Origin of the sequence: Algoriphagus vanfongensis DSM 17529 (assembly GCF_000429465.1) — a bacterium.
In the GTDB taxonomy this organism is placed as follows: Bacteria; Bacteroidota; Bacteroidia; order Cytophagales; family Cyclobacteriaceae; genus Algoriphagus; species Algoriphagus vanfongensis.
In genome coordinates, this window is sequence record NZ_AUBX01000002.1 from 1 (window position 1) to 57,671 (window position 57,671).

Annotated in this window: 46 protein-coding genes and 1 pseudogene (1 of these 47 running past the window's edge); 32 read left to right on the forward strand and 15 right to left on the reverse strand. The window is 40.7% G+C overall.

Going from position 1 to position 57,671, the window contains the following annotated elements:
- Positions 1-35 precede the first annotated feature (35 nt).
- The 10 genes from G460_RS0100490 (at position 36) to G460_RS0100530 (ending at position 6,459) form a co-directional block, all read left to right on the forward strand.
- The gene (locus G460_RS0100490) at positions 36-440 is read left to right on the forward strand and encodes a hypothetical protein (RefSeq protein ID WP_026953540.1); all 405 of its coding nucleotides are present in this window, start codon (positions 36-38) and stop codon (positions 438-440) included.
- A 123-nt stretch (positions 441-563) separates the two neighbouring features.
- Complete coding sequence (locus G460_RS0100495) at positions 564-1,436, forward strand: LamG domain-containing protein (RefSeq protein ID WP_026953541.1); 873 nt, start codon at positions 564-566, stop codon at positions 1,434-1,436.
- A gap of 163 nt (positions 1,437-1,599) precedes the next feature.
- The gene (locus tag G460_RS0100500) at positions 1,600-2,064 is read left to right on the forward strand and encodes a hypothetical protein (RefSeq protein WP_026953542.1); all 465 of its coding nucleotides are present in this window, start codon (positions 1,600-1,602) and stop codon (positions 2,062-2,064) included.
- Positions 2,061-2,342, forward strand: a complete 282-nt coding sequence (locus G460_RS0100505; protein ID WP_026953543.1) for a CPCC family cysteine-rich protein — start codon at positions 2,061-2,063, stop codon at positions 2,340-2,342. The genes G460_RS0100500 and G460_RS0100505 overlap by 4 nt, the downstream gene beginning before the upstream one ends.
- A 44-nt stretch (positions 2,343-2,386) precedes the next feature.
- Positions 2,387-2,827: a DUF4844 domain-containing protein gene (locus G460_RS0100510; RefSeq protein WP_026953544.1), complete on the forward strand. Its 441-nt coding sequence runs from the start codon at positions 2,387-2,389 to the stop codon at positions 2,825-2,827.
- The gene (locus G460_RS0100515; RefSeq protein ID WP_026953545.1) at positions 2,824-3,282 is read left to right on the forward strand and encodes a hypothetical protein; all 459 of its coding nucleotides are present in this window, start codon (positions 2,824-2,826) and stop codon (positions 3,280-3,282) included. Before G460_RS0100510 ends, G460_RS0100515 begins: the two co-directional genes overlap by 4 nt.
- Complete coding sequence (locus tag G460_RS22830) at positions 3,254-3,442, forward strand: hypothetical protein (RefSeq protein WP_084421118.1); 189 nt, start codon at positions 3,254-3,256, stop codon at positions 3,440-3,442. Before G460_RS0100515 ends, G460_RS22830 begins: the two co-directional genes overlap by 29 nt.
- A complete protein-coding gene (locus G460_RS0100520) occupies positions 3,432-4,802 on the forward strand; it encodes a Shedu anti-phage system protein SduA domain-containing protein (protein ID WP_026953546.1) in 1,371 nt (456 codons plus the stop codon). The genes G460_RS22830 and G460_RS0100520 overlap by 11 nt, the downstream gene beginning before the upstream one ends.
- Before the next feature lie 153 nt (positions 4,803-4,955).
- Positions 4,956-5,750 (forward strand): cation efflux transmembrane domain-containing protein, encoded by a 795-nt coding sequence (locus tag G460_RS0100525; RefSeq protein WP_026953547.1) that lies wholly within the window; start codon positions 4,956-4,958, stop codon positions 5,748-5,750.
- Between the two features lie 241 nt (positions 5,751-5,991).
- Positions 5,992-6,459 (forward strand): DinB family protein, encoded by a 468-nt coding sequence (locus G460_RS0100530; RefSeq protein WP_026953548.1) that lies wholly within the window; start codon positions 5,992-5,994, stop codon positions 6,457-6,459.
- Positions 6,460-6,730: 271 nt separating this feature from the next.
- Here the strand turns inward: G460_RS0100530 and G460_RS23500 are convergent.
- Both G460_RS23500 and G460_RS21095 read right to left on the reverse strand, forming a co-directional pair.
- Positions 6,731-6,994 (reverse strand): annotated as a pseudogene (locus G460_RS23500) (IS91 family transposase); the annotation flags it as partial.
- A gap of 78 nt (positions 6,995-7,072) precedes the next feature.
- A protein-coding gene (locus tag G460_RS21095) for an IS3 family transposase (protein WP_157366825.1) occupies positions 7,073-8,187 on the reverse strand; the annotation gives its coding sequence in 2 pieces (ribosomal slippage) (positions 7,073-7,935 and positions 7,935-8,187; 1,116 coding nt in all).
- Between the two features lie 325 nt (positions 8,188-8,512).
- Here G460_RS21095 and G460_RS0100545 point away from each other — a divergent pair.
- The gene (locus G460_RS0100545; protein WP_026953550.1) at positions 8,513-9,346 is read left to right on the forward strand and encodes an SDR family NAD(P)-dependent oxidoreductase; all 834 of its coding nucleotides are present in this window, start codon (positions 8,513-8,515) and stop codon (positions 9,344-9,346) included.
- Between the two features lie 18 nt (positions 9,347-9,364).
- Positions 9,365-10,285: a helix-turn-helix domain-containing protein gene (locus tag G460_RS0100550; RefSeq protein ID WP_026953551.1), complete on the forward strand. Its 921-nt coding sequence runs from the start codon at positions 9,365-9,367 to the stop codon at positions 10,283-10,285.
- A gap of 532 nt (positions 10,286-10,817) precedes the next feature.
- Here the strand turns inward: G460_RS0100550 and G460_RS0100555 are convergent.
- Positions 10,818-11,873 (reverse strand): IS110 family RNA-guided transposase, encoded by a 1,056-nt coding sequence (locus tag G460_RS0100555; RefSeq protein ID WP_035463682.1) that lies wholly within the window; start codon positions 11,871-11,873, stop codon positions 10,818-10,820.
- Positions 11,874-12,151: 278 nt separating this feature from the next.
- Here G460_RS0100555 and G460_RS0100560 point away from each other — a divergent pair, with 278 nt between their 5' ends.
- On the forward strand, positions 12,152-13,234 hold the full coding sequence (locus G460_RS0100560) for a Fic family protein (RefSeq protein WP_026953553.1): 1,083 nt from the start codon (positions 12,152-12,154) through the stop codon (positions 13,232-13,234).
- A 284-nt stretch (positions 13,235-13,518) separates the two neighbouring features.
- Complete coding sequence (locus tag G460_RS0100565; RefSeq protein ID WP_026953554.1) at positions 13,519-14,256, forward strand: alpha/beta hydrolase; 738 nt, start codon at positions 13,519-13,521, stop codon at positions 14,254-14,256.
- Between the two features lie 625 nt (positions 14,257-14,881).
- Here the strand turns inward: G460_RS0100565 and G460_RS0100570 are convergent.
- On the reverse strand, positions 14,882-15,901 hold the full coding sequence (locus G460_RS0100570; RefSeq protein WP_026953555.1) for a LacI family DNA-binding transcriptional regulator: 1,020 nt from the start codon (positions 15,899-15,901) through the stop codon (positions 14,882-14,884).
- A 270-nt stretch (positions 15,902-16,171) separates the two neighbouring features.
- On the opposite strand from G460_RS0100570, the gene G460_RS21100 reads away from it, so the two are divergent.
- The 18 genes from G460_RS21100 (at position 16,172) to G460_RS0100660 (ending at position 49,251) form a co-directional block, all read left to right on the forward strand.
- Positions 16,172-17,968 carry an FAD-dependent oxidoreductase gene (locus tag G460_RS21100; protein ID WP_035463684.1) on the forward strand — a complete coding sequence of 599 codons (1,797 nt, stop codon included), beginning with the start codon at positions 16,172-16,174 and terminating at the stop codon, positions 17,966-17,968.
- Positions 17,965-19,044: a hypothetical protein gene (locus tag G460_RS22500; RefSeq protein WP_157366826.1), complete on the forward strand. Its 1,080-nt coding sequence runs from the start codon at positions 17,965-17,967 to the stop codon at positions 19,042-19,044. Before G460_RS21100 ends, G460_RS22500 begins: the two co-directional genes overlap by 4 nt.
- Before the next feature lie 19 nt (positions 19,045-19,063).
- Complete coding sequence (locus G460_RS0100585; protein ID WP_026953556.1) at positions 19,064-19,600, forward strand: TlpA family protein disulfide reductase; 537 nt, start codon at positions 19,064-19,066, stop codon at positions 19,598-19,600.
- Positions 19,601-19,898: 298 nt separating this feature from the next.
- Positions 19,899-23,000: a SusC/RagA family TonB-linked outer membrane protein gene (locus tag G460_RS0100590; RefSeq protein WP_026953557.1), complete on the forward strand. Its 3,102-nt coding sequence runs from the start codon at positions 19,899-19,901 to the stop codon at positions 22,998-23,000.
- A gap of 11 nt (positions 23,001-23,011) precedes the next feature.
- Positions 23,012-24,700 carry a RagB/SusD family nutrient uptake outer membrane protein gene (locus G460_RS0100595; RefSeq protein ID WP_026953558.1) on the forward strand — a complete coding sequence of 563 codons (1,689 nt, stop codon included), beginning with the start codon at positions 23,012-23,014 and terminating at the stop codon, positions 24,698-24,700.
- Positions 24,701-24,798: 98 nt separating this feature from the next.
- Positions 24,799-27,276 (forward strand): hypothetical protein, encoded by a 2,478-nt coding sequence (locus tag G460_RS0100600; protein WP_026953559.1) that lies wholly within the window; start codon positions 24,799-24,801, stop codon positions 27,274-27,276.
- A 54-nt stretch (positions 27,277-27,330) separates the two neighbouring features.
- The gene (locus G460_RS0100605) at positions 27,331-28,992 is read left to right on the forward strand and encodes a sodium:solute symporter family protein (protein WP_026953560.1); all 1,662 of its coding nucleotides are present in this window, start codon (positions 27,331-27,333) and stop codon (positions 28,990-28,992) included.
- Positions 28,993-29,004: 12 nt separating this feature from the next.
- A complete protein-coding gene (locus G460_RS0100610) occupies positions 29,005-31,284 on the forward strand; it encodes an FAD-dependent oxidoreductase (RefSeq protein ID WP_026953561.1) in 2,280 nt (759 codons plus the stop codon).
- A gap of 27 nt (positions 31,285-31,311) precedes the next feature.
- Entirely contained in the window at positions 31,312-33,900 is a 2,589-nt protein-coding gene (locus G460_RS21110) for a glycoside hydrolase family protein (protein ID WP_035463686.1), read from the forward strand.
- Between the two features lie 71 nt (positions 33,901-33,971).
- Positions 33,972-36,197, forward strand: coding sequence for a TIM-barrel domain-containing protein (locus G460_RS21115; protein ID WP_051315845.1), 2,226 nt, complete (start codon positions 33,972-33,974; stop codon positions 36,195-36,197).
- A 6-nt stretch (positions 36,198-36,203) separates the two neighbouring features.
- Positions 36,204-38,498, forward strand: a complete 2,295-nt coding sequence (locus G460_RS0100625; protein ID WP_026953562.1) for a discoidin domain-containing protein — start codon at positions 36,204-36,206, stop codon at positions 38,496-38,498.
- A gap of 107 nt (positions 38,499-38,605) precedes the next feature.
- Positions 38,606-40,042 (forward strand): alpha/beta hydrolase fold domain-containing protein, encoded by a 1,437-nt coding sequence (locus tag G460_RS22505; RefSeq protein WP_211226724.1) that lies wholly within the window; start codon positions 38,606-38,608, stop codon positions 40,040-40,042.
- A gap of 85 nt (positions 40,043-40,127) precedes the next feature.
- Positions 40,128-40,715 (forward strand): RNA polymerase sigma factor, encoded by a 588-nt coding sequence (locus G460_RS0100635; protein WP_026953563.1) that lies wholly within the window; start codon positions 40,128-40,130, stop codon positions 40,713-40,715.
- A gap of 108 nt (positions 40,716-40,823) precedes the next feature.
- Positions 40,824-41,801, forward strand: a complete 978-nt coding sequence (locus tag G460_RS0100640; RefSeq protein WP_026953564.1) for a FecR family protein — start codon at positions 40,824-40,826, stop codon at positions 41,799-41,801.
- A gap of 120 nt (positions 41,802-41,921) precedes the next feature.
- Positions 41,922-45,440, forward strand: a complete 3,519-nt coding sequence (locus tag G460_RS0100645; protein WP_035463707.1) for a SusC/RagA family TonB-linked outer membrane protein — start codon at positions 41,922-41,924, stop codon at positions 45,438-45,440.
- Between the two features lie 19 nt (positions 45,441-45,459).
- Positions 45,460-47,208, forward strand: coding sequence for a RagB/SusD family nutrient uptake outer membrane protein (locus G460_RS0100650; RefSeq protein WP_026953566.1), 1,749 nt, complete (start codon positions 45,460-45,462; stop codon positions 47,206-47,208).
- 20 nt (positions 47,209-47,228) lie between these two features.
- Positions 47,229-48,398 (forward strand): Sb-PDE family phosphodiesterase, encoded by a 1,170-nt coding sequence (locus tag G460_RS0100655; RefSeq protein ID WP_035463688.1) that lies wholly within the window; start codon positions 47,229-47,231, stop codon positions 48,396-48,398.
- Positions 48,391-49,251, forward strand: coding sequence for an endonuclease/exonuclease/phosphatase family protein (locus tag G460_RS0100660; protein WP_026953568.1), 861 nt, complete (start codon positions 48,391-48,393; stop codon positions 49,249-49,251). Before G460_RS0100655 ends, G460_RS0100660 begins: the two co-directional genes overlap by 8 nt.
- A gap of 522 nt (positions 49,252-49,773) precedes the next feature.
- Here the strand turns inward: G460_RS0100660 and G460_RS0100670 are convergent.
- The 11 genes in view from G460_RS0100670 to G460_RS0100720 are tightly spaced (at most 57 nt apart) and all read right to left on the reverse strand, a layout consistent with a single transcriptional unit that may run on beyond the window.
- Positions 49,774-50,031 carry a helix-turn-helix domain-containing protein gene (locus G460_RS0100670; protein WP_035463690.1) on the reverse strand — a complete coding sequence of 86 codons (258 nt, stop codon included), beginning with the start codon at positions 50,029-50,031 and terminating at the stop codon, positions 49,774-49,776.
- Positions 50,032-50,064: 33 nt separating this feature from the next.
- The gene (locus G460_RS0100675) at positions 50,065-50,358 is read right to left on the reverse strand and encodes a hypothetical protein (RefSeq protein ID WP_026953571.1); all 294 of its coding nucleotides are present in this window, start codon (positions 50,356-50,358) and stop codon (positions 50,065-50,067) included.
- 12 nt (positions 50,359-50,370) lie between these two features.
- A complete protein-coding gene (locus G460_RS0100680; protein ID WP_026953572.1) occupies positions 50,371-51,147 on the reverse strand; it encodes a hypothetical protein in 777 nt (258 codons plus the stop codon).
- A gap of 57 nt (positions 51,148-51,204) precedes the next feature.
- Positions 51,205-52,044 (reverse strand): conjugative transposon protein TraN, encoded by an 840-nt coding sequence (gene traN / locus G460_RS0100685; protein WP_051315848.1) that lies wholly within the window; start codon positions 52,042-52,044, stop codon positions 51,205-51,207.
- A gap of 25 nt (positions 52,045-52,069) precedes the next feature.
- Positions 52,070-53,362: a conjugative transposon protein TraM gene (gene traM, locus G460_RS0100690; RefSeq protein ID WP_026953574.1), complete on the reverse strand. Its 1,293-nt coding sequence runs from the start codon at positions 53,360-53,362 to the stop codon at positions 52,070-52,072.
- A 2-nt stretch (positions 53,363-53,364) separates the two neighbouring features.
- A complete protein-coding gene (gene traK / locus G460_RS0100695; protein WP_026953575.1) occupies positions 53,365-53,982 on the reverse strand; it encodes a conjugative transposon protein TraK in 618 nt (205 codons plus the stop codon).
- An 11-nt stretch (positions 53,983-53,993) separates the two neighbouring features.
- On the reverse strand, positions 53,994-55,184 hold the full coding sequence (gene traJ / locus G460_RS0100700; RefSeq protein WP_211226726.1) for a conjugative transposon protein TraJ: 1,191 nt from the start codon (positions 55,182-55,184) through the stop codon (positions 53,994-53,996).
- A gap of 40 nt (positions 55,185-55,224) precedes the next feature.
- The gene (locus G460_RS0100705) at positions 55,225-55,863 is read right to left on the reverse strand and encodes a hypothetical protein (protein ID WP_026953577.1); all 639 of its coding nucleotides are present in this window, start codon (positions 55,861-55,863) and stop codon (positions 55,225-55,227) included.
- Between the two features lie 7 nt (positions 55,864-55,870).
- Entirely contained in the window at positions 55,871-56,518 is a 648-nt protein-coding gene (locus tag G460_RS0100710; RefSeq protein WP_026953578.1) for a hypothetical protein, read from the reverse strand.
- Positions 56,519-56,520: 2 nt separating this feature from the next.
- The gene (locus tag G460_RS0100715) at positions 56,521-57,234 is read right to left on the reverse strand and encodes a hypothetical protein (protein ID WP_026953579.1); all 714 of its coding nucleotides are present in this window, start codon (positions 57,232-57,234) and stop codon (positions 56,521-56,523) included.
- Between the two features lie 11 nt (positions 57,235-57,245).
- Positions 57,246-57,671, reverse strand: the end of a protein-coding gene (locus G460_RS0100720; RefSeq protein ID WP_026953580.1) for a TraG family conjugative transposon ATPase. Its footprint extends 2,034 nt past the window's final position; 426 of the gene's 2,460 nt are visible here — the last part of the coding sequence; the start codon falls outside the window, past its right edge; it ends in the stop codon at positions 57,246-57,248.

Genomic DNA, 57,671 nt, shown 5'->3' on the forward strand with positions numbered 1-57,671 from the left:
GTTGGGTGCAAGCCAATGAAAAATAGATTATCAGAATGAATAAATATTTAGGCTCGTTTTTTCTACTTTTTGGAGTTTTGTTAGTTATTCAAAACATCAAGTTGTTAATAGATAGGAATCAAATTCGTGATATTAAGTTAAATGGAGTTAAGGTAGAATCTGTTGTTAAATCAAATGATTGTGAAAATACTGGATTTGTTACATTCGAAACATCTTCTAAGAAGCTAATTGAGATGGAATTTGATAGTGATTGTTGGATTTTTGAAGTTGGAAACACACAAGTTTTTTATTACAGTGAGAAATACCCTGGAAGGTATATCTTTCCAAATGAGTCAATAAGTACTATTAATGACCTTTTCATCTTAGGCTTAGCAATTTTATCTATTGTGGTTGGAACATCATTTATTAAGAAAAGAAGGCCAGCACCCAACAATAGCTAAAATCCATGGCGAGAAAGTTGTTCAGTTGGCACACAAGAACAAGTTATACGATTAGAAAAATTAGAACGAATAGAAACCCGATGCGCCACGGCTTTTAGCCCGAACGTTGTGAGGCATATCAGAATGAAGAAATACTTAGCCATACTTTTAATTTCAATACTTCTTTTTTCTTGCAATAAGGAAAAAGGGACAAAAATCTTTCAGGTATTTGAACAAAAGGAAAATGTAGTTGATACTACTTTTTTAAGAAGTGTTAATCTCGAAAATATTAATCTATGTTATACCACCTTAACAGATCTCAAAAACAGCGGCTATGCTTTTGTTCCAACAACTCGGAATCAATCAGATTCATTGATCATGGAGTATAAAAGACAAGGTGAGAACTTCTATTTAGATAACGATGAACAAATTTTAGTAGGAACTTATAGTGATTCAGAATTAATAAGTTCTGTTTGGTTGTTAGAAGGATTTAACGGCAGCTTTTTAGGAAAATCCATTAACCTGAGTACTTATACAGTCAAACAAATGCTTTCTGATTTTCCTAGTTTTAAATGGTCGGTTACTGGTGCATCAAATCACTGGTACTATACCAACAATGACACAACAGTATTTTATATTGAAATTGATCGGTCAATAGAGCAATTTCCATTGGACGAAGAGCACTATTTAAACAACTCAATAGCGGGAGTTAAAATGGAATTATCATGCTGGAACATTTATGGTCCCAATTTTGGCAAAAAGGATACTGTTTCTATTAAACCAATTTACGCGCCTTTAAATGATCCACACACAAACTATTACTTAGAGCAAAGAAAACCAGGCATTAAAACAACAATCAAGGAAATAACAACAACTGGTAAAAAGACAATTACTCAACAAAAAAGAATTGGAAAATGGAAGAATTTTAACCCTGACCATTCTCTAGAGTCGATAGAGTATTATAACAACGGAGAACTAATTAGGACTGAAAAAACGACCCCACAACAAATGCTATGAATGAATGGGGTTTTTTCGGTCAGGAAAGTTTGGTGGGAATTGGAAAGTACGCCACAAGTTTTAAATTTAAATCAAGGCGTGGCTATGTTGCATAGGAAAGGTTAGTGCTATCTAATCCCCACTCATCATAGCTAAACCGTTGTAGGGCATTTGAAGAAAGACAATGAAGTACAAGAATTATAAATCGGCAATTCACAATTTCACTCACTCTTTCATTAGCATAGACTATATGAAAAGTGGACGTCTAGCCGTAAATGTTTTGATTGACTTGTATAACCTCGGACTTGAAACTAAGACAACATTTGACTTTGTCAACAAAACCATACAACCGGGCAAAACTGAATCAAAGGAGAGTAAACAGTTGCTAAATGATTATTTGGATTGGCTGCCAGAACACTTTTCAAATCACAACTGTGACTTGACCAAATTGGAGAAATTAGAAACAACAATTTGGACAGACTTCGACTCAGCATTTTCGCCAACAAGAATGAATGATACTATTGAATTTACAGTCAACTCTGTGACAATTTGGAAAGCTGAAGAACGAGAAGAACAAACAATTGAGATTTCACAAACAGAGTTGATAAAGAAGAACTTTCTAAAGGTGAGAATTCCTGAAATGAAATGACAGCAACGAAAACAAAATATTACTGTCCGTGCTGTGGATACAACTCATTGGATGAAGAGCCGACAGGAACTTATCAAATCTGTGAAATCTGTTTTTGGGAAGACGACCCAATCCAATTTGACGATTGGAACTATGAAGGTGGAGCTAATAAGGTTTCGTTAATTCAGGGACAGAAAAACTTTGAAAAATTTGGTGCTGTTGAAAAGAGATTGATTCCTCACACCAAACAACCAACGAAGAAGAAATATGAACGAAATCCAAATTGGAAAAATAAATAAAAACGCCCTACAACAAAAGGTATAGGGTATTTTAAAAGACGACCGTGAAACAGACAATAAACATAATAATCGGACTGACTTTAATTCTTTTCACTGCTTGTGGACAAGGACAAATAAAAACACCTGAAAACGCAATGACAAAATTTGACGAGTTCAAAATCAAAGAAAAATTTCTACAAGACGACAAACTATTTTATCCAGGAATAGGCGACCCCAACCTAAAACCTGTTTTGACAGAAAAAATCAATCTTGCAGCTGACGACTTTAAAAAACTTGCTGACAAAGGAAATGCAACAGACAAAGAATATCAAAACGCAATAAAAGTGGGACTTGAGAGATTTGCTGACCTTTACTTACAACTTGACACAGAAGACAGAGAAAGAGTTTGTAGTTACTTTGAAGAGCTTATTGACATTGTAGGACTTGAAAGTTCAGGCGGACACTTGAACAACTTTATGTATGGATTTCAAATTGAAAAGAAATGAAATCAAAGCTGACAGATAAAGCGTTTCTATTTCCATTTTTAGCAATTTCTTTAATTATTGTTTCAGCTAAAATTATTTTGGACAACTACCCTATTGACTTTTTAAAACTCCGGTGGATAGACTATTTTATGATAATCTTATTTTCTGTGACTCTTGTTTGGCTTATTAAATTTGAGGCCTTAAGAAAAATGATTTTTATAGAAATTACAAACAAACAAGTTTTTATTCAAAATATCTATTTAGCAAAAAGAAATATAGCTCTGAATGACTTAATTGGTTTTAAAACACAAATTGAAGTAACTAGACTTGGAAACTATGAAGAAACGGTAATTTCAGCCAAAAATGACACAAAAATAATTTTATCGGAATTCTTCTTAGACAACTACAAAGATATAAAAGGCAGCTTGACAAAAAACATAATGGACTATGGTGGAGCAAGAAAAAACGCCCTATAACAGCAGCTACCCAAAAGGCGGGGTTTTGTGTTCCAAAGACAGTTTTGTGCTTAAAGGAAGTTTAGTTTTTCAAATCGAGCTTTGTGGTAAAAGTCCCGCCCTTCGGGTAGCTGTAAAACGTTATGCATTATTAAAAAACAACCAACTCAATGGCATTTAAGAAAACAGTCCAAGAAAAATTAGAGACCAAATTTAATTCTCTTTCTCAACATTCTGATGTTATAAGAAATGGACATGTTTTTAGTGTAGGAGAAGATGTGCTTTTGGAAGTTTCAGACACTGAAATGACCTACGGCATAAAGAGATATTCACCAACCTCAACTGACCCTCTATGGGATGATAATTTTGCTGTTACCTTACATTTAAGTCATGAGAACTTAAGCTTAGTAAATTCAAACCCTATAAACCCACCAAAAGGCTCAAAAAAAGTTTTTGATGTTTTTAAAAATATAGAGGGAGTTAATATTCAACGTATTCATATTGGAACTGCTGAAAATTCACTGAATGGTAATGACTTGTATGTAGCAAAAGATCTTTACACTACAATAAATGAAATAGACAGAGAAGAAGGTAAGGACAAAAGAGTTAGGGTGTTTAACAGGATTATCCCATTCTTTAACTCAGAGTTTGGTATCGACATTTCTGAAATGGAAGTCGATAGAAATTATTCTTTGCTACTAAAAGAGATACTTTCAAGTGGAGAATTTTCACAACAAGACATAGAGTCTTTCACTGAAAAATTAGAAGAAGGAGAATCAGCTAAAGTTGTGATTGAAAAACAGATTAACAAGCAAACCGAGTGGCTTATATCAACCATTGAAAGCTTATTGGAAATTGATAGGCTAACTAAACCAAAAGCTAAAGATTTTGGAAGTCTACATTTTAAATATTCCAAAGTCAGCATAACAGGTCCAGAGCACTTAATGGAAAAAATTTTGACAGACTATGGACAATATTCACTTTTTGGAGTACCAGCACTACTGAATACGGATAAATATGTGATTCATGAGGGTAGCTCAAGGTCTCAGTTTGATCTTATCCTAATAAATCACTTAGGAGATATTGAGTTGGTTGAATTGAAAAGACCAGATCAATATCTTTTTGATTATGGGAATGGTAGAGGAAAGTTTTATCCTTCAAAAGACTTAGCAATAGCAATATCCCAAACTGAAAGATACATAACGGCAGTAACCAAAGACCATGATGATGAATATTTAATTGATGGCAAGAAAATCAGGGATTTTATAAATGATGAGATTGGTAATACTATGTTCGTAGAATCCATTAGACCAAAAGCTCTAATAATTATTGGTTCTTGGGAAAAACTCGCAAAAGATTATGACAGTTTAAGTACAACTACTAAAAGCAAGGTGACAAAAGAAGAATATGACCAGGATTGTTTACAAGCATATAAGGAGTTACAGCACTCATTAAAAAATATTAAGATTATGACGTACTCTGAGTTGCTTGAGAATGCAAGGACAAGATTAGAACTTACAAAAGAAAATAACAATGCATAACAGCACCTAAGAAAACATGGGGTGGTCAGTGGTAAACGCCAGGCTCGTTCTTCGTGGCTATATTAGTCACGGGCGGACAGGAAAGAGCTTCGAAAGCCCCACGTTTCTTAGCTGCAAACCGTTGTAAGTAATGCCGAAAAACCCAGAAACCGAATGAAAAAAACAATATTCGAAATTACCAAAATGGACTGTCCTTCAGAGGAAAATCTAATCCGAATGAAATTGGACGGAATTTCAAGTATTGCGAATTTGGACTTTGATATTCCGAACCGAAAACTGACTGTTTTTCACAGCGGAGAATCCGACCAAATCGAAAAGTCCGTTATTGAACTAAATTTAGGCGGAAAGAAAATCTCGACCGAACAGACCGACCAAACAGAATTTAATGAAAATGCAAACCAAAAAAAGCTACTTTGGTCTGTACTTGCAATCAATTTTGCCTTTTTTATTATCGAAATGACAACAGGAATAATCTCAAAATCAATAGGTCTTGTTGCCGATAGTTTGGATATGCTTGCCGACAGTTTCGTATACGGAATTAGCTTGTTTGCGGTTGGCGGAACGTTGATTAAGAAAAAGCGGATTGCAAAACTTGCTGGATATTTTCAAATAACACTTGCGATTATTGGATTTGTGGAAGTTTTAAGAAGATTTTTTGGAAACGAGAAACTTCCCGATTTTTCGACAATGATTATCGTTTCGATTTTTGCACTTATTGCAAACGGTATTTGTCTTTACATTTTGCAAAAGTCAAAAAGCAAAGAAGAGGCTCATATGAAAGCGAGTATGATTTTCACATCAAATGACGTGATTATCAATTTAGGAGTAATAATTGCTGGAATTTTGGTAAATTGGTTGAGTTCGAGCAAACCTGATTTGATTATCGGAACAATCGTTTTTGTTTTGGTAATTCAAGGAGCGTTTCGAATTTTGAAATTAAGTAAGTGAATAAAAAAGCACTACTTACAACAATGGCTATACGTAATGCGGGTTTTCTGCTAAACGAAAGGTTAGTGCATTTTAAGAAGTCCGCCAATACTTTAATTTGGTATTTAAAGTGAATAAAATAAAAACAAAATATAAACTATTGGCTCAGTGCAAATTTGAAACTTTCCGCTTTCAAATCCCGCACTACGCATAGCCGGGTCGTTGGCTGTAATGTAAAACGACATTCCCAAAAACAAAGAAAATGACCCAATCTGAACTTATAACTTTAAATTTTACAGAAATAAGGAGAAGAAGTATAAAACTTTGGAATGGGCTACCTGAGAAATATTATAATTGGAAACCTGACGAAAAAGCTATGAGTGCCTCAGAAATGATAAGACACATTTTGGAGGCTGATTATGGATGGAATATTATTATTAATCAAGGTGATATGAAAAATTATAGAACACCTTGGGAAAACCGACCATTCATTAACGTTACAGACGAACTTGAATTTGCCGAACCTCATAGAAAAGCATTTATAGAAAGTGTTAGGAAATTTTCGGATACGCAATTAAACGAAACCAAAATCATTCATCCAGGGAACGGAGAAAAGAAAATACTTGGAAAATATTTATTGCGCATTGGATATCACGAATCAGTTCACGCAGGACAATTTTTGTCGTATTTAAGAGCAATGAAAATTGATAGACCAAAAATATGGGATTGAAAAAACACTACAGCCAACAACTAGGTTTTCGTTGCGTGCGTAGCACGAATCAATGAAACCGGTGTTGCACGGAACCGACGAGGTCTCTATGGAGATTGAATCAGTATTTTTTGAACGAAACTAGGTGACTGATTAGATTAAAAAAATAAATCGTAAGAGTAGATCCTGTATCAATTCAAAAAACCATTGTTGTTTTAGGTCTTTCCAATGCCTTTTGGAAGGGTTTTTTATTGCATGGGCATAGCTTCGCCAGCCCGATCAAAATCAGGAATTAAAATTGGGTTGTGACAGCAGAAAAGACGGCCTTTGGAGGGCCACGCTTGGGTAGGCGCTGAATGCTTACCATGCTTTCCTTCTGGCAGCAGTGGCAGTATCGTGGGTTATAGGTTTCAAGAATGCGGGGCTCCTTTTCTGGAATCGGAATTTCAAGTTCCCGATGAATAAGCGGAATGATGAGTTGCTTAGCCGAGCTGCCGAGTATTCCAAAGTGGCGGATCCGAACCAGCCCTTTGGGTAAAATATGCATGGAAAACTGAAGGCTCCCCCTTTTTTGGACAACTCTAAAATAGACAAAATCGGTTTTTGATGATGGCTATTGTTACTATTAAAGGTGTTAATTGTGGGTAACTTCGGAGAAGTTATCCACTGTTAACGCCCGTTGCTGTGCAAACTCTACTGGAGAGCAGTTATTCAGGCTTCCATGTGGTCGGTGATGGTTGTAGTCCTCCAACCATTCCCTGGTAATCTCTCTGACCTCTTCGAGTGAAATAAAGGAATAATAATTCAATACTTCTGTTCTGTAGGTTTTGTTGAACCGTTCCACAAAAGCATTTTGCATGGGTTTCCCTGGTTGGATAAATAAGATTTTTACTTGGTTTGTTTCTGCCCAAGTCCTGAGTGGTTCGGCGATGAATTCCGGTCCATTGTCCACTCTGATCTGACTGGGCAGGCCTCTCCATTCTTTCAATTCTTCCAATACCCTGACCACACGGAGTGAGGGCAGGCTGGCACCGATCTCGATATGGAGGGCTTCCCGGTTGAAGTCATCCAAAATGTTGAGCGTTCTGAAGCGCTGACCTGACATCAGGCTATCAGACATAAAATCCATCGACCAGCTGGAATTGACCAATTCCGGCTGAATCAGGGGTTCCTTGACTCTTGCGGGGACTCTTCGCTTTCCTTTTCTGCGCATGCTCAGTTGGAGCAGTTTATAGACCCTATATACGCGTTTGTGATTCCAGGTGATTCCTTCTTTACGCATCCGCTTGTACAACAGCCAGAAGCCATATTGCCCAAAGCGATCTGCATATTCTCGTACTGTATCCACTACTTCTAAATCATTTTTGACCGGCTTGTAATAAAATGCCGATCGGGAGTAGTCAACCAAGTCACAGGCCCTGATGATGGCGACGGGATAGCTGCCTAGTATGTACTCTACCCGCTGTCTTCTATCAGCAGGGCTCAGAACATTTTTCCCAGGACATCCTTGAGAATCTTGTTGTCCAGGGCCAGCTCCGCGTACATCTGCTTGAGTTTCCGGTTTTCTTCCTCCAGCTCTTTGAGCCGTTTGAGTTCCTGGACTTCCATGCCTCCGTATTTCTTTTTCCAAGTGTAAAAAGTACCACGGTGGATTCCCAACTCCCGGCAAAGCTCATTAACATCCCGACCGGATTCATGTTCTTTCACAGCCTTGACGATCTGGCTTTCAGTAAATCTTGACTTCTTCATACAGTTTAAAGTTAAAGACTTTGTCGTCTTTTAAACTGTCCTACTTTTGGGGAAGCTTACAATAGCAAATGCGGGCTGACTGCTTATAAATGAAGATTTTACAACTAAATAAAATTCGGTCTGGCAGACAAAATTTCGGGTTTAAAACCCCGCACTTGCCATAACCAGGGCGGTTATGCACAAGCGTGAAAAACGCTACGACCAAAAAAGAACCAAGCCCACCCACCACCTGATTTTATCCATTTTGAACACAACATCATAGGATTTGAACACTTTTTTATGTGTCAACCTGCTCACTTTTGTACCATAATTTAAACGAATGATTATGAGCAATAAGAAAGTGTGGTTTATCACAGGAACATCAAAAGGATTTGGATTGGCATTGACAAAACTGGCATTGTCTCAAGGTCATCAAGTTATCGCTACATCAAGAAATATCGAAGAGTTAAAAAATTCGATTACAGAAAAGCAAGACAATTTCTTGCCTTTGAAAGTGGATATTACTTCCGACAAAGAAGTTAAAAATGCTGTTCAACAAGGCATTGAAAAATTTGGAAGAATAGATGTAGTGGTCAATAATGCAGGCTATTCATTGGTAGGTAGCATAGAGGAAATAACAGACAAGGAATTTCGTCAAACCGTGAACGTTAACTTGTTCGGAACAGTCAATATTTTGCGAAATGTAATGCCTCATTTACGAAAACAACAGTTGGGACATATCATCAATATTGCTTCCAATGCAGGTTATGTTGGTTTTGCCAATGCCACAAGTTACAACGCTTCAAAATTTGCGGTGGTGGGTATTTCTGAAGCATTGGCACAGGAAGTAAATGACTTTGGTATAAAAGTTACCGTAGTTGCACCAGGACAGTTCAGAACCAGTTTTATGGAAAAAGGTTCTATGCAGTTTGCTAAAAACAGAATTTCAGTTTACGGTTTGGACAAAGCAGAGGAACTTTGGACAAATTACAGCGGACAACAGATAGGTGACCCTGAAAAATTTGTAAAAATACTTGCCGAAATTGTCGAGTTGGAGAATCCACCGTTACGATTGCTATTGGGTATGGACACTTATGACTTGATAAAAGAGCATCGGGAAAAAGAAATGCAAGAGTTTGAAACTTGGAAACATTTGACGCTATCGACCAATTTTGATTGATTTCGTATTTTTATATCAATGAAACGGACAGGAAAAAAACCGCATATTTTTAATTCGATATCCGAATTGCACAGAGCATTGGCTTTGCCAAAACCCAAACACCCATTGGTAAGCGTCATCAATTTTGAAGAAACAAAATGCTTTGATGATGAGAGTCTGCGTAGCGTGTCCTATAATTTCTACTGTATTGCCATCAAAAAGAATTTTGAGGGAAAAATGAAATACGGACAACAGTACTACGATTTTGATGAAGGTGTGATGACATTCTTTTCACCTATGCAGGTAGTAACCACCGACATTGTTGAAGGGTTAAAATTGTCAGGATATTGGTTGGTGGTTCATCCCGATTTCATCAGAAATTATACATTGGGAAAAACAATAAAAAACTACGGCTATTTTTCTTATTCAGTCAATGAAGCCTTACACCTTTCGGAAGATGAAGATAAAGCAATAACCACCATAATGCAGAACATAGAAAATGAATACCGTTCTGTAATAGACCATTTTAGTCAAGATGTTATCGTTTCCCACATAGAATTATTGCTCAATTATTGCAACCGTTTTTACAACAGACAATTCATTACCCGAAGAACGGCAAGCAATGATTTGTTGGTAAAATTGGAATGTCTGTTAACCGATTATTTCAATAGCGAACAAATACAGGAATCGGGACTTCCTACGGTTCAGTATGTTTCAAGTCAATTGAACATTTCGGCAGATTATTTAAGCGATATGCTTCGCAATCTTACAGGACAAAATACGCAACAGCATATCCACAACCATTTAATCGAAAAAGCCAAAGAGAAATTATCTACCACCGAGCTTTCTGTTAGTGAAATTGCTTACGAATTGGGGTTTGAGTATCCGCAATCGTTCAGCAAACTGTTCAAGACCAAAACTAATTTAACGCCTTTAAAATTTAGGCAGTCGATTAATTAGGGCGTGTTAACACAAGTCATTATTAATAATTCAACAATCAGAGCAGAAAATATAAAGCCTTATATGAATTGAAATATCGCAAATAAATATCCTAACGACCGAAGTATAATTAGGAATGCCAGTGCATAACAATGTATTCCATGAATAATCAAAAGTTCATTTTCTAACATTTTTTCTTTGTTTTGGCTGTTTTTGACTTGATTGCCTGTTTTTTTGGACTGATTGGAAGAAGTCAAGAATGGACAAAGCGCTGCCCTGCGAGTGGAATGTCCACTCGCCTTGTTCTTTACTTCTGAAGTATCAGTCCATACCTTGCGATCATCAAATACAAGCCATGCTTCTCCCGATAGTTTCGGGACAGGCTATCAGAGATCCATGCTATTTATGGTCTCAGTTTCCGGTTAGTTTAGTAAGTGCTCCAGCCCCATACTATAATAGAGTTCCTGATTATTGGACTCTCATCCCGATAAATATCGGGATTGAGAGGTCTGGAGCTTATTGATGGGCTTGATCCAATGGTCTTTACCACGGACTAAGTTGAATATCCTACCTGGTAAGGTTCACCCGTTTTTAAGACATGATATATTCTTGACAAGAGTTTTCTTGCTATGATTACTATGGCGCGTTTGCCGGTATGTCTTTGCAATAGTTCCTCGTATCGACTCAGCATCACCGGATCTCGTTGGACGGTGGTCCAGGCACATTCGATCAGTGAGCTTCTCAGTCCCTGATGATGGCGATAAGTCATGTATCCTTTTCGGTCTGATTCACCGCTGGAATGGACCATCGGTTTGAGCCCGATATAACTATTGAAGTGTTTGAAACTCCTGAAGCGATGGATATCCTCAATCTCAGTGAGTAACTGGACTGTTGTTAAGGGGCCTATCCCAGGAATCTGTCTCAGCAGCTTGGAGTTTGCCTTGTATTTTGCCTTTCGCTGCAGCGCACGGACAGAAATGGAGACCTTCAAAAAGTGACGGTAGGTAAATTCAAATTGGTCGAGCAATAAATCCATTACCAGTCTGCTGCTATCCGAAGGGAGCTCTACGATGGCCAGCCAATCCAGAAAGTCCTTTGTCCAATAAGGATTATCGTATTTAGGAGGTATTTCTATCCCGTTTTGAAGTAGTTTGTCCTTGATCCTGTTTTTCACCCGGACCAAGTCTGCCCAGAGTCTCTTTCGGTATCTGAAGAGTTGTCGATCACCTTCTGTTTCCTGAGTTGGAACGTGGATTCCTCGCAGCAGTCCAGCCCGGAGTGTTTTGGCCATTTTCCGACTGTCCACAGGATCAGTCTTCTCACTGGATTCTTTATTGGTCGTGGGAAGATCAGCCGGATTGATTTCCACGCATTCGTAACCAAAAGATTTTAGATCCCGATAGATCCAAAACCCAAACTTACAGGCTTCATAACAGCATATGATATGATATTTTGGAAAAAACTTATCCAAGTAAGACTTCAAGGCTTTGGGATCAGGTGCCTGACTGAAGGTTTTATGATGGCAATTGGCTGTAAATATGCAAACGCTCCACTGGCGCTTGTGCACATCAATACCAATGAATAACTTAGGAGAAACTTCGGTGTCCATGATATATTCTTTTTGGTTCTATCCTTAAAACGAACCAGATTATATCATGGGAACTATAGTGCATAAGGGTTTCAGCGGTTTTCGAGCAGTATCACCCGCTTCAATTTTGGGTGGTAACTTGATAGGTTTGAAGCCCGCAATTCCTTACGACACCATACACTAAACGTTGTGACTCATGCCAAAAACGAGAGTAACATTTACCTCTCAGTATTAAACAAGGGTAAATAATTGTTATTTTTACACCCGATCAACAATCAAATGTAAAATTTACTCTAGTTATGAACTTCTTCGATAAAGCCAAACCATATAATGACTTACCTCTACTTCCACCTAAAGCAGATTTAGAAACGAAAGAAATTCTAACTAAGACTATTACGGCTAGTAGAGCCCTAGCTCAACTAAATGGAGCAATCAGAAACCTTCCTAACCCAAGCCTATTTCTTGACACAATTCATCTACAGGAAGCAAAGGCAAGCTCTGAAATAGAGAACATTATAACAACCAATGACGACTTATATCAAGCTGTTGTTGCTGATAAAAAATTTGACAATTCTGCTACAAAAGAAGTCATTAGCTACAAAGAAGCTATATGGCTTGGTTTTAAGCATCTTGAGAAAAAACCATTCATAACAACTAACCTATGTATTGAACTTGTACAGTGCATAAAACAGAATACTGCTGGAATTAGAACAACTCCTGGTACTACCCTATCCAACACAAAAGGTGAAGTAATCTACACTCCACCTTCAGGTGAACAAGTCATTCGAGAAAAAATGGCTAATCTTGAAACATTCATCAATGAAAATGAATCGTTAGATCCTTTAATAAAAATGGCTATATCTCATTACCAATTTGAGGCAATACACCCTTTTTCAGATGGTAATGGTAGAACTGGCCGTATTCTTCTATTACTTCAATTAAAACTTGAAAAACTTCTTGACATACCGGCTCTATTCTTAAGCGAATACATTATTCACCATAAAGACAACTATTACAAAGGATTAAGGGCCATTACGGAAAAAAACGATTGGTCTAAATTCATACTCTATATGCTTGATATGGTTGAAACCACCTCTATCAAAGGATTAGACAGATTAGAATCAATCATTCAGCTCATGGAAACTACTGGCCAAGAAATAAAAGAAAGGCTTCCAAAGGTATATTCTAAAGACTTAGTCGAAGTCATCTTTAAGCTTCCATACACTAAAAGACAAAACCTAATTGATATTGAACTAGGTACACCAAAAACAGTAGGAAACTATCTTATAGCATTAGAAGAAGAAGGATTTCTTAAATCGGTAAGAGTCGGAAAAGAAAAGTTATATCTGAACCAAAAATTAATGCGCATACTTGAAAAATAGAAAAGCACCGAAGGCACAACAATGGCTAAGCTTCAGGCGGCTTGACGGCAATCCGCTAGGTGTTTGCTTATTTGCTATCTTCGGTCTCGGCCGAATAGAACACGCCAGTAAACTCCGCCCGAAGGCTTAGCCGCAGCGTTGTGTCACATATAAGAAAACAGAATATGAATTAAAGAATAGAAATTATGTGAGGAATTTGGCTTTCAAAAAAAGAAAAACAGAAACGTTGCTAATCGCATCTTTATTGCTGATCGGATCAGGAATGGCTTTGCTAATGTGAATTTATGAAAATTAAGAAACGTAAATTATTTAGACTAATTTGGTTTAGCCTTGTTGCGATATTTTTCATTTGGCAATGGACAACCTATCAATCTCGGGATTTACCAGAAAACACGTTTAAAAGCGATAGTACAGTTTCGGTCAAAACAACTGGTGATGTAATTACATTTTTGTCAAAAAGTTCAAACTATCAAAACGAAATTATTTTCTTCCAAGGTGGATTGACAGACCCAAAAGCTTACGCACCTCTTTGTCGAATGATTGCTGAAAATGGATTTACCTGTCATCTCATCAAAATGGATTGGAGAGTGCCTCAATGGGATTATAAAAAAATTGAGACTATGTTCGACCTGAAAAACGGAAAGTACATAATTGGCGGACATTCACAAGGAGCGAAAATGGCATCCCAATTCGTGTATGAAAATCCGGGTTTAATGAAAGGACTTTTCTTATTAGGAACTTCTCACCCGAGAGATTTTGATTTATCGACCAGAATTTTGCCGACTATCAAACTTTATGGAGAATTAGACGGATTGGCAAGCGTTTCAGAAGTAATGGAAAATAGAGACAAGCTTCCAAAAAATACTGACTTGGTTGAAATAAAGGGTGGAAATCATTCTCAGTTTGGGTATTTAGGAAAACTATTAACAGACAATACTTCCGAAATTGATTTAGCTGAACAACAGCGTTTAACATTTGAGAAATTGATTAATTTTTTCCATAAAACAGAGAATGAAAAATAAATACGTTGCACAACAACTAGGTTTTCGTCGCGTGCGTAGCACGAACGATAAACCGATGCTGCCCAGCCTGTCGCGATAGCGAAGCGTATCGGGAGAATCGATGAGGTTCTTATGGGGATTGAGTCAGGATTTTATGAACGAAACGAGGTGTCCTAATGGTTTAAAAAGTAATACCTGTCAGAAGATTCGGTATTTTTTCAAAAAGAGTTTTAATGTTCTAGCCTTTCTAATACCTTTTGGAGGGACTATGGGAAATCATGATCGGGCTCACCACAAAACGATTGGATAATTCTTGAAGCGTTTCCCGCTCATTAATGGCTTCAATGGCAACCGCTGACTTAAACTGTGATGTGAATTTTCTTCCTTTTTGTCTTATACCAATGCTCAATTTAATCTGTTGTTTTTAATTGAGCCAGTGGTCTGGTTTTAGGGGAGTGTTACAATAAGGACTCTAAAGTGTTCGTTTTGGATGCTTTTGAGCTTTTACAATTACTTCAATAAAAAGTATTTCCGTAATTTTCTCAGGCCTTGGAACTGGCCAGAAAATTCCAGTTTTAGCATTATGAACGCTCTTTGAGAATGTGAGCAAACATATTTTATTCTTATAAGAAAGTCTTTTTTTAACTTACTCAGTGCTTTCTCTGATGATCAATTGAGGCTTAATAGTTTTGTTGTAGAATTTGAGAGTTCTTTCTTCTGCGTTAATTTCTTCAAGAATTAAGTCTGCGGCCATATGTCCCATCTCAAATGAAGGTTGAGCCATGGTTGTCAGGGAAGGAGAGACGAATTTACTGAGGTCATCATTCCCGAAACCGGCGATAGCAAGTTCTTTGGGTACGTTGACTCCTAACTTTTTACAAGCTTGTAATACTCCAATTGCAAGTATATCGGCAAAACAAAAAATTGCATCTGGACGAACCCCGTTTTCCCAAAGTGTAAGTATTGCCTTTTCTGCTGCGGAATAGGAGAATTCGTCAATTTCTAAGACCAAGTTAGGGTCAATGTTTAAACCTCCTTCTCTAAGAGCCTCTTTATATCCAGCTAGTCTATCTTCGCATACTCCTAGAGAAATAGGGCCGCTAAGGTAGGCTATTTTCTTCTTGCCTTTGTTTATCAAATGTGCTACTATTTCCTTCGCACCATTTCGGTCATCAGTGATGACTTTTGAAGTGTTGATTTCTGTGCAGACTCTTTCGAATAAAAGTACTGGAATGCCCCTGTCTATAATACTTTGAATGTGGTCATAAGTCTTAGTCTCTTGTGAAAGTGCCAAAAGAATCCCATCTACTCTACTGTTTGCAAGTGTTTCGACTATTTCTATTTCTTTTTGGAAAGACTCAGCAGATTGAAAAATCATGACTTTATAACCGTGTTCGTAGGCTGAATTTTCGATTCCTGATATCGAATTGGACCAAAACTGACGGTTGATAGTTGGGACTACAACTCCCAGTATTTTGGTCTTTTTACTGCTTAAACTGCTCGCTAGTAGATTGGGGTGATAATCCATCTCCTTAGCCATCTTCATAACGGCTAGCTTAGTCTCCCTTTTGATGTCAGTGGAACCCCGTAGTGCTCTTGAAACTGTTGCTATAGAAATATCAAGTCTTTCAGCAATGTCCTTAATGGTTGTTACTTTTTTACTCATGGATTACTTATGGGTGCTGTTAATCTTTTCCAATATAAGTAAACAAGTTAGTAGGTCAATTTTTCATCTACTCCTATAATCCTACAAGTAACTCTATTTCGAGGGAACTTGAATTGTGAATTTGGTAATTCTCCTGCCATTTTATTGAAAAGAAGGAAATTGTAAACGATATCGATAGCGTTTACGGTATAAAGTTTTGATTTTGGTTTTATTGACAGTGTTTTATATCGGTGATATTGAATAATTTGGGTCAAATTTTACAATAGACCCATGTTTAAAAGAATTCTTGCTTTTGCGCTTTTCTGCCAGTTTTTTTTACCTTCTGCGCTTGCACAATCCGTGCTGATCGAAGCAGAAAGTTTCGATGATCTAGGAGGGTGGGTGGTAGACCCTCAATTTGTTGAGCAGATGGGATCTCCATACTTAATGGCTCATGGAATGGGAACTCCAGTATCCAATGCCAAAACCAAATTCAACCTAAAAGAATCAGCGGAATATCATATTTGGGTAAGGTCTAAGAATTGGGCTCCAGGCGATTGGGATGCTCCAGGTAGATTCCATGTTGCTGTGAATGGACAAAAGCTTCCCGAAACACTGGGTGTAAGTCCCGGATGGTCCTGGGAATATGCTGGTAAAATGGAGTTGAAATCTGGGGAAACGACGATAGATTTAATAGATCTAACTGGCTTCAACGGCAGATGTGATGCTATCTATTTTACCACTGAAAAAAATGCTCCTCCCCGGGATTCTTCAGGGTTAGCGAAATGGCGCTCTAAAGAATTGAATGAGGCATCAATACCCGAAGAAATCTTAACATTTGATTTAGTAGTAGTAGGGGGTGGTATTGCAGGTTGTGCAAGTGCTATTGCTGCAGCAGAGCAAGGTTTGAAAGTGGCTTTAATTCACGATCGTCCAGTATTGGGAGGAAATGCAAGTAGTGAAATAAGAGTTCATACACTTGGGATTTATGGCCACTTTGAAAGAATATTAAAAATGTTGGATACTGAGCATTATCCAAATGGTTCTCCAGAAGCTTTAAAAGATGAGGAAAAGAGACATATGAATGTTGAGAAATATGCCAATATTCATTTGTATACCAACTGGAGAGCTTACGATGCCAACACTGAAGGCAATAAAATTACGTCTGTGGATGCAAGGCATACTGCGGAAGGTAAAAGGATACGATTTGTGGCTCCAAGATATGTAGATTCTACTGGAGATGGATGGATAGGGTATTGGGCAGGAGCAGACTTTATGTACGGAAGAGAATCAGTGGATACTTATGGGGAAGCTTTTGAAGAATGGGGGGAACTTTGGTCTCCTGAGGAAGCAGATGATTTTGTGATGGGTTCGTCTGTTCTCTGGCGAACGGTAAATACTGATCAAGAAACCGATTTTCCTGATGTGCCATGGGCTATGGAAGTAGCTCAGAAGCATGAGGCAACAGAAGGAACATGGAAATGGGAGCTCTCACGTCTGGATCTTCATCAGATAGATGATGCAGAAGAAATAAGGGATCATATGCTGAAAGCTATTTACGGATCCTTCGCCAATGCGAAAAAGCAACCAAATAATGAAAAGTTGACATTTGAATGGATTTCATATTTGGTAGGTAAAAGGGAATCTAGAAGATTAGAAGGGGATTACATTTTTACATTTAATGATGTAACAGAGCAAAGGAAATTTGAAGATTCAGTGGTTATGGAAACCCGCGAAGTGGATGTTCACTATCAGCAGAATTTGAGGGATGAAAATAAGCCTGACTTCCTCTCCGAGGCCATTTTTTACAAAACTCCAAAATACTACATCCCTTATAGAGCTTTATATTCGAAAAACATCGAAAATTTATTTATGGCCGGGAGGAACTTTAGTTGCTCTCATATCGGGCTGGGAGGACCAAGAGTGATGAGGACGACTGGTCAAATGGGAGCTGCTGTGGGTCTTGCAGCTGTAATCTGTGATAAATATGGGGTCAATCCACGAGAAGTCTACACGGAACATTTGAAAGAATATATGGAATTGATAGAGACTCAAAAAAGTTATAGGGCTATCGCTCCGAAAATGTGAACTATCTAACATCATTCTATATATTTCTATTTAGCCTTTTTCCAGTATTTGAGGAGGAGAGTATAAAACCTTTATTCTTTGATCTTATTCTTCCTGAGGAACCTTTGTTAAGAAAATCAGTGGTTGGGGAAGTAATGGAGGAAGGGTTTATTGAGCCAATCTCATTACAGTTGGTGCAGGGTGCGGAGAAACCGATTTTCTATGAGTCAACCATTCGTACTGCGGTATGTGATGATGAGATTTGCGAGATCTTGTATGTCAAATTGTATTGGGATCTTGTCGGGGAGTATGTGGGGTATGATACCCTTCCAGGTCACCAGCTTACAAAATTTGATCATGAGCCATTCACTACCCAGGACTATCATAAACTTCATGAATTGTTGAAAAATGACGGTTCAATTTTAAAGTTCAAGGTAAAGGATGAGTTGATTGATAAGGAAAAATTGAAGGCTTCGGATGTAGTAGACGGCACAACTGGAGCTACAGCCTTAGAAATCAAGGAGGAGGTGGTAGAGGGTGCTTTGTATTCATCATACACATTATGGCATCTGGCTTACAGCGGAACGATCCAAAATATGCTGACTAATCATACCGTGCAATTTGTAGACAATGAGTTAAAATACTATTTATTGAACTCTAATAGAGCAGGGTACCGACTGTTTGCATTTCAAAATTTCAGAGAGGGTGATTTTAAATTGTATGAGAACTTTTGGTTGAAGTCACTTCGTGAAGATATTCCAATGACAAGAAAATTCATCTTGGCAAATTTACCCGATCCCCTTTGGAGTACGGTCAGTGTTCAAGATAAAGTCTGTGGATTGTTTCAATTTTTTGATGTGAATACAAAGACGTATTTATTAAAGAAGATGGAAGCTCTAAATGAGATTTCTGCTGTTTCATTAGAATATATTTCAGTTGCTATAATGGATATGAATAAAAATCAAGTAAAACAGTTTTTAGAATTAGCAAAGAGGAATGAGGTTACTGATGAAGCGTTGAGAAATATTTCTAATGCAAGAAGTAATGATGGATTTAAATATGGTTATATCATTGATGAGTATGATTTGATAAATTAATGATAAAATTGGTTTTAATATGATTGCAAAGAATGTTGTATATTTTATTTTTGTATTTACAATAATTGGGTTGTTTTCAGCGAATGTATATGCTCAGAAAAATGGAGATGTTTTCATGGAAATACCTGAATTTAAGTTGACCGGTTCAAATGGTGAAGTTATCACAAATAAGGATATAAGGGGTAAGGTAGTAGTACTTGATTTTTGGGCAACATGGTGTGCTCCTTGCATAAAATCGTTTCCGGCTTTGATGGAAGTTGATGAAAGTTTTAGTAAAAATGAGGATGTTAAATTTTTATATGTCAATACGTTAGAGTCTTCGAGTAGAGATTCAGTGTATATTCTAAATTTTCTAAAGAATAAGGGGATTGACACCACTGTTTATTTTGATACGACTTCTTCACTTAGTGATAAGTTAGGAGTGAAAACGCTTCCGTATAAACTAATTTTAAATAAGTCAGGAGAAATCATGTTCAAGGATTTGGGTTTCTATGGGGAACCTGAGGATTTGATTAGAGATTTGACTGAGAAAATTAATAGCCTTTTGAACGAGTAAGAATTGATTTTTTGTAACCGATTTTTATTTCTATTTTCTGTTTTGTTATTTAGTTCTTTTGCTCTACTTCATTGCTCGTTGTTTCTGAAATAATCTGATTATATATTTTTAATTTATTGGCATTAATTTTATGAAATTTAAAAATGTAAACGTTATCGTTATCGTTGTCGGTGTAAATTTTTAAAGTTATTTATATGTGGTTTATTATATGGTTTATTTAATGTTAAATTGACATGAAATTATTGATTATAGATAATTGTAATTATGCCCATGTTTTTTAACAAAATAACCGAGAAGTATGAAGAGAAAATTACGTTCGATGCTTGTAGTGCTGGTTGTGCTTACATGTCATTATTCATTTTCCGATGCAATTGCGTCTACCGATTACCCTCATACGAGTGAAGCAATCGTAGAAAAAGAAATTACAGGGAAGGTAACAGATTCTAGTGGTGAGGCATTACCTGGTGCCAGTATACTAGTAAAAGGTACGACCATCGGAGTTATCTCCGATATGGATGGGAAGTTTCAGTTGACCATACCTGATGAAATATCAGGGCCAGTCTTGGTGGTTTCTTTCATTGGTTTTGATAATCAGGAGATTGTAGTAGGTAATCAAACTGAGATAAATATTCAAATGAGTGAAAACTTGTCTGCTCTCGACGAAGTCGTCGTCGTTGGCTACGGGACTCAGAAAAAAAGTGATCTTACTGGAGCGGTTTCTACTATTTCAGGAAGAGATTTAGCGGAGCGTAAAACCTCTCAAGTTTCCCAAGCGCTACAAGGGACTGTTCCTGGCGTCATGGTGACAAGAAACAATAATGCTCCTGGGGCTTCGGCGAGTATTCGGATCCGTGGAATTACCACTATTGGAGACAGTAATCCTTTGATTATCATGGATGGAGTACCTATCAGTAGCTTGGATAACATCAATTCCAATGACATCGAAAGCATATCTGTACTAAAGGATGCTGCCTCGGCATCTATTTACGGCGCAAGAGCTGCTGCAGGTGTTATTGTGGTTACTACTAAGCGTGCTAAAAAGGGTGAGTTGAGTCTAAACTACAATTTCGAGTATGGCATGGAAGTGCCAACTACCTTGCCTGAATATGTGGATGTGCAGCGGTACATGGAGATAGCCAACGAACTGCGGTGGAATGATAATGGTAATAATGAAAACGAGTATCCCCAATATCCTCAAGATCTAGTAGAGAATTATTTGGATTTAAATGCTCAAAATCCTGATTTATACCCAATTACGGATTGGGTGGGTTTGGTGTTGAAAAAAAGCGCCCCCAGACAGAGACATGCCATTGATATTTCCGGAGGTGGGGATGCGATTCGGACTAAAGCATCCATAGTCTATGACAAGTTTGATGGGTTGTATATGGGACAAGATTTTGAAAGGATAACTACGCGCATCAATACCGATGGGAACATCACCAAAAGGTTGAGTGTGACAATGGATATGTTTTTCAGACGGGAAGTAAACAACCGACCAAGTATAGATCCTATTTATAGCACATTTATTTCAGCTCCCATTTATGCCGCAGAATGGTCGGATGGACGAGTGGCTGAAGGAAAGACTGGACACAATGTCTATGGTCAAATTAAATATGGAGGATACAGGACTAGCTGGGCAAATCAGCTTGGAGGTAGAATGGCTGTTAACTATGAAGTCTTAGATGGTCTCAAGCTCTCCGCTGTATTGTCCCCCAATTTTAACTTCAATAAAGGGAAGAATTTCCAAAAGAGAATTCCATACTATGCCTATGATGACCCTACTGTCTATATGGGAACACTTCAGTGGGCAAACGCAACAAGCCTTTCTGAATCCAGAAACGATAACCATCAGGTCACCACTCAGTTTTTGGCTACTTACGATAAAAAGTTCGGAGATCACTCTGTGAATTTTTTGGTTGGAAATGAAAATTACAGTGCTTTTTACGAAAGTCTTGGGGCTTCCAGAGATCAGTATTTGTTGGACAATTTCCCTTATTTGGATTTGGGACCTTTGGAGTTTAGAGGCAACAGCGGTAGTGCTTATGAAAATGCCTATAACTCATTTTTTGGAAGAGTAACTTATAATTATGCCGAGAAATATTTTGTTCAGGCAAATCTTCGATACGATGGTTCTTCAAGATTTGCTCCGGAATATAGATGGGGCTCTTTTCCATCATTTTCACTAGGATGGGTACTAACTGAAGAAGGCTTTTTGAAGGGAAATGAAGTGATTTCATTCTTGAAGCTTCGTGGGTCTTATGGTACGTTGGGAAATGAAAGAATCGGCAACTATCCTTATCAGTCTTCCATTGGATTCGCTAATGTTCTGTTCCATCAGGGTTCAAATGTCGTCTCATCTCAATCTGCTGCTCAATGGCAATATGCGATCGAAGATATCAGTTGGGAAAAAACAGCCTCTTACAATATTGGGGTGGATGCCAATTTCTTCAATTACCGCTTGATGCTTTCCGGTGAATATTTCAAAAAGACGACTAGCGATATGCTGCTTCCGCTTGAAATCCCGGATTATATAGGATTCGACAATCCAGATCAGAATACCGGAAAGATGTATACCAATGGATGGGAATTTGAATTGAGCTGGGCGGATGATATCGGAGAATTAGGGTATTCAGTTGGGTTTAACTTGTCTGATTTCAAATCAAAAATGGGAGACCTTGGAGGCATTCAGTTCTTGGGGAGCCAAGTAAGAATGGAAGGAAGTGAATTCGACGAGTGGTATGGTTATGTGTCGGATGGATTGTTTCAGACTCAGGAAGAAGTGGATAATTCACCAGTTTTGAATTCTTCTGTAAAGCCGGGCGATGTAAAATACAAGGATATCAGTGGACCGAATGGGGAACCTGACGGTAAAATATCACCTGAGTATGACCGCGTCCTCCTAGGGGGGAGTATGCCTAGGTATCTGTATGGGGGGAATATTCGCTTAAACTACAAGAACTTTGATTTTGGATTGATGATCCAGGGTGTAGGCAAACAGAATTACAGAATGGGAGGCCTGATGGTTCAGCCACTTCCTGAAAACTGGGGGCATGTTCCTAAAATCATTGACGGTAACTACTGGAGTACTTACAATACCGCCGAAGAAAACAGAAACGTCAGGTATCCAAGACTTTCAAGAACGAGCGATGCCAACAATATGGCTATGTCCGATTACTGGATGATAGACGGAGGGTATTTCCGGTTGAAAAACATCTCCTTGGGCTATACAATACCTCCAGCAGCATTACAAAATATCGGTATCCGGAGTATCAGAGTTTACGGAAACGCTTCTGATATTTTTACCATCAATAGTTATCCAAAAGGGTGGGACCCCGAGGTGGCATTATCAGGATATCCGATCACTTCATCTTTTGTGCTAGGAGCTAATATTCAATTCTAAAGGATAGAAAAATGAAAACTGTAAAATACATATATATACTCGCTTTTGTTGGACTGGTATCTTGTGCGGACCTTGATCTCAACCCGCTTTCTCAGGGATCAAGTGAATCTTGGTATTCCAATGAAACAGAAATAGACATGTCCGTCAATGACCTGTTCAGGGATGTGTTCTGGCCGGATCTGAGCGATAGTTGGACAGACGATTATACCAATCGGGAAGCGCTTACTCCCATTACCAATGCCACTATCAATGGGGAGTGGGGAACGATAAATTCGCTTTGGGCAAATACCTACAAGGTCATTGCAAGGTGCAACACTATTTTGTTGAACCTGGACAAAGTAGAAGGGAAAGTTCCACAGGCTACTATTGATGACTTTCAGGGGAACGCACTTTTTGTCAGGGCACAGAAATATGCTGAGATGACTTTCTTGTTCGGGGATGTAATCTACTCAGAAGACATCTTGTCTCTCGATGATGCTTTTTCACTTTCAAGGACTGATAAGAACACCATCAAGGAAGCGGTTTATAGGGATTTTGATCTCGCAGCTCAGTTGCTTCCTGAATCTTACGGTTCTTCGGAAAACAAGAGGGGCACAAAGGGAGCTGCCTTGGCGATGAAAGCCCGCTATGCCATGGAAATGGGAGATTGGGATGTAGCAAGAGCTGCAGCAAAAGCTTGTATGGATCTGGGTGTATATTCCTTACATTCTGATTTTGATAATCTTTTCTTGACTCAGACCAGAAATCCTGAAGAAGTGATTTTTGCTATTCCGAGATCAAGGGCCTTGAATGCTACCTGGTATGTACGTGATTTTTTGCCTAGAAACGCAGGTGGATGGGGAGGAGCTCAAGCCCCTTCATGGGACCTATTTAGTGCATTCCTTTGCACCGATGGTTTGCCTATAGATGAATCCCCACTCTATGATCCTCATAATCCTTTTGAAAATAGGGATCCGAGATGCAGTTCCACTATTGTAGAATTTCAATCCACTCATTTGAATTTTACCTATGAGCCTCACCCTGACTCTGTCACCGTGATGAACTTTAATACGGGAAGCAGACAAGCCAATAATGACACTCGATCTGTTGCGCCCTTTGCATCCTTCAATGGGTTGCTTCTTCAGAAGGGAGTAGATGAGGATTGGCTTCCCAATTTTAATGCTGAAAATGATAGAATATTGATGCGCTATGCCGATGTGTTGCTGATGTATGCAGAGGCCAGTATCGAATCTGGACAAATAGATCAGACTGTGTTGGATGCTATTAATATGGTAAGGGCTAGAGCATATAAAGTGGACTATTCGGATACTTCCTCTTACCCTGCAGTTATATCCATGAACCAAGCTGAGTTAAGAGAAGTGATTCGCTTTGAGCGAAGAATGGAGTTTGCATTTGAAGGAAACAGATACCGGGATATCATTCGCTGGGGAATAGCTGAAAAAGCTTTAAATCAAAGTATTTATGGTTTATTGGATCCTGTTGACTTAAAGGAAAAAGTAGTTGATCAGGGCTTGTGGTTTTTCCCCATGACACCTGAAGTCGATGAAAATGGAATTGCTGACCTTTCTCCTATGTACGAAGCCGGCTTGGTCAAGAGACTCGCAATTCGGTCATTTGACGGGTCAAAACAGTATTTATGGCCAATTCCTACGAAGGAGATTTTGATCAACGACAACTTGAATCAAAATCCTGGTTATTGATAAATTAAAGAAAGCTCCTTCCATTCATGAGTTGAAATGCGAAGGAGCATTTTTCCCGCTATTAAGTCAGATTCCATACTAATACCTTCAATCAGTCTATGAAACAACTTAAACTTCTATTCTGCATTAGCCTAATTTTGCTGATACAGTCCTGCGGGATTCCTGATGAAACGACTCAAACCCTATCGAAATATCGATCAATCAGTGGAATCTATCCTCATTTGGCATTTTATAATGAAGAAGGAGAATGTGGGACAGGAGCGGTAGTTCCATGGGCTGATAAGTTATGGGTAGTCACCTATGGTCCTCATTTTCCATTTGGGTCATCGGATAAACTTTATGAAATAAATTCTGACTTAGATGAGGTGGTAAGAGGAGAAAGTATTGGTGGAACTCCTGCAAATAGAATGATTCACAGAGAAAGTGATCAGCTATTCATTGGTCCCTATGTCATAGATAAAGATCGTCACGTCACTGCCATTCCTTATGAGAAGATGCCCGGTAGACATACCGGAAATGCGCGTCACCTTACCGACCCGGAGAATAAAATCTATTATGGGACGATGGAGGAAGGATTTTACGAAGTTGACGTTCACACTTTGGAAATCAACCAATTATATGTAGATGGAAATGTAGTTAGGAAAGAAGGAAATGCTGCCCAGTTTAGTCCTTTATTGGTTGGTGCTCATGGCAAGGGACTTTATTCGGGGCAAGGGGTCCTGGTGTATTCCAATAATGGTGAGGATGTCCCAGAAGCCTTGAAACAGTTTGATATAGAAGCCGGAGTACTTGCAGAGTGGGATGGGGTAACTTGGAAAGTTGTCCGGCGGAATCAATTTGTGGAAGTTACTGGTCCGGGAGGAATCTACGGAAATTCAGATCCTGAAGAAGATCCTATTTGGGCTACAGGATGGGATCATCGATCGATCATTTTAGCCACTAGAGATCAAGGGAGTTGGAGTTTTTATAGGTTGCCCAAGGCCAGTCACAGCTATGACGGGGCACATGGATGGAATACAGAATGGCCTCGGATTAGAAATGTCGGAACGGAGGAAGAAGCAGACTATCTGATGACGATGCATGGCATGTTTTGGGATTTTCCCGGGAGTTTTTCTTCACACAATACTGCGGGAATACGCCCTCGATCTGCCTACTTAAAAGTAATCGGGGATTTTACCAGGTGGAATGATCAATTGGTCTTCGGCTGCGATGATTCAGCCCAGCGTGAATTTCTGAATAAGAGAAAAGCTAAAGGAGGAATTGAAGGGCCAGGACAGTCCAATTCCAATCTCTGGTTTACCTCATTGGAAAAGCCGGATCAATTGGGTCCATCTACGGCTGAAGGAGCGTTGTACATATCGGAGGAAATCAAAAAAGATACTCCATCAGATCCGTTCTTATTTGCTGGATGGAGTCAAAGGATGGCATGGGTTCAAAATGAAGGAAGGATACCAACTTCCTTTGAATTTGAAGTAGATAAGAATGGGGATGGCAACTGGGAATCATTAAAAGAAATCACTCTAGCATCGGGAGAGTCGCAAGCTGTTGAATTCAGTAACTCTCAAGTCGGTGAATGGATAAGAGTGACGTCCAATGAAACTACCACGGGAACCATCCACTTTACCTATACAGACCAAAGTAGGTACACGGGTCTCGATGAGAGGGTTTTTGAAGGGCTGGCGAATCTGAATTCAGACGAATATACCGGAGGCCTGTTATATGGTTTGGGAAAAAACCGGAGGGCGCTGGGTGTGCTATCTGGCAATTTTTCAAAGGGTCAGTTTGAGGAAGAGGGATATTATGAGCTTGATTCAGCCATGCACTTGACCAAGAAGGATGATCCGGAAACAGCAAATTTTATCAGAGAGAAATTTGAAATTCCCAAGTCTGTAGTTTCAGTGGAGGAGTCTTCTGTATTAGTAATAGATGATTCTGGTAGAAGGTGGAGATTGCCATTGGGTAGTGGAGCATTTGATTCTCTTGCCACTAATGGTACCATGAGGGTTGCGCGGGAAGTTGCTACTGAGAGAGATCTTTTTAATGTCCACGGGACCTTTTATGAATTACCTGCGGAAAATGCTGATGGGTTTGCCAAAATCCGTCCTATTGCTTCTCACAATTTCAAAATTCACGATTATGCGTCTTATAGAGGTCTGCTGGTGCTGTCAGGTCTAGAGAAAACTGTGTCTGCTGGAGAACACGTCATAAAGTCAGAGGATGGAAAGGCGGCCGTTTGGGCAGGTACAATAGATGACTTATGGAAGTTGGGGAAACCTGTAGGACAGGGAGGGCCATGGAAAGAAAGCGCTGTTCAGCGTGATGTCCCTTCAGATCCTTATCTCATCGGGTTTTATGACAACAAATCATTGGAGATCTCCCATGATTCCAACAAGGCAGTCACCTTTTACCTGGAGGTGGAACCTATTGGACATGGTCCATGGATGGGATATAAAGAAATTACAGTTCCAGCAGGGGAGACGGTCCACTTTACGTTTCCTGAGTCTTTTCAATCTCGATGGGTTAGATTTAAATCATCAGACGCCTGTACTGCAACCACCTGGCTGACTTACAATTGATCAAATTTCAAACCAACCTTTCTTAGCAGGAACTACGGTTTCTACCATTCATTCATGGGATACCTGGACTATACTACCATCATTCTTTTCACCCTGATCATCATGATCGTCGGTCTCTCCTTTGGTAAACAGGGAGGGGATATGAAATCCTTTTTTGCGGCCGGAGGTGCTGTGCCCTGGGGGATCAATGGACTGTCCTTATTTATGAGTTTCTTCTCCGCGGGGACATTCGTAGTGTGGGGGTCTATTGCGTACCAGTATGGACTTGTGGCCATTACAATACAAATGGCCATGTGTCTCAGTGGATTTCTGATCGGCTATTTTATCGCACCAAAATGGAGGGGCACCAACGCATTGACTGTGGCAGAATACCTGACCAGACGCTTTGGGGAAAGAGTCCAGAAGTACTATACCTACATCTTTTTGTTTCTGTCTTTGGGATATACCGGGTCTTTTCTGTACCCCGTAGCCAAAATCGTAAATGTCTCCACGGGTTTTGATATCTACTATTCCATTCTTCTTCTGGGGGGAATAATCATGGTTTATACAGCTGTTGGGGGATTATGGGCCGTAGTGGTGACCGATGTGTTACAGTTTGTGATTCTTACTGCTGCGGTTTTGATTGTATTGCCCCTTTCAATTGAGCAAGTCGGGGGCATAGGTAATTTTGTAGAATCAGCTCCCGAAACATTTTTTAATGTGTTCAATGGGGAATATACCCCGCTTTTTATTGTGGCATTTTGTGCTTACAACCTAGTGTTTATCGGAGGGAACTGGGCATACGTTCAGCGATACACAAGTACCAAGGATAAAAAATCAGCCAGTAAAGTAGTCTATCTTTTTGGAGTGTTGTATCTGATTAGTCCTATTATCTGGATGCTTCCTCCGATGATATATCAGGTGCTAAACCCGGCCTTGGATGGCCTGCAGGCTGAGGGAGCTTATTTAATGATCTGTAAAGAGGTTTTGCCTGTAGGGATGCTGGGGTTGATGATCGGAGGGATGATCTTTGCCACGGCAAGTTCGGTAAATACCTCGTTGAATCTTGCTGCCGCTGTTCTGACGAACGATGTCTATAAGCCATTGAAACCTTCGGCAACGGATAAGGATCTTATGTTTTTTGCACGAATGGCGACTCTGATATTTGGAGTACTCACAATCGGCGTAGCATTTCTGGTTCCCTTGGCAGGGGGGATTGTGGAGGTGGTTTTGAGTATCGGTGCTGTCACAGGAGGAGCTTTGTATGGACCAGCGATATGGGCCTTATTTTCTAAGAAGCAAACAGGCAGATCAATTTTGGGAGTTACTCTTGTCAGTCTTTCAGTCAACCTGTTTTTTAAATTTCTTTCTCCACTACTTTTTGACTTTTCCCTAAGCAGAAGCGAAGAGATGATTGTAGGAGTGGGTTTGCCTTTCCTGCTTTTGCTGGGATACGAAATTATTGGAGAAAAACGCTCTAATGAGAACACTTACTCTGGAGTCCGAACCAATTCTGAAAATGATAGTGCCAAAGTAGGTCAGATACAGAATTTGTATGGGATAAAAATCCTTTCATTGGCTATGGTCACAATTGGTGTGTTGTTTTTGATTTTGATGCTTTGGGCGGCGCAAGCGGCCATTTACTTGCTGATACTGGGATTGGCAATTGCCATATTGGGGGGATTCCTCTATCGGTACGCCACGAATACTTCTAAACTTTTGAAGAGAACTTATTGATAAATGCAAACTATGATACTAGAAGGTTTTACTACTGAAAAGCGAAAATCTCATCAAATAACTATCAATTCAGATTTAGTGATTGTAGGGGGCGGTATGGCTGGAACTTGTGCAGCTATTACAGCCGCCAGGGAAGGTTTGTCTGTGTGCTTGGTTCAGGATAGACCACTTTTGGGAGGAAATGCATCTTCAGAAATCCGTCTTTGGATTTTGGGTGCCACTTCACATATGGGAAATAACAATCGCTGGGCGCGGGAAGGTGGTGTGATTGATGAATTATTAGTTGAGAACCTCTATAGAAACCCAGAGGGTAATCCTATAATACTTGATACCATCTTGATGGAAAAAGTGAGTTTGGAGAAAAATATCAAGTTACTGTTAAATACCAGTGTATATGATTTAGAGAAAAAAGGTGCAAATCAGATTGCGCATGTTAAAGCTTTCTGCAGTCAAAATTCCACTGAATATGAGTTGTCTTCCCCGTTGTTTATGGATGCGTCCGGAGATGGTATATTAGGTTTTTTGGGGGGTGCTGCTTTTCGAATGGGGGCAGAGTGTAAGGAGGAATTTGATGAGCAGTTTGCACCGGATGAGAAATACGGAGAGCTATTGGGACATTCTTTGTATTTCTATAGTAAAGACATAGGGAGGCCCGTTCGGTTTATTCCCCCTGCATATGCCAATAAAGATATTTCCCAGCTCCCCCGATTTAAAACATTTAATCTACGAGAGGATGGTTGTAGACTATGGTGGGTAGAGTATGGAGGTCGTACAGATACTATTTTAAACAGTGAAGATATAAAATGGGAGCTTTGGAGGATAATCTATGGGATATGGGATCATGTGAAAAATTCCGGCGAATATTCCAATGTAGAAAACCTAACGCTGGAGTGGGTAGGAACCATACCAGGCAAACGGGAAAGTCGGCGGTTTGAGGGAGAGTACATGATGCATCAGAAAGATGTGGTAGAGCAGCGCGAGCATTTCGATGCTGTTTCGTTTGGGGGATGGGCACTTGATCTGCATCCTGCAGATGGAGTATATAGCGATAGACCGGGTTGTACCCAGTGGCACTCAAAAGGGGTATATCAGATCCCTTATCGCACGATGTATAGCCGGAACATACAAAATCTATTTTTGGGCGGTCGTCTGTTAAGTGCCAGTCACGTAGCCTTTGGATCTACACGAGTGATGGCTACCTGTGCCCACAATGGGCAGGCTATTGCAATGGCGGCAAAACTTTGCAAAGAGAGAGGATTATTGCCTGCAGACTTGACAGATCAAAAGTGTATGAAAGAACTGCAAGCTTTGTTGGTCCAAAACGGACAGTATATTCCTAAGCATCCATTCGATGTGAAAAGCAACTTAGTCGGAGATGCGGAAATTAAAGTTTCCAGCGAGTTTGAACTTTTGGAACTCCCATTTGACGGTCCTTGGAAGAGTCTGGAATTTTCCATGGCACAGCTTTTACCTGTTAGGAAAGGGGAAGGGGTTTCTGCTCAAGTTATGATTCGGGCAAAGGTGGATTGCTTGCTGAAATTGGAACTCAGAAACAGTCAAAAATCAGGAAATTTCACCTTGGACAACCTGTTGGAAACTTTAGAATTGCCAATTAAAAAAGGAGATCACAGGTATGATATCGACTTCGATTTTGAAAGTAGTTCTCAACAGTATGTTGCCTTGTGCATGCTTCAAAACGATAGAATTGAAGTAAAATGTTCGGATTTCAGAGTTACCGGTATTGTGTCCATTTTTAATAAATTCAATAAATCTGTAGCAACCAGTAGTATACAGTCACCCCCTTCCGGAATCGGGATTGATGAATTTGAATTTTGGGTTCCTGAGAGAAGACCTGAGGGTCATAATTTGGGCTTAAGTTTAAAACATTCATTGAAGGCGTTCACTAAGTCAAATCTTTCAAATGGGATGTTCAGACCTACGGTCATGCCCAATGCATGGGTAGCTTCCCTTTCCGATAAGCAGCCCCAGCTGAAACTAACTTGGGGCGAAGCAAAAACTATCAGTGAAATAAGATTGTTTTTCGATACTGATTTCGACCATCCCATGGAATCCACACTCATGGGGCATCCGGAATCCGAGATTCCTTTTTGTGTCAGGTCTTACAGAATCAGGGATGGAAAAGGAGCTATTTTATTTGCGGAGGATTCCAATCACCAGACGATCAATCGAGTGATTTTTGAACCTGCTGTTTCTGTTCAAGAACTCGTAATTGAATTGGACCACCCGGGAAAATCCATTCCAGCCGCACTCTTTGGCCTTCTTTGCTATTAATCTGGAAGGCGATTAAACCCATTAACTATGAACCCAAAATTTATATTTTATTGCTTGTTTCTGATTCTTCCTTTTCGGGGCATTGCTCAAGAGGTTGTAAGTATTTCCAATCAAAAAATTCAGATTGAATGGACGGAATCTGAACACGGGTGGAAATTGTCCAAGCTGGCTATTTACAATGGTAAGGAGTGGCAAAAACTAGATCACCTGTCAGGCGAATATACACTCTTGGCTTCCGATCAAAGTCCATCAGAAGATCCGTTGAAGGGATTTCCTACCATAACAGGAAAACCCTTTCCCGGAGAAAGCTATAAATATATTGTACCCACCTGGGAAAAAAGGACAGCCCCAGTACCCTTGAACACAGCGGGAAAAGCACTGAATTTTTATCCTAAAACAATAAAAAAGTTAAGTCCAACACGTATCGAGTTTACTTCTGATACGGATTATGGAAAGGTAACAACTTGCTGGTCGTTGGACAGTGAAGAAACTTCGGACATTTCAATCAAACAGCGCTTTGCTGCTGCCAGAGTTGGATATTATTCGCTTACAAGTCCCACACTGGTGACTGTTCCGGAAAAAGAATTGAAATGGGCCACTGTGCCAGGTTATTTCCACGGGAACCAACTGGAGGAAAACCTTCCTCTTTCCTATGGTTACGGCAACGGAATTCCGGCAAAGCCTATTGTTTTCAGTGAAATCACAGCAAGTACTCTAAGTCCCATGATCACCTCGACTTCCGGGTTCACCATAGCTGCAATACCGGATCCTGGATTGGCCAGGAATCCTTGGGAATCTGATGAAAATACGCACTCCAAATGGAGGCTGGGGATATCCCATATGAATAGAAACTCGCAATTGTCCCCGACTATCTACTATCCCGTGCTTGGAGGAGAAAACAGTGCGATGGAATCCGGAGAGGCAATTGAATTTCAGTTTCGGATGAGTATCCAGCATGTGGATTGGTTTGCCATGCTGAATCATGCTGTTTACAATATCTATGATTTTGAAACGGGATTGCATCAGCGTTCTAATAAACAATCGCTGAGCAACAGAGTGGAATTGATGCACGATTATTTGATGGATCCGGTTACTTCTCTGTGGCGAATAGAGGAATTCGAAGGGAAAGAAATTGGGGCTCAGTCTTATTTGGGAGGGGTGGTAGGTTCTGATAAGGATGCCATGAAAAATGCCGATTACGGAGCAATGTGGATGCTTGCAAAGAGTACTGGAAACCCGAAAATCAATGAGCAGATTCTGCCCTATGCATTAAACTTCAAGCTAAAGCAACAACAGACATCAGAGGGTTTTTTTCAAGGGGCTGCCATCGGGCAATATTACCTGTACAAGTCCAAAAAGTTTGTGGAGGAGTGGGGAGAAATGGTAGAACCAATAGCTCTGATGTATTATATCATGCTGGATGTAGGGAATATTCTACTTTTTGAACCGGAGAACGACGAATTGAAAGAGCGACTCAGGCTAGGCGGAGATCTTTTGTTGGACTGGCAGAAAAATGATGGAAGTTGGGCTGTGGCCTATGACCGGAATGGAAAAGAAATCTTTACCGAGGTTACGGATTTTAGACCTACATTTTATGGATTGTTGGTAGCCTACAAGATTTTAGGCGATCAGAAATACCTAGAAGCTGCCAAAAAAGGTGCCGATTGGTTCATCGCCAACGGTGTGGAGACAGGAAGCTTTTTAGGGGTTTGTGGCGATGTCAGATATGTTCCTGATTTTGCTACCGGTCAAAGTGCCCAGGCCCTGTTGGATTTATATGATATCACTAAAAACGAAGTGTATAAAAAGGCTGCTGTGAAAGCTGCTGAAATCTATACGACTCATATATACACGCATCCGGTAACTACTGAAGCCACCAAATCCCAGAATGGGAATGATATATTGGATTGGGAAATAGCACAGACCGGATTGAGCTTTGAGCATGGTGGAGCTCTTGGTTCAGCGAATGGAAATGGCCCTATTTTGCTGGCAAGTCATGCGGGAATGTTTGTCCGGATGTATGAGCTTACCGGCGAGAAGATTTTTAGAGATATGGCCCGTTCGGCGGCAATAGGAAGAGATGCCTTTGTAAATAAGGAAACCAGTGTGGCTTCTTATTATTGGAGGGCAATGGATGCTGGCTCAGGTCCGTTCCCGCATCATGCTTGGTGGCAGATAGGGTGGATCACCGATTACCTGATGGCTGAGGTGGAATTAAGGTCTGATCGTGAGATTATCTTTCCACGGGGATTCATTACACCAAAAGTTGGTCCGCATCAAACCTATGGCTTTAAATCAGGAAAAGTGTTTGGGGAAGAGGCTAACTTAAAAATACTGACCAGTGGTTTAAGTGTAGACAATCCTTCATTTGAACATGTCGTCATGGAGACTGAGGATACCAAAACGCTTTATATCGCACTGCTCAATCAAAATAGTGAATTTCAGCAGGGTGTTGTGAGTCTTGATCTCGGGGAATCCGGTTTGTCTGGTAGGATAAAATCCACCTCGATTTTAAATAAGGAAGGATTCAAACTCAGTGAATTAACCAGCAGGGATTCATGGGAAGTGGGAATTGAGAAATATGGACTTGCGGTCTTGAAAATAGTTTTTGAGTGAAAAAGATGATACAAAGATATAGTCAGTGGATTTTTGTGTTTTTAATGTTCTGGATAGTTGCCTGCAGTACTATGCAGGGAAAAAAATCCAAAGGGGATATTACGGTCCGGGGAAAATCTCTCATTCTGCAACTCGATAAAAGCACTACTTCTTTTGCTGTTTTTGATTTAAGTGGGAATGAGGAAATGGCTGCCCATCAGGAATCCGGTATTTTATTTTCAGTTGGAAAAAAGAGTACTCCTTTGCCTGCTTCCATTCGAAGCTTTGAAACAAGAAGCAATCAAGTAGAAGGCAGTCTTCTTAACGAAAATGGAGAGACAGCCCTCTTTCGACTAACCGTAGAAGAAGATCACCTTCATGTTGAAGTTTGGTCTGATGATACTACTGAGATGGTTTTTGAGGTTAGGACAGCCGCTGTGTCCCCGGTCTATGGTTTGGGAGACCATGGCAGTTATGAAGGAAAGACGAACCTTTTTGGCTTTAGGAATGACCATTTTATCAATGACAGAACCAGCTCCCACAATTGGAATCATTACCGGTTTATTTCAACCTTCGCCATCTTTCCTTCCAAGAACCTGGCTCAGGTACTATTTGCAAAAGGGGAAAAGAGGATTGCCATAGATTCACAGGAAAACAAAATGGGTGTACACGGTGAAAAGCTGAATGCCTATTATTTTTTTGGAAGTCCCAGGGAAATATACCAAGCTTATAATGTCGTTAGGGAATCAGAGGGCTATGTCAGTAAAAAGCCCAAGATTCGTTTTTTTGAATTGGGCTATGAAGCCTTTGGTTCACTGGGATGGAATACTTTTCAAACCTCTGTTGAGGAAGATATAGACACCTATCTTCAAAAAGGATATCCATTGAAATGGGCGGTAGTCGGAAGTGGTTTTTGGAAGGGAGAACGAAGAAAACCCACAGAGGGAGCGACCACTTCTTTTGGGATATGGGACAGTGTACCCGGTCCAAAAAGGGAGGATGGTCTCCCCAATCCGAGATATCCCGATGTACAGGGGATGAGGGATTTTTTCAAACAAAGAGGCATTGATTTGCTATTGGGTAGCCGGATCAATTTTAAAGCGCTTCCGGAAGATGGAGGAAATTATGATTCTCTCAATGATGGAAAATTTGTGTATGAGGCCATTGACATGGGGTACTTCATAAAAAATGAGTCGGGAAGTCCACAGGTCTTTGACGTGAATTTTCCTACCGGGAAAACCTATCTTCTCAATACCCAGATGCCAGAAGCGGTGAATTGGTTTGTATCCAACTTTGGTAAATGGGGAGTGGATGGAATCAAAGAAGATCTAATGCTTCAGGATGGCGTGCTGCTCAATAATGATGGTAAACAGAATCCCGTCAATGCCGCCTTTATGGATCAGGGAAAAATGGTCATGGTGAGGAATTCCGCTTATGGAGTTCCGGGTGATATCTTACGGATGGAAGATACCAAGTATGGGTTCGATCAGGACCGGACCCCAATCAACGCGTTGGCTTATGCCTATAGTGGAGCAGGGAATATTTATCCGGATATCGTAGCGGGCAAGTACCTGACCAATCCATTGACAGAGGATCAGAAAAGGTACTTTGTCAGAAACGCCATGTTGGCTGCAGTCATGCCTGTCATGTCTTTGGGTTATGGTCCATGGCATATGAAGAATAGTACTTATGAAGAGGTTGTTGAAAAGGCGGTCGATGTGCATCACAAGCTTGTTCCCTTTATCTATAGCGAAGTGGTAAAGGGATTCGAAACAGGATTTCCAAATGCCATGACGCCTCTGCCTTTGGCATTTCCTGAGGATGAAAACACCTATTTCCTCGCAGATTCTATTAAGAGACAGTACAGCTGGATGATCGGGGAGTCTTTATTGGCCACACCTATTTTCGGCAATGATTATGCTACGGCTCAATCCCGTGATCTGTATCTTCCTCAGGGACGCTGGATGGACTGGGAATCGGGTGAAGTTTTGGAAGGTGAGAAAACGTATCCAGCATATAGATTCCCCGATGCCAAAATTCCCTTATTCATAGGGGGAAAGGATTGTATTGTTCTTCGAAAAGAGGGTAAACTGTATCTGTATTACTTCCCATTGAACTTCAGTGGAGGTGATTTAGACTTTGTTTACCCTGATGGGGTTTCTAGATCCATAATTAAAACTCCAAGTAACAAGGGAGAATCCTACAGCTATCAGTCATCAAATGGAGAACTTATCCCTTTGTCATTTGATGAGAAAATCGGAGGTTTTTTCTTCGAGATAAAGCCAGGACTCAATTATGAAATCCTTCCAAATCACTAAAATCTAATGATGAGAAAAATTTTCAAAATCACTTTTCTTGTGGCTCTACAGCTGGTTGCGATGGAGGGTTTTGCGCAGCAAAACAACCTTTCTCTTACTGGCACCGCAGATGCTAGTTTTTTTAGGGAGGAACATACCCCTGAAAATGCCATAGATGGAAAACCCAGTACTTGGAAGAGTGGGGTAGAGGGTGAAGAGAAATGGCTGATGGTCAGGTTGCCGGGAGCGACCGAAATCTTGAAATTGGAACTGGATTTTGGAACTGGGACAACTCCTCCTCAAGATTTCCAATTGCAAAAGATGCATAATGGAATGTGGCAGAATATTCAGCAGGTCAAAGCAAATGACCAATCTCGGGTGATCCTAGACCTTAAAAATGCAGTATTAACTGACAGGATTCGATTTTTTGCACGGACACCCCAGGAAATCGTCCTTGCTGAATTAGCAATTTATGGACAGGAATATGTAGACAGTTCGGCGATGGATGTCAGAAAAGTATTGGTCAACCAGAGTGGATACAATCTGAATCGCCCCAAGAGATTTTCAGCGCCTAGTTTAGAAGCTTCCGCTGCATTTGAAGTAAGAAATGTAACTAGCGGCGAGGTGGTTTATCAAGGTGAACTAACTAATCATATTGGTGATTTTTCAGCCTTTAATCCCCAATCAACCAATGAATATATTGTGGTGGTAGAGGGAGAGGAATCCTTTCCATTTCGGATAGGAGTCAATTGGCTGGAGCGGGTGACTTATAGAAATATGATTGATTTCATGATTGGAGCCCGCCATTACATCGGAACAACTCAGGAAATAAGACCCCTGTCCTGGGAGTGGAGAGATGGGGATTTTTTTAATTGGGCACAACAAAGTTTAGTCTCCCTCTACTTGTCCAATCCCCATGCTTTTGATAGGATGGAGCAAACTATTCACTATGTGCCCAATGCTGATTTTCCAGAAGCATATAAGGGGAAATGGGGAGCACTAGAGCCCTTTGCGCCTAGTACACCTGATATCGTACAGTTGATTCATTGGGATGCTGATGTGAAATTGTCTCAAGGTCTGGAACACGAAATGCAAAAGGCAGAACTGGCCTATTTTCTGTATGCTTGGCCTTACTTAAAACAATGGCTGCCTAGGTCGAATTTTGATCAGGTGTATGATTATGTAAAGGGGATTTGGACGAAGGAGACAGTAGGGGAATACTCGACCACGAAATATGACTTAAGTCCCAGTCATAATTTATTGGCACTGAAAACCCAAATGGGTACGACCAAGGGAGAACTTCCTCCTGGACATTCTGTGGTTCCCAATCTAATGATGTATGAGGTGGCTTTACGGGAAGGAGATCCAGATGCAGATCGTTACTTTCAGGCTGCCTACCGTCAGATGGCCTGGATGATTGCCAATTTAGATTGGGAAGATCCGATGACTACCAAAGGGCAGCGGATGTCCGAGCATATCACCATGCGGGCCTTTGCTTTTTTTCAATCTCAATATCCTGATAAAGCTCCCAAAGGATTGCAGGAAAAAGTGTCACAATGGGCAGAAGTGATGGTTTCAAGATCAGCCAATTATTGGGATTTTAGAAAATTCAGCGAAGAGGAATGGACTCCTCCTAGTTGGAATGAAACGGGGAATGTACTTGGTTTTCCTGCTGCTGCATTCGCCGCTATTTCAGTAATAGATGATGAACAGATTAAGAACAAATTGGAAATAATTGCCTGGGCACATTTGGATAATGCCTTTGGAAGAAATCCTACCGGAAGGCATTTTTCCTACCGCGGGCCAAAGGAAATCGAAGGGGTAGATTTAGGTTGGTATAGCTATCATAAGGGTGGTTACGGCCTCTTAGATGAGGTGAGATTTGTGTTTGATGGATCTCCAAAATCCTTCCATTATCCAAATCATCCTGAGGTGGGGAATCTGGGATGGACCGAAGGCTGGGTTCAGTTTAATACCGCTTTTAATCTGAGTATGGCCTATATGGCAAACCAGTATAGCTACATCAAAATGGAGCGGCAGGGAGAAAAGTTGCAAATCGTTCTTCAGGCCCCTCTAAACTTTGATCAGACATCAGAGGAGACAGTCCAGGTAATGCTTCGAAATAAAGCTGGTCATGAAATTCCGATCAAGTTGACCGAGCAGAGCCCGTACGATGAAATTTTTGTGTCCCAATTGGATATTAAAAATGACCGCGTTCTGGCAGGAAGTCAATTTCTTCCATTAGAAGCAGAGGACGAGCTATGGGTTTCTTACGGATATGGATTTATGAAAAAAGCAGCCCACCTGACACTCAAAAAATGACTTCCTGTTTTGTAAAGTTTCTAAGCCGTTTTGATCAAATGAATTCCAAGTGTAAGAACAGGTTAACATCAAAAGTCCAGGGATTTGCTTTAGCCACCATGCTGACCATGCTTACTTCTCTTACTATTTCAGCTCAGGATGTTTCCTATTCAGAACAACGTCACTATACCTTGATAGGATTGGGTGATTCGATTACCGAGGGAGGGCCAAATTTCACCTCCTATTTGTATCCGCTATGGGAGAAATTGTTTGCTGCGGGATTTAGTGTTGAATTTATTGGACCAAGAAATGCGGCCACAAGTATCGGAGGTATAGCTCATGCCGGGTTCAGTGGAAGGACCGCTGAGTTTCTTGATTCTTCCATTGATAGTATTTATTCTGCGTATCCAGCTGATATCGTCTTGTTACATGCAGGTCACAATCACTTTCAAGAGGAGCAGCCCGTAGCTGGTATTATTAATGCGCAGGAGTCTATCGTGCAGCAAATCAAAGCCATTAATCCCAATGCGATTATAGTTCTCTCAAAGGTCATAGAAAGTGGCAAGCTGCCCAAATATGCCTATATCCCTGAGCTAAACGATGCAATGGAGAGATTGTATGAAAAACTAGATGCCCAGTATGAAGGAGTGTACTTGGTGGACCAGTCAGCGGAGTTTGAGTGGCCTTCAGATGCAATAAAAGATAACGTACATCCGAATCCATCAGGTGCCCAAAAGATGGCGAATGTTTGGTTTGAGGAATTGCAGACTATTTTGGAAGAACCTCCCATTACCTTTTCTCCTACTATGTATACCTACAAAAGCACTTCTACTGAAGAGTTAAAATTGCATGTGTTCAGCCCTCAAAATGGTTTGAAAAATCGGGAAAAGCCCTGTGTTGTTTTCTTTTTTGGTGGTGGGTGGAAGATCGGAACTCCTTTACAATTTTACAGGGAAGCGAGTTACTTGGCCTCAAGAGGGATCGTCGCAATTTCAGCTGATTACAGGACTGAATTTGAAAACGGTTCCACTGCTTTTGAGAGTGTCAGTGATGCCAAATCAGCCATCCGATGGATAAGAGCGCATGCACAAGAACTAGGGATAGATCCAAATCGGATAGCAGCGGCAGGAGCATCCGCTGGAGGGCATTTGGCTGCAGCTACAGCTACGCTTGACGGGCTGGATGAAGTGGACGAAGACTTAACAATCAGTTCAAGGCCCAACCTCAATATACTTTACTATCCAGTGATTGATAATGGCCCAAAAGGCTATGGGGCTGGTGACTTAAAATCCAATTATAAAGACATTTCCCCGATCCACAACCTCAGGGTAGCTGTTCCTCCTACCTTGATTTTAGTCGGGACAGAGGATAAGTCTCTCCCTGTGGCTACCGCTGAGAAATACCAACAGTTGTTAAAAGAATTAGGAGTAGCGTGTGAATTAAAGCTATACCCTGGAGCAGGTCATCCTATCTTTTATTACAGAAAAGGCTATTCTCCCTATTACGATCAGATGATGGCTGATACAGAGGAGTTTTTGATAAAGCATGACTTTTTGGAACCTTGAATTTGCTTGAATCATAACCAATTCTTAACACCATTATTTCATTCCAGGATATGGTTACAGGTAACTTTACTACAAAACAAAGTGCATGAACCCAATCCACAACGAAGATTTACTTCTCCTTAAGATTCAGCAAGAGGATGATGAAGTTTCCTTCAAGCTTCTATTTGATGGATATTGGGAGGTACTTTTTCTTCATGCACTGAAAAAGACAAAGTCAAAGGATCTTGCTCAGGATTTGGCTCAGGAGACTTTTATTAATTTTTGGAAGTATAGGAAGAGTATAGGTGAGGTTCAGAACCTTAAAAGTTATCTGGTCACTATGATGAAATACCAATTTTTTAAATGGATCGATCAGGAAAAAATTGTATTTGATGAGCTAAATTCTGCAATGCCTAATTCTTTATGTGTGGATCAGGTGGATGGTTTTAAAATCATGGAATTTAATGAGCTGTATACTTTTTTGATGGAAAAAATAAATGAGTTGCCCGTAAGAAGTAAACAGATATATCTTCAGAGTAGGTTTGAAAATAAAACGGTGAAGGAGCTTGCTGAAACGTATAGTATAGCGGAATCAACTGTTAGAAATCATCTAAGTCAAGCTAATGCGAAACTTCAAACCCAGCTTGAAAACAATCTTATGGCATTGGCGATATTGGCTTCAATTGTAAATTGACCCTGTTACTTTTTTGTTAACAAGTTATTTTTTTATTCATGATTCAATAATCGATTTGAACTAGACAAAAGTAGTGGATAAGATCTCTTCAGTGGGAAGAGATAGTCTATGAATCCACAAAAAATCAAAGCCCAGATAAGAGGTCTTTTTCTAAAAAAGCCGGGAGATCTTCCGAACATCGAAGAGTTGAATCATTGGTACAATTCAATGAATGAAACTACTGAAGAGCCGCATGAAATGAATCGACTCCGTGCGGAGTCATGGAGGGGAATACAGAATGAAATTGAACTTTCGAAAGCTGAAAGTTCAAGCACGCATGGCAAGAAGAGTCTTCCAGTTTTTAGACAGTGGATATGGAGAGCTGCTATCCTGTTGATCTTTTGTGGTTCTGTATATGGAATGTTTTCCCTACTGGATGATCAACCAGACCAACCAGTGATAGCATCAGGTTCATTCACAAATGATATTGGAAAGATTTCCAGTTTTGTATTACCTGATGGTAGTAAAGTTTGGTTAAGCACTGGCTCAACTGTTGAGTATGCTGAAGACTTTCCAAGGAACCGTAAAGTGACACTGTTAGGTGAAGCATTTTTTGATGTGTTTCATGATCCCGAGTTCCCTTTTATAGTAGCAACAGGACATGTTAATACAAAAGTACTTGGCACATCCTTTAACCTTAAATCATACGATCAAAAAACTGTAGAGCTATCTGTGTACTCTGGGAGAGTCAGTTTTAGTGATCAGCAAGTCAATATTGATTCAGCTGTCCTTTTAAAAGGAGAGCGTATTAGCTGGGAAACCGGAAAAGGACTTTCTGAAATTGAGCAGTTTGATTTAAATCAACTTCCTGATTGGAGGTCAGGGAGGATTTCATTCGATCATGCTGATTTGGAATCCATCAAGTCTACCCTGGAGAGATGGTATAATGTTGAAATCTCCCTAATAGGAAAGGGGCACGACTGTCATTACAGTGGTGAGTTTACGCAATCCAGTCTAGAGCATATTCTACAAACACTGAGCTATTCACTTAATCTCACATATAAAATCAATGAAGATCATGTAACTATTCATGCAAACCCCTGCTAAAAAAAAAGCCGATGATTGAATCAACCACCGGCTCAAAGATCGAATGAATTAAATGACTTGATGGTGTACAAATTTGGCGATGCGGCACCTCCAAGTCTCAACCTTTTATTTATCAAAATTATGAAAAAAAAATTACTACAACTCATGTGGGATACATCCAAGTGCCTCATGGTAGTCTTCTTATTGAGTTATTGTTTCAGCGGCCTTGCTGTTGCAAATAGCTCTTACGGGCAACATTTAAATTTGACTCAAATCTCAGTTGAGGAGAAGAAAACTTCGGTTCTGGAGTTTTTTCGACTTGTTGAAAAACAATCAGAATTCAGGTTTCACTTTAATCCGGATGCTGTAGAGAATAAGCGAATTGTCTTATCAGGAAATTCTGATCTGGAGACCTTGCTTTATGAAGTAGCAGCACAGGCAAACCTTGGGTTTAAACAAATAAATGAATCTATCGCTGTTAAGCCCGGTGTGATGAAATCTCAAGAAAGAATTGAGGTGAAAATTAAAATCGAAGGTAAAGTGGTCGATGCTGAGACAGGAGAGCCAATTTTAGGAGCAAGTGTTTTTATAGCTGAAACCAGTCAAGGCACCCTGGTGGATATGGATGGGAACTGGTCCTTAGAGATTGATGAAGCCCTTGTTGGGAAGGAAATAAAAGCATCAGCACTGGGATATAATCCCATGGTTAAGATCATTGGTAACGGAGATGTTATTTTTTCTCTCTTGCCGCAGGAACTTGCTGAAGTAGTGGTAGTAGGATATGGAACCCAGAAGAAAATCAATCTCACTGGAGCGGTATCTCAAATTGGTTCTGAAGCCATAGAAAATAGACCTTCTCCAAATTTGACTAGAATGCTTCAGGGTACTCTTCCCAACTTGAACATCAAAATGGTAGATGGTAGTCCGACTCGATCAGCTGCTTTTAATATCAGGGGGACGACATCCATCGGTGCTGGTGGAGATGCATTAGTTCTTATTGATGGTGTTGAAGGGGATGCTAATTTGGTCAATCCTAATGATGTGGAAAGTGTAACTGTCCTAAAAGACGCTTCTTCAGCGGCTGTATATGGTTCCAGAGCGGCATTTGGTGTGGTGCTTATTACTACTAAAAACCCAACTGCAGGCAAGACAAATTTAGATTTGAAGATCAGTAGATCTGTGAACCAACGTACTGTTGTGCCAAATCTGGTCACCAATGGATATGAGTGGGCAAAAAACTTTGATGAAGCATTTTTTGCTTGGTACGATTACAAAACACATCCTATTTCTGTCAATGCGAATTTTCCATTCTCATTAGAGTATTTGGATCGTTTAAAAGCTCGTGATGAGGATCCATCACTACCCAAAACTGAATTTAATGAGGAGCTAAACAGGTATGAATACTATGGGAATACGGATTGGTTCCAGTTGATTCATAGAGATAAAATGCCTGCATTGGAAGCGTCCCTATCAGCTTCGGGAGGAAATGACAAGGCGAGATATTTTATTTCTGGTCTTTACTACCATCAGGATGGGATTTTCAGATATTCTCCTGACAAATTTGACAAGTACAATATTCGAGCTAAAGGAGAGGTGGATTTAAAACCTTGGCTTACGCTGGAAAATAATTTTGATCTAAGTACTTACAAGTATGAATATCCTTTGCTTGCAAATGGCGACGCAGGAATCTGGAGGTACATGGCAGTAGGGGGCTTTCCAATGGCAGTGATGACTAATCCTGATGGGACATTTACCCAGCAGGGAGTTCAGACGGGAGCTTCATTTGTGGAAGGAAGCAGTAAATCAAATCAATCGAAATTCTATGTGAGAAATACCCCAAGCATCACAGCAAAACCGTTCGGAGACTTGATGACTTTGAAGGCAAATTTTACTTTCGCTAAGACTTTTAATACCGATAAGCGCTTCAATAATTTTATCAACTATAGTAATGCGCCTGGACATTCAGCAAGATATGGTCAAAGTCTTCTAAGAGAACTTTCAGATGAAACGACTTATTGGGGGTCCAATATCACAACGGAGTTTAAAAAGACCTACAGCAATGCTCACAATTTTACTCTTTTGCTCGGTTATAACGTGGAAAGCAACCGTTTCTTGAATACTGATTCTCAACGGGACGGTTTACTGGTTCCTTCAAAACCAGACTTCAATTTGCTAGATGGGTTGAATTACAACATTTCAGGCGGTGGAAATGAATGGAAGTATGTCGGTGTATTCTATAGACTGAACTATGCGTTCAAGGATAAATATTTATTGGAGTTCAATGGTCGATACGACGGTTCTTCCAAGTTCCCGAATGATCAGCGATTTGGGTTCTTTCCATCGATGTCTGCAGGCTGGAATATTTCCGAAGAAGGATTTATGGAAAATACCCGCTCCTGGTTGGATAACCTGAAAATCAGAGGTTCTTACGGTTCCCTAGGTAATGGGAATGTGGCTCCATATCGCTATATGGAAACTATGTCTGTGGGCAAAACCAGTGTGATATTGGAAGGAGTACAAAAAGGCTATACTTCTCTGCCGGGAGTTATTCCAACAGGGTTGACTTGGGAAAAAGCCACGACTTTGGATCTTGGCTTGGATGCAGCTTTCTTTCAGGGCAAGTTGAACCTGACCTATGACTGGTACAGCCGCGTCACCACGGATATGTTTACCTATGGACCTCCTTTGCCTAATGTATTTGGAGCGACAGAACCCTACGGTAACTATGCTGACCTGACTACCAAAGGCTGGGAGTTTTCAGCCACTTGGAGAGATCAGTTCAGTGCCGGTGGAAGCCCGCTAAATGTAAGTTTCACGGGTTCACTTTGGGATAATCAATCTGAAATCACCAAGTTCAACAACCCTGAGAAAATCATTAGCAGTACCTATTATGTTGGAAGTAAGATCGGTGAAATCTGGGGCTACGAGACCATGGGCTTTTTCACCTCAGAAGAAGATGTTGCCAATCACGCCGACCAGTCTTTTTTGCTGAATTCCAACAACAGGCAATGGTTACCCGGTGATTTGAAATACGCTGACCTAAATGGAGATGGCGTAATCAATCAGGGAGAAAACACGGTAGAAAATCCTGGAGATCGCAGGGTCATCGGGAATAATGCTCCTCGATATCAGTTTGGTTTCAATTTTTCAGCCAACTGGAAAGGCTTCGGACTCAGTGCATTTTTCCAGGGGATTGCAAAAAGAGACTGGTATTTTGCTCCTGAAGCGGATCTCTTCTATGGCCCATATAACAGACCATATGGCTTCCAGCCAAAAATCATGATGGATGATTACTGGACGGAAGAAAACCCAGATGCTTATTGGCCAAGATTACGAGGATATACAGCTTTGGGAACCAATAGATCTTTGGGGACACCTCAAACAGGGTATCTGCAAGATGCGAGTTATCTAAGGTTGAAAAACATCACCTTGGATTACTCTTTTCCAACCCCATGGGTAGAAAAAGCAGGTATTAAAAATGCGATGGTCTATGTGAGTGGACAAAATATCCTGACTTTCTCTGGTCTGTATAAATACACGGACAATTTTGATCCTGAAATCATCGAAAATCCGACGGGTGGAATGACCAACAGCCATGGTCAAGGTGATGCATACCCAATGTTGAAAACTTACACTGTAGGGCTCAACCTTTCTTTCTAAACCATTGAAATCAATGATCATGAAAAATTCTATTCTAATCATATTAATCCAAATTCTCGTAGCCATCACCTTTACGTCCTGTGATGATTTTCTAGAGACAGAACCTATGGACAAGTTGGTTCCAAATACCTTTTTTCAAACTGAAAAGGATTTGGAACTCTATACCAATTCCTTCTACCAACGAATGATCCCAGGAGGACTGGAAGTGGTTCAAAGTGATGAATTGGGAGAATTTACCTCCAAAAATCAGAGCCCAACTTTTATCGCTGGAAATTACTCTTCTGTGAATGAAGGGGCTTGGAGCTGGACTGATTTGCGAAATATCAATTACTTCCTTGAAAATTATGACAATGAAGTAATTCCGGAAGAAGCCCGAAACCACTATGCGGGAATAGCCCGTTTTTTCCGGGCTTGGTTTTATTTTGAAAAAGTAAAGCGTTACGGAGATGTTCCTTGGTATGATAAGACGCTTGCAACAGACGATGAGGACTTGTATAAAGCCAGGGATCCAAGAGAAATGGTAATGGACAATGTGATGGCCGATCTGAATTTTGCGGTAGAGAATATCCGTGACCGGAAGGATAACAGTGCATCTATGATCACCAGACAGGTGGCACTGGCATTCAAGTCTCGGGTAGCACTTTTTGAGGGTACTTATAGAAAGTATCATACTGAATTGGGACTTTCTGGCTCTTCAGAGTTATTGAGAGAAGCGGCAAGTGCGGCAAGAATCGTAATGGATGCCAATCAATATAGCTTATACAACACGGGTGCTCCGGAGTCTGATTACCGTACCTTATTTATCTCAGAAAATCCGATTAGTCAGGAAGTGATGCTTGCCGTAGTCTACAACAATGCATTGAGAAGATGGCATAACATCACCTGGAAATTCAACTCTGCAACCTATGGGGCGAGATGGGGATTGAATAAGCAGTTTATCAATACTTACTTGATGACGGACGGGTCTAGATTTACCGATCAGCCAGGATTTGATGAGAAAGTATTTGTGGAAGAGATGGCCGACAGAGATCCTAGATTAGCCCAGACAGTTCGTTCCTTGGGTTACACTAGGAGCGATGGGAGTGCTGCACCTCCGAATTTTGGATATACCTATACAGGCTATCATATTTTGAAATTCAGCTTAGATGATAAGCGATATGATGGGATCAGCGAAGCTTACAATTCCATCTCCCTGATCAGGTATGCAGAAGTTTTGTTGAACTATGCAGAAGCTAAAGCGGAATTAGGAGAGTTTGATGAATCAGTATGGATGGAGACAATTGCTCCATTGCGTGAAAGAGCTGGGGTTGATTCTTCTATCCCAATGGAGGCAGATACTTATTTACAAGAAGTTTATTTCCCTGAACTCTCTGACAGATATTTGTTGGAGATTAGAAGAGAACGTGGAATAGAGTTATGTTACGAAGGACTAAGATATGATGATTTAATGCGGTGGAGGAAGGGTGAATTGGTTGAAATGTCATGGAAAGGAATCTATGTGCCTGCCTTGGATACTCCGATGGATCTGGACGGAAACGGAACTCCGGATGTGTCATTTGTACAAACTGTACCAGCCACCAAAGAACCTGGAGTGATCTATTTTGTAATAGACGGAAACGCTTCTCAGCTCTCCGAAGGTACTAAAGGGCATCTGATTTGGAGAGACGATGAGAACCGGGAGTTTCCGGATAAAAAATACCTACATCCTATTTCCAATACGGACATCGTGTTGAATCCGAATCTGGAACAAAACCCAGGTTGGGATTGATTGGCTTATCAGGATTAGTTATGAGAAATAAACTTGCATTAATACTGCTGATGGTTTTTGCCATCAGCAGTATTTCCCTTGCCCAAAACAGTAAGGTTTCTGTTCCTGATATTCCGGGATATTATACCCTCAAAGGTGATTTTCACATGCATACCGTCTTTTCGGACGGACATGTATGGCCTACATTCAGGGTAAATGAAGCTATTCGGGATGATCTAGACGTTATTTCCCTTACTGAGCATATTGACTACGAAGGATTTCCGGATATCATTGAGAAAGATTATAACAAGTCCTATGAAATCGCCACCAAAGCAGCTGCAAACAAGGGCTTGATTATCATCAGAGGTGTGGAGATTTCACCTAGGGTTGCTCCTTACCATCATAATGCCCTGTTTTTGGAGGATGCAAATGTGTTGCCGACAGAATACATGAAAAGTGGCAAGGCTCAATTTGTGATGAAAGACAGCATTACCCATGATCAGTTGATGGGGCCGTTTTTAGCGGTGAAGAAGCAAAATGCGTTCGTATCATACAATCATCCGAGTTGGGGTTGGTGGGACAAAAAAGACACGGTTTTGTTTACTTCCTTTCATCAGGAATTGCTAGACCTGGATATTCTCAAAGGTGTTGAGGTGGTCAATTCCGGCAACTATAATGTGATCGCACATAGGATAGCGATGGAGCATGGGTTGACCATGCTTTGCAATACGGATGAACATTATGACAATCATCCTAGGTATAAGGATACGCATCGTCCCATGACGCTGGTTTTTGCGAAGGAAAAAACAGCAGAAGGAGTGGAGGAAGCACTATTTGCCAAACGTACCGCATTGTATTTTGGTGACTATATTGTAGCTAGGCAAGCCGAGGCAGAGGCTTTGTTCAAATCAGCTGTTTCTGTTTCTGTAGAGCGGAAACTTAGAAAGTCGGAACCCTTACTGGTTGTGAAATTTGTGAATAACTCTGATATTCCCTTTGAAACAAGGATGAAAAGTGAATATGACATTGAAGGGTATCCTTTGGGGAAAGTAAAAATTGCTCCTCATGATACTACTCAGGTCATTTTAAGAGCAGTATGGAGTTATCCTCAGGAAACTAAATTAGATGCTATAGTTGAGAACATACTAGTGGCACCTGAAGAAAGTCTTCAAACAGAATTTTTAATTTCAACTAAGGGGTCACATGAATAGATTTTTAAGTACACATCTGAAAATTAGCACCTTCTGTTCGGTTTTGTTATTGTTTTTTCTCTTTTGTTCCTGTGCAATAGGACAAGATTCGGAAAGGGAACAGGATGTTTCCGAAAATTTGGATTTACAAGAAGGACTGGAAATAAAAATTCTCTCATACAACGTACATCATTGTAGTCCTCCTAGTAACCCGGCTCTCATAGATGTAGCCGGAATTGCCAGAGTAATAATTGATTCAAAAGCAGATCTCATAGGTTTACAGGAGATCGATGTAAATAATGAGCGGTCTGGAGTGAACCTGGACCAAGCAGCTAAATTGGCAGAGTTGACTGGTATGAATTTCTATTTCTCGAAAGGAATTGATTATAAAGGAGGAGCCTACGGAACAGCGATTCTTTCAAGATATCCAATTTCCGAAATGGAAACAATTCTACTTCCCCAAGAATCAGGTACTGAACAAAGAACTCTCTCAGTATTGACTGTAAGCTTCGAAAGTGGCCATAAACTTAGGTTTGCAAATACTCATTTGGACTTCACGAGTGATTCGAATGCATTAGCACAGGCAAAGAGGATAACCGGTTATTTTGAGAGAGAGAAGTTGCCGGTTATTTTAGTTGGAGACTTTAATGTCGAAGAATCAAGTCAAACAATGGGGCATTTGGATAAAACTTTTAACAGAACATGTGAGCAGGGTTGTCCAAATACAATTCCGGTTGTAAACCCAAGAAAAACAATTGACTTTATTATGTATTCTGAAGGATTCGGAATACAAACTATCTTTCATGAAGTGATTCAAGAACACTATGCATCCGATCATTTACCTGTGTTTGCTAAAATTAGATTAGTTAATTAAATACACTTCAACGTGTTTTGGCTTTAAAGGCTTAGAATGAAGATAGAAATGGAATAGTTTGGCAATGGGAAAGACGAAGTTTTATGTTTGTCTTTCCCTGTGCTTATCTCATAGAAGACAGCTGTTCTGGTGAAAAAGTTATTTCCGTAATTTTCTCAGGCCTTGGAAGTGGCCAGAAAATTCCAGAATAACTTTTCCTAACACTTACATACTTTACAGGAAGATATCTTTATTCACTTCAGTCTTACTCTACTGCCTTTCTTGGGATGATACGAAGGCTGGTATTCTAACATGCCCCTGTCACTTAATTCGGAGATACACTTGTGGTAGGTAACAATGCTTTTAATACCGGAGTGTTTCATTACTTTTTTTCGGGTGATGTTGAATGGATTTTGATGCTTTTGTTCTCTCCATAAGTGCAGGATTGCCATAAACACGGATACCCTACTGGGTTGCAACCCTTTCTCCTGAATTAATCGTGAGACATAGTTTTCCAATTTTTTTAGCTTCATGATTGTTTGCTTATTGCTTGAAAAGAGAATTGAGTTCTTCTGTTTTATAATAATACAAGCCTGAAATCTTGACAGGGTTGACCACGCCTCTGATCCGAAGATTTTGGAGAGAGGCATCTGATATGCTGAGCATTTTTTTGACATCTCTGCTTCTAAGCCATTCTTTAGGTTTTGGTTCGGGCTGAGCGGGTTTTTCCAGCAGTTCCTTCAAATCAGCAAATAGCTGATGTCTTAGGTGTTCCAAGTCTAGTTTGGTGATAGGCTCCATGAATTTCAGGTTTAGATTAGAGTGGGATAGTAATTACTGGTTCAAGGGAATTTGTACTTTACTCTGACTCATTCTGTTGAAAGTGGGATAATAGTGGATGTATCCATATTCATGCAGTTGTCTGAGAATCTTGAAGTAAGTCGCTGTGCTTGAGATTTTGGCGGATTTCATCAGTTGTTCCCGTTTGATGGGGAAGGGCTCTTTTCCTTCATGCTTTTCCCTGAGATGTAAAAGCACGGAGAACAAACCGATGTGGGAAAGACAGATCCTCGGATCTTTATCTATCCCATTCATGAAGTTCCCCAGTGCTTTTTTGATTTTGGCCATGATCGTTTGAACTTACGCTATGCCGGCAGCTTTACGCTTGCGACGTTTTTTCGAGGGACTCTCATCAGACTCTTCCTGAATATCCTGCTTCTGCATTTTACTTTTTGATTCGCTCTGGCTTTCTTTTTGGCTCTCAGTAGTTCTCATTTGATTGGAATCATAGATGTTGAGGTTTTTAAACTGAGGACTGGCTTCGATAAAGCGTTTTTGATCACCGCCTTCCAGTTGAAACGTAACAGATTGACGATTTCCCTTTTTAAGCGAATCCATCAAGCGACTTTGATCTTCCGGATTTTGCAACTCTTTGATCGGGTGTTTTTCCAAGGCTTTGCTGAGGTTAAATCCATAGTTTTCATGGAATTGCTTTAGCTTGAAATTTCCCTGATTGTCTGTATCCTTAAAGTCCAGTTGAACCCAGGCATTGTATTTTTCCTGCTCCTTGTTTACAAGGTTTTTATTCACAGCACGTCCATCCAGGAGATTGTATCCCTCTTTTAGGGTGATGTTATTGTCCTTGTTGACATAAAAAGTCTGGCTGATCGAGGGGTCCTCCTGACCGGACTTGGTCAGACTCAGATCGTATTTGTTGAAGAAATACATGTCTGTCATTCCAGACTTTCGAAAGTGGAGGTTGGCATTCACAGTATCGCCTCCAAAATCAGCCTGATGTTTTAAGGAGAAATCCGGTTCCCCTTTTTGGATCTGTTCTTTGAGTTGCCCTTCCAGTGTTTCACCGAACCCACTGTACTTGACTTGGTTTTTGAGGTAATCGAAGTTTTGTTCATTCATGGTTTTATATAGTTTGGGTTAAAGAAATTCCTTGATTCATGTGTGACTGCTGTTGCTTTAGTCTAATACCTGTGCTTTCATCAAATGCCTGTTTTTGACTTTGATCTGTAAATGCCTGCCGCCGTTTTCCTCTTTCAATTCTATTCCCAGATGTTTCTGGTCAGGGATGGTAAATTTGGGTAAGGCAAACACCAGTATTTGTGTGGATTGGGAAGGGATTCTATGGATGTTCCCATATGTCAACACAGGAAGCTGTTCGAGTTCTTGAGAAGCACTTCGCTTACTCTGTTTATTGTCCCGGATAAAGAGTCGAAACTGCTCAATGTCGTATGGAATATTGGTGTGATTCTCGAGCTTTATCTGGAAATAAAGTAGATCATTGTCAATGTATATTCCCGTCAACTCCAGACCAGTTGAGAACTTTCTTTGGCGGATTGCTGACATGGTTTGGTTCTTATTGGATACTCTTTGTGCAGTTTTGATCAACTCTGATTCAGGTTGAATAGGCTTTTCAAATTCTGCTTGACGATTGGGAAGGGTAGGTTGGATTTTAAGATTGAGATTCTGCGGCTTTTGTTCATATTCTACCTTGAAGGAATAGAAACTTCCGTCTGCAGTAATAACCGTCAGGTTGCTACTGGATAAGTCCCTGTTTTCAGCCTTTAGCTGTAGGATATTTTCGACCTCCTTTGCTTTTTGCACCAAGATGTCCCGGTTACCTCTGTCCACACTTTTGATGGCATGGGGAAATATCAGGTTGGTTGTCATCTGGTCACTCAGCTGAAGGGATGAGGATGGAATGGTTTGAATCTTGATTTGATTGCCTCCTTGTCCTTTGAGCAAGAATGGGGAACTGGTGAATAGGAGAATGGCGAGATATCGAGAAAGATGTTTCATGAGATTGGAGGAGTAGATGTGAGTGTTAGTTGTTCTCAATCAGCCATACTTGATAGCCGGCTTTTAGATTAACTTTGACTTGTTTGATTTTTTTGCCCAAAAAGCTCTTTGCTGTTTCAATTCCGGCAGTGGCGGCTTGGGATTCTAAAGAATTGTCAAATGTGCTGAGCCCCAAGCTCTGGATGGTTCGGCTGCCTTGGTGACTGCTGACTTCCTGGCTGATGGTTCCGGGAATCCGGATGCCTTCCAGCCCATCCGCATCATGGGTCCGAAGGTCAACGGAAAGGATTTGGTCTTGCAATCGGATATGCTGAATGGCTATTTTGAGTCGCTCACCATTTAGAGAAGCGATCCCATATATCAATTGGTCTTTGGGGATAGTGATCCCCTGAACCTGTATATTCTCAAGTAGCCTTAGTTTGACCGTGGCACCGGATACCAGGCTTTGATCTTCGTGAATGACTGCCCGAATAGAGGGGGAAGAGATAGGCATGGTTGGTGAATCCTCCAAGCCATAAAATCCATTGCCAACCTGAGTAGGCTGCGACTCATGGCTGAGGTTTGCATCTAAACTTGTAGCAACAGATTCTGATGTACCTGTGACTTGAGGGGTAATAGAAGATTCTTGCTTTTCCTTTTGGCTGTGCAATCGCTCCTGCACCCGCTCTGGATGTTGGATGTCCAATATTTTATCCAAAAGCTCAGCCATCTGCTCAAATTCCGGATCTGGGCCAGTTTGGGTGTTTTGCATTTGCTGCATCATCTGATCCAACCTGTCCAAGTCAGTACTTAAGTTGGGAGTAGATTGAAATGGAGAGGATAGAGAAGGAATTGAGGAAAGCGTGCTTGTCAGAGCGGGGGTGGGATTTGGTTTTTCTGTGAGTGTTTGATTGAGTGCTTCCAGTCTTAGAAGGATTTGCTCTTCTTGAGGATGACTGTAAAGCGGGATAGTGTTTTGACCAGGAGATATATAATACAGGTCTGCAGTCTCTGCTTTCGCCTGTGAGTCAAGATCCCTTCCTTGTTGGTAAGCCATTTTATAATAGGGGTCATTCTTAACCTCCTGAAGAAAGCGAGTGGAATCTGCACTGGATCGTTGGTAATGCCCCAGTTTATCCAGCGATTTTTCATCGGTATCACTGATTCCCGGAAGTTCTAAATTGAATCCTTGCTTAGGTTTTTCCAGGATGGGACTGCCTGACTGCGTACCGCCTCCCAATGCCCAAAATGTCAGGGTCAGGAAAGGCAAGGTCAATAGGGGGAGCATAATAAGAAACTTCCTTTTTTGCTGAAACTTGGAGTTTTGATTCGTTTGCATGTTTATCTGGTTTGAATGTGGATGTCTTGATTTTCCAGGGTCTTCCAGTTTTCTATCAAAAAGCCATGGGGATTGTGTTCACTGCGGGATACTGACCGCAAGTTTCCTTCAGTAATCAATAGACGGGTGACAATGGAGCCTGTACGGGTCAGAATCTGTCGGCCATAGTACCTGAAGTAATATGGCTCTTTGCTCAGATCCACTTGTACGCTGTCTGTTTGGATCTCCTGACTGATGTTTCCGGAAATAATGTTTGAGTAATAATTGCTCTCTTTGAAATTGTCGTATTGTCTTTTGGCAGAGAGGTCTGCCAGATAAAGCGCCTTTGTTGTATTGGCTTGAATGACTTTTTCATCGGGATCCAGCGTGAAGAAATGCTGGTGAAAAACAGAAATGTGATTCTTGGCTTCTACCTGAAGATTTTCTCTTCGGTCAGTCAGCAAAGCTTCCAAGACTTTACCGTTTGCCAGCACATAGACCTTTTGCTGCAAGGATGTCGTAAGTCGTTGGCTTTGGAAAAGGGTGTATCCTGCAAAGAGGAATGAACCCATAATGATGATCAGCGTGAAAAGACGGATTTGTCTAAAGGCGGTGTCGATATTTTTTGGTTTTTCGAACATGGTGGTAGGGTTTAGGAATTGCCTTTTAGTTTGTCTTTCTGATAAGTATCCCCCTCATTAAAATATCCAGAGGAAGTGCCATGGGCGGACATGGATTGGTAAATCTTACTTGCCTGATCACCCAAATAATCAGCAACCATAGATGCTCCTCGATAGGATGCTCCTGCTGCTCTTCCGGCCATACCCACAGTTCCAGTAGCAGTCCGGGTAAAGAAACTGGATACTTTATGGGGAAGAGCTCCACCTGAAGCAGCATGTATGATGTAATTGGCAACCGATGGGACTGAGAAGTAACCGATAATGCCAATTACCAGGAAGATCAGGTAGCCGGTGTCTGTGGCGGAGAAAAAGGTGTCTCCATAGTCTTCAATTTGTCCGATATCCAGCACCAGCATTTTTTCCTGGATGGTAGCGATAACAGCCCCGAAAATATTGGCAACTGGGAGCCAGAGATAGATATTGATATAGCGGGCAATCCATACGGTCAATGTGTGATGAAATCCATCAAATACGGAAAGGCCAAACACCAAGGGGCCCAAAATGGAAAGGACAATAAGCTGGAAGGTTCTCAGTGTATTGATGCAAAGAGAAGCGGCTTGAAAGAGAACCTGAAGTAATTCAGAAAGTGCCTGTTTGATCCAATGTTTGAAGTTGAACATGGATTTGGATGCGGCAAAGGCCCATCTGTCACTGATGGATTCCCAAAATCCCCGCTCGGGAGTCGGACTGTCTTCATCCAATCCTTCAGAGTACTTCAGCCACTTTTCGTAATCATGCTCTTGGATTTCTGTTCCAAGCATTTGACCTTTTGTAGTTCCTTTGGCTACTTGTTCCTTGTGAAGAAGCAATGCTTCGATGGAGGAATTGGAACGCTCCACCATGGCAGCAGTGGCAGTGACCGTCGGATTCATGACTCCATTGATCAGCCCCAAAACCGAAGGGAAAAGCAAAATGCAAAACCCGATTGCAAAGGGGCGGAAGAGGGGATAGAGATCTATTGGTTCGGCTTGGGCAATGGAACGCCAAACCCTACTTCCGATGTACCATAAGGCTGCAAAAGCAGCAATTCCCTGTGCAACACTGATCAGTTGGTTACAGAGTGGCATCATCTCCGTATAGAGTTCATCCAATACTCCATGCAATCCCTGATTGATGCCGGATTGAGCACTTGAGAGCAGAGGGAAAAGGAAAAGTATTCCCATTAGAGCTATTTGTTTGTATCGCTTGATCATGGGGATTTGCTTAAGAGAGTTTCTGGGAGTAATAGCTTCTGATTCCGTTGATTTCCTGCATAGCCTTATAGCGACTCTGGGCCAGAAACTGGGCTTGTTGATTGAATGCAGTCAAAAAGTGAAACTTATCCTGCATGTCCAGGTGAATGCGATCAATGGCTTCCAGTCTTTCCTCATCTGACATTCTCAGTTTGCCGGCAGTCAGTACCAGTGTCAATTCATCGAGCTGTTGCAGGCTTTTTTCCAGCAGGTTTCCATACACTTGAGAGAGATAGGAAACCTCGTCTAGAGAGAACTGCTCAGAGGCCTTGAAACTGGAAAAGGCTCTTTGGTAATCTTGGACCAGTTTGATTTGATAGCGGATGATCTCGGCGACTTTGTGGTAGTTTTTGACAGCTGGACTTACCTGTAAGAGCTTGTTCAAGAAAGTTTCATGCAAGCTGAAGTTTCCTGATGCAAGGGTTTCGATTTGGGAGTATCCGGTTCTTAAGGTGCTATACCCTTTTTCCAGATCACTCAAGATTTCCTTGAGTTGACTCAGTTTGGTGACGTTGATTAGCAATTGAGCAGCTTCATCTGATTGGGCTTTGCTTTGTTGTGTTCCCAATACAATCAGGAAGGAGATGAGTATAGATGTGGCCGTCTTCATAGCGGGCTTAGTTTTGGTGGATTGCATGGAGTGACTTGCTGGCAGTGATGGATTGTAGTTCTTGCTTTCTGGAAAGCATGAGGTTTTCACATTCTTGGTAAAAGCGAAGGCCAAAGCCAAGGACTTCTTGCAAGACGTTTTGGGTTTGATGAATTCTCTCTAACCTTTCCGAATCATTCAGTTGGATTTTTTCTTCCTGAAGGAAGCTTTCTAAGTCTAGTAGAATCTGATCACTGTCCTTTTGGATTGCCTGACAGATATGAAGTATCACTCTTTTTTCAGCCTCGGACAACAATGCTATTTGGAGAAGTGAGTTGGGGATATGGGTAGTGAGTTGCTTTGTCAGCTCGTAGATCTGAATGCATTTTTCAGTCTCGGGATGGGAGCTTATGGCTGGATTGATTCTGCTAAAAGAACCATAGAAACTTTGATGCTGGGAGAAGTCTTCATGTTGAATGGTGCGCATCAGACCTAAGCCTTGGGAAACTGTTTCATAGCCTTCTTTGAGTACAGCTCCATAGGCTTCAAGTGCTGCCAATTGTTCTGCGAGGTATTTTTTCTGGGTTTCTTTTTGATTCCACCATTCTTCAAATGTCTGAGAATAGGAGGGGAGTGACAGAAAAGCCAGATAGCAGATGGGAAGTAGCTTTTTCATGATCAGAATGATTGGTGTGTGATGCCGTAGAGGCTTTTGATTTGTTGGATTTCTTGGCTTCCGGAAGCCCGTTGCAGACTAAGCAATCCATTGCTTTGGTTGAAGGCGAGCAAGTCCTGATAGTTTTGATCCACCCGATTGGCAGTTTGATGGATGAGTTCGAGTCTTTCTCCCTCGCTCATCTGTAGGGTGAATGATTTGACCAAAAGAGCCATCTGATCCAGATTATCTACCGTAGTGGCTAAAATGCCGGAATAGACTTGAGCCATGTATTCCTTTTCTCGGGAAGTGAAATGTTCGTCCTGCTGAATAAGGGCCCATACCTTTTTGTATTCTGTAACTATCCGGGCTTGTTTCTGAGAAATTTCTTTGATGCGCTGATATCCTGAAATCGCCGATTTGACGGTTTGCAGTTCATTGAAATAGGTTTCATAGAGTTCCTTTTGCTTTGCTGACCAATTGGCTATTTCTTCCAACTTGAGCTTGGAAAGGGTGTTTTCTAGCACCTTTTGAGCGTTTTGGAGCCATAGCACCTTGTTCTGCTCTCGTTGGATCTTGAGATCCATAGCCACGATGACTTTGGTGACACCTGCTTTGATGATCTCTAAAATGGCTACCGGGATGGCTGCTTCTGAAGGTTGGGGACTTAGAGTCAGAGTCATGCAGAGCAGGGTGAGAAGGAATCCCTTTTGAAGTGTTTTCTGATGTTCTTTCATGAGCTGGATCGTTAGTTACTGGTTTCGGCATATAGAGCAGTAATTCCATTTTGAATGGAGCCATAGCGTTTGGCATATTCCAGGACCTTGACTTTTTCACTTTCCTCAGTGGTATAAGCGAGGTATTCCTGGAGGGAAACCTCTGTGCGATAGACTTTGGAATGGGTGCCTCCCAAGCTGATAAATACCTCTTTGTATTTTCGGTTGGGATCATTGGCCTTATTGACAGAGAGCACCAGGGCTCTTTCTTTGTCTGTAAGTCCAAGCAGTTGCTGGATCTGATCAAACTTGTTCTGATACTTGGACTGATCGAGCAGGATCTTACAATCGCTATTGTTGATAATGGCCTGCTTGACGACCGGGGAGCTGATGATGTCTTCTACTTCCTGGGTGACCACAATGGCTTCTCCATAGAATTTCCGCACAGTCTTGAAGAG

Bases quoted from the DNA above. Each gene is read 5' to 3' on its own strand.
- G460_RS21110 (WP_035463686.1), top strand. From the start codon at position 31,312: ATGAACCCAAAATTTATATTTTATTGCTTGTTTCTGATTCTTCCTTTT.
- G460_RS0100490 (WP_026953540.1), top strand. From the start codon at position 36: ATGAATAAATATTTAGGCTCGTTTTTTCTACTTTTTGGAGTTTTGTTA.
- G460_RS0100675 (WP_026953571.1), bottom strand. From the start codon at position 50,358: ATGGCCAAAATCAAAAAAGCACTGGGGAACTTCATGAATGGGATAGAT.
- G460_RS0100530 (WP_026953548.1), top strand. From the start codon at position 5,992: ATGACCCAATCTGAACTTATAACTTTAAATTTTACAGAAATAAGGAGA.
- G460_RS0100505 (WP_026953543.1), top strand. From the start codon at position 2,061: ATGACAGCAACGAAAACAAAATATTACTGTCCGTGCTGTGGATACAAC.
- traN (WP_051315848.1), bottom strand. From the start codon at position 52,044: ATGAAACATCTTTCTCGATATCTCGCCATTCTCCTATTCACCAGTTCC.
- G460_RS0100545 (WP_026953550.1), top strand. From the start codon at position 8,513: ATGAGCAATAAGAAAGTGTGGTTTATCACAGGAACATCAAAAGGATTT.
- G460_RS0100625 (WP_026953562.1), top strand. From the start codon at position 36,204: ATGATGAGAAAAATTTTCAAAATCACTTTTCTTGTGGCTCTACAGCTG.
- G460_RS0100585 (WP_026953556.1), top strand. From the start codon at position 19,064: ATGATTGCAAAGAATGTTGTATATTTTATTTTTGTATTTACAATAATT.
- G460_RS0100600 (WP_026953559.1), top strand. From the start codon at position 24,799: ATGAAACAACTTAAACTTCTATTCTGCATTAGCCTAATTTTGCTGATA.
- G460_RS0100595 (WP_026953558.1), top strand. From the start codon at position 23,012: ATGAAAACTGTAAAATACATATATATACTCGCTTTTGTTGGACTGGTA.
- G460_RS0100605 (WP_026953560.1), top strand. From the start codon at position 27,331: ATGGGATACCTGGACTATACTACCATCATTCTTTTCACCCTGATCATC.
- G460_RS22505 (WP_211226724.1), top strand. From the start codon at position 38,606: ATGCTTACTTCTCTTACTATTTCAGCTCAGGATGTTTCCTATTCAGAA.
- traJ (WP_211226726.1), bottom strand. From the start codon at position 55,184: ATGGGAATACTTTTCCTTTTCCCTCTGCTCTCAAGTGCTCAATCCGGC.
- G460_RS0100640 (WP_026953564.1), top strand. From the start codon at position 40,824: ATGAATCCACAAAAAATCAAAGCCCAGATAAGAGGTCTTTTTCTAAAA.
- G460_RS0100705 (WP_026953577.1), bottom strand. From the start codon at position 55,863: ATGAAGACGGCCACATCTATACTCATCTCCTTCCTGATTGTATTGGGA.
- G460_RS0100570 (WP_026953555.1), bottom strand. From the start codon at position 15,901: ATGAGTAAAAAAGTAACAACCATTAAGGACATTGCTGAAAGACTTGAT.
- G460_RS0100560 (WP_026953553.1), top strand. From the start codon at position 12,152: ATGAACTTCTTCGATAAAGCCAAACCATATAATGACTTACCTCTACTT.
- G460_RS0100550 (WP_026953551.1), top strand. From the start codon at position 9,365: ATGAAACGGACAGGAAAAAAACCGCATATTTTTAATTCGATATCCGAA.
- G460_RS0100525 (WP_026953547.1), top strand. From the start codon at position 4,956: ATGAAAAAAACAATATTCGAAATTACCAAAATGGACTGTCCTTCAGAG.
- G460_RS0100650 (WP_026953566.1), top strand. From the start codon at position 45,460: ATGAAAAATTCTATTCTAATCATATTAATCCAAATTCTCGTAGCCATC.
- G460_RS0100515 (WP_026953545.1), top strand. From the start codon at position 2,824: ATGAAATCAAAGCTGACAGATAAAGCGTTTCTATTTCCATTTTTAGCA.
- G460_RS0100610 (WP_026953561.1), top strand. From the start codon at position 29,005: ATGATACTAGAAGGTTTTACTACTGAAAAGCGAAAATCTCATCAAATA.
- G460_RS0100520 (WP_026953546.1), top strand. From the start codon at position 3,432: ATGGCATTTAAGAAAACAGTCCAAGAAAAATTAGAGACCAAATTTAAT.
- G460_RS0100500 (WP_026953542.1), top strand. From the start codon at position 1,600: ATGAAGTACAAGAATTATAAATCGGCAATTCACAATTTCACTCACTCT.
- G460_RS0100635 (WP_026953563.1), top strand. From the start codon at position 40,128: ATGAACCCAATCCACAACGAAGATTTACTTCTCCTTAAGATTCAGCAA.
- G460_RS0100645 (WP_035463707.1), top strand. From the start codon at position 41,922: ATGAAAAAAAAATTACTACAACTCATGTGGGATACATCCAAGTGCCTC.
- G460_RS0100495 (WP_026953541.1), top strand. From the start codon at position 564: ATGAAGAAATACTTAGCCATACTTTTAATTTCAATACTTCTTTTTTCT.
- G460_RS0100565 (WP_026953554.1), top strand. From the start codon at position 13,519: ATGAAAATTAAGAAACGTAAATTATTTAGACTAATTTGGTTTAGCCTT.
- G460_RS0100680 (WP_026953572.1), bottom strand. From the start codon at position 51,147: ATGAATGAACAAAACTTCGATTACCTCAAAAACCAAGTCAAGTACAGT.
- G460_RS0100715 (WP_026953579.1), bottom strand. From the start codon at position 57,234: ATGAAAGAACATCAGAAAACACTTCAAAAGGGATTCCTTCTCACCCTG.
- G460_RS0100710 (WP_026953578.1), bottom strand. From the start codon at position 56,518: ATGAAAAAGCTACTTCCCATCTGCTATCTGGCTTTTCTGTCACTCCCC.
- G460_RS22830 (WP_084421118.1), top strand. From the start codon at position 3,254: ATGGTGGAGCAAGAAAAAACGCCCTATAACAGCAGCTACCCAAAAGGC.
- G460_RS0100670 (WP_035463690.1), bottom strand. From the start codon at position 50,031: ATGGAGCCTATCACCAAACTAGACTTGGAACACCTAAGACATCAGCTA.
- G460_RS21115 (WP_051315845.1), top strand. From the start codon at position 33,972: ATGCAGGGAAAAAAATCCAAAGGGGATATTACGGTCCGGGGAAAATCT.
- traK (WP_026953575.1), bottom strand. From the start codon at position 53,982: ATGTTCGAAAAACCAAAAAATATCGACACCGCCTTTAGACAAATCCGT.
- traM (WP_026953574.1), bottom strand. From the start codon at position 53,362: ATGCAAACGAATCAAAACTCCAAGTTTCAGCAAAAAAGGAAGTTTCTT.
- G460_RS0100660 (WP_026953568.1), top strand. From the start codon at position 48,391: ATGAATAGATTTTTAAGTACACATCTGAAAATTAGCACCTTCTGTTCG.
- G460_RS0100655 (WP_035463688.1), top strand. From the start codon at position 47,229: ATGAGAAATAAACTTGCATTAATACTGCTGATGGTTTTTGCCATCAGC.
- G460_RS0100555 (WP_035463682.1), bottom strand. From the start codon at position 11,873: ATGGACACCGAAGTTTCTCCTAAGTTATTCATTGGTATTGATGTGCAC.
- G460_RS0100590 (WP_026953557.1), top strand. From the start codon at position 19,899: ATGAAGAGAAAATTACGTTCGATGCTTGTAGTGCTGGTTGTGCTTACA.
- G460_RS21100 (WP_035463684.1), top strand. From the start codon at position 16,172: ATGTTTAAAAGAATTCTTGCTTTTGCGCTTTTCTGCCAGTTTTTTTTA.